This window comes from Streptomyces sp. NPDC030799, assembly GCF_055572255.1.
This window is the reverse complement of record NZ_JBVIDS010000001.1, coordinates 170,139-227,809: the sequence shown is the minus strand read 5'-3', so window position 1 is coordinate 227,809 and position 57,671 is coordinate 170,139. Positions and strand designations below refer to the sequence as shown.

47 protein-coding genes (2 of these 47 cut by a window edge) are annotated in these 57,671 nt (G+C 72.4%); 28 read left to right on the top strand and 19 right to left on the bottom strand.

Annotated features, from left to right (window positions below):
* Positions 1-16 carry the end of a TauD/TfdA dioxygenase family protein gene (locus ACZ41I_RS00975; protein ID WP_363214858.1) on the top strand. The gene continues 884 nt to the left of window position 1, outside the view, so 16 of the gene's 900 nt are visible here — the last part of the coding sequence; the start codon falls outside the window, past its left edge; its stop codon occupies positions 14-16.
* Positions 17-138: 122 nt separating this feature from the next.
* Positions 139-1,527: an amino acid permease gene (locus ACZ41I_RS00970; RefSeq protein ID WP_363214859.1), complete on the top strand. Its 1,389-nt coding sequence runs from the start codon at positions 139-141 to the stop codon at positions 1,525-1,527.
* A 237-nt stretch (positions 1,528-1,764) separates the two neighbouring features.
* Here the strand turns inward: ACZ41I_RS00970 and ACZ41I_RS00965 are convergent, their stop codons facing one another.
* A complete protein-coding gene (locus tag ACZ41I_RS00965) occupies positions 1,765-2,409 on the bottom strand; it encodes a mycothiol-dependent nitroreductase Rv2466c family protein (RefSeq protein WP_399768999.1) in 645 nt (214 codons plus the stop codon).
* 138 nt (positions 2,410-2,547) lie between these two features.
* Here ACZ41I_RS00965 and pepN (ACZ41I_RS00960) point away from each other — a divergent pair, with 138 nt between their 5' ends.
* The 3 genes from pepN (ACZ41I_RS00960) to ACZ41I_RS00950 all read left to right on the top strand — a co-directional run bounded on the left by pepN (ACZ41I_RS00960) (position 2,548) and on the right by ACZ41I_RS00950 (position 7,372).
* Entirely contained in the window at positions 2,548-5,139 is a 2,592-nt protein-coding gene (gene pepN / locus ACZ41I_RS00960) for an aminopeptidase N (protein ID WP_468512872.1), read from the top strand.
* A gap of 207 nt (positions 5,140-5,346) precedes the next feature.
* A complete protein-coding gene (locus tag ACZ41I_RS00955; RefSeq protein WP_468319619.1) occupies positions 5,347-6,393 on the top strand; it encodes a hypothetical protein in 1,047 nt (348 codons plus the stop codon).
* Between the two features lie 175 nt (positions 6,394-6,568).
* Entirely contained in the window at positions 6,569-7,372 is an 804-nt protein-coding gene (locus ACZ41I_RS00950; protein ID WP_468512871.1) for an SGNH/GDSL hydrolase family protein, read from the top strand.
* 16 nt (positions 7,373-7,388) lie between these two features.
* On the opposite strand, the gene ACZ41I_RS00945 is transcribed toward ACZ41I_RS00950, so the two are convergent.
* The 4 genes from ACZ41I_RS00945 to ACZ41I_RS00930 all read right to left on the bottom strand — a co-directional run bounded on the left by ACZ41I_RS00945 (position 7,389) and on the right by ACZ41I_RS00930 (position 12,408).
* On the bottom strand, positions 7,389-8,582 hold the full coding sequence (locus ACZ41I_RS00945; protein ID WP_468513069.1) for a glycosyltransferase: 1,194 nt from the start codon (positions 8,580-8,582) through the stop codon (positions 7,389-7,391).
* Positions 8,583-8,733: 151 nt separating this feature from the next.
* Positions 8,734-9,867: a serine hydrolase domain-containing protein gene (locus ACZ41I_RS00940; RefSeq protein ID WP_468512870.1), complete on the bottom strand. Its 1,134-nt coding sequence runs from the start codon at positions 9,865-9,867 to the stop codon at positions 8,734-8,736.
* A gap of 95 nt (positions 9,868-9,962) precedes the next feature.
* Entirely contained in the window at positions 9,963-11,720 is a 1,758-nt protein-coding gene (locus ACZ41I_RS00935) for a TIGR03767 family metallophosphoesterase (RefSeq protein WP_468512869.1), read from the bottom strand.
* 199 nt (positions 11,721-11,919) lie between these two features.
* Entirely contained in the window at positions 11,920-12,408 is a 489-nt protein-coding gene (locus ACZ41I_RS00930) for an NUDIX hydrolase (RefSeq protein WP_468319627.1), read from the bottom strand.
* A gap of 225 nt (positions 12,409-12,633) precedes the next feature.
* Between ACZ41I_RS00930 and ACZ41I_RS00925 the strand changes: the two genes are divergently transcribed.
* On the top strand, positions 12,634-15,909 hold the full coding sequence (locus ACZ41I_RS00925; protein WP_468512868.1) for a S8 family serine peptidase: 3,276 nt from the start codon (positions 12,634-12,636) through the stop codon (positions 15,907-15,909).
* A gap of 374 nt (positions 15,910-16,283) precedes the next feature.
* Positions 16,284-17,303, top strand: coding sequence for an aspartate-semialdehyde dehydrogenase (locus tag ACZ41I_RS00920; RefSeq protein WP_399768984.1), 1,020 nt, complete (start codon positions 16,284-16,286; stop codon positions 17,301-17,303).
* Between the two features lie 28 nt (positions 17,304-17,331).
* On the opposite strand, the gene ACZ41I_RS00915 is transcribed toward ACZ41I_RS00920, so the two are convergent.
* Positions 17,332-17,871: a DUF1203 domain-containing protein gene (locus ACZ41I_RS00915; RefSeq protein ID WP_468512867.1), complete on the bottom strand. Its 540-nt coding sequence runs from the start codon at positions 17,869-17,871 to the stop codon at positions 17,332-17,334.
* A 112-nt stretch (positions 17,872-17,983) separates the two neighbouring features.
* Here ACZ41I_RS00915 and pepN (ACZ41I_RS00910) point away from each other — a divergent pair, with 112 nt between their 5' ends.
* Positions 17,984-20,560, top strand: a complete 2,577-nt coding sequence (gene pepN, locus ACZ41I_RS00910; RefSeq protein WP_468319633.1) for an aminopeptidase N — start codon at positions 17,984-17,986, stop codon at positions 20,558-20,560.
* Positions 20,561-20,662: 102 nt separating this feature from the next.
* Here the strand turns inward: pepN (ACZ41I_RS00910) and ACZ41I_RS00905 are convergent, their stop codons facing one another.
* Together ACZ41I_RS00905 and ACZ41I_RS00900 are read right to left on the bottom strand one after the other, a co-directional pair.
* Entirely contained in the window at positions 20,663-21,574 is a 912-nt protein-coding gene (locus ACZ41I_RS00905; protein WP_468512866.1) for a LysR family transcriptional regulator, read from the bottom strand.
* Between the two features lie 9 nt (positions 21,575-21,583).
* Positions 21,584-22,552 carry an NAD(P)-dependent oxidoreductase gene (locus ACZ41I_RS00900; RefSeq protein ID WP_468513068.1) on the bottom strand — a complete coding sequence of 323 codons (969 nt, stop codon included), beginning with the start codon at positions 22,550-22,552 and terminating at the stop codon, positions 21,584-21,586.
* A 40-nt stretch (positions 22,553-22,592) separates the two neighbouring features.
* On the opposite strand from ACZ41I_RS00900, the gene ACZ41I_RS00895 reads away from it, so the two are divergent.
* Complete coding sequence (locus ACZ41I_RS00895; RefSeq protein ID WP_468512865.1) at positions 22,593-23,468, top strand: helix-turn-helix transcriptional regulator; 876 nt, start codon at positions 22,593-22,595, stop codon at positions 23,466-23,468.
* On the opposite strand, the gene ACZ41I_RS00890 is transcribed toward ACZ41I_RS00895, so the two are convergent.
* Genes ACZ41I_RS00890 through ACZ41I_RS00880 form a run of 3 tightly spaced genes read right to left on the bottom strand, consistent with a single transcriptional unit; the run spans position 23,440 to position 26,693 of the window.
* A complete protein-coding gene (locus tag ACZ41I_RS00890; protein WP_468319635.1) occupies positions 23,440-24,369 on the bottom strand; it encodes a DMT family transporter in 930 nt (309 codons plus the stop codon). The genes ACZ41I_RS00895 and ACZ41I_RS00890 overlap by 29 nt on opposite strands.
* Positions 24,370-24,405: 36 nt before the next feature.
* The gene (locus ACZ41I_RS00885; RefSeq protein ID WP_468512864.1) at positions 24,406-25,332 is read right to left on the bottom strand and encodes an EamA family transporter; all 927 of its coding nucleotides are present in this window, start codon (positions 25,330-25,332) and stop codon (positions 24,406-24,408) included.
* Positions 25,329-26,693 (bottom strand): MFS transporter, encoded by a 1,365-nt coding sequence (locus ACZ41I_RS00880; RefSeq protein ID WP_468512863.1) that lies wholly within the window; start codon positions 26,691-26,693, stop codon positions 25,329-25,331. The genes ACZ41I_RS00885 and ACZ41I_RS00880 overlap by 4 nt, the downstream gene beginning before the upstream one ends.
* A 104-nt stretch (positions 26,694-26,797) precedes the next feature.
* Between ACZ41I_RS00880 and ACZ41I_RS00875 the strand changes: the two genes are divergently transcribed.
* Positions 26,798-27,304 (top strand): MarR family winged helix-turn-helix transcriptional regulator, encoded by a 507-nt coding sequence (locus ACZ41I_RS00875; RefSeq protein ID WP_363214876.1) that lies wholly within the window; start codon positions 26,798-26,800, stop codon positions 27,302-27,304.
* Here the strand turns inward: ACZ41I_RS00875 and ACZ41I_RS00870 are convergent.
* The gene (locus ACZ41I_RS00870; RefSeq protein WP_468512862.1) at positions 27,301-28,746 is read right to left on the bottom strand and encodes an FAD-dependent monooxygenase; all 1,446 of its coding nucleotides are present in this window, start codon (positions 28,744-28,746) and stop codon (positions 27,301-27,303) included. The two genes, ACZ41I_RS00875 and ACZ41I_RS00870, sit on opposite strands and share 4 nt — an antisense overlap.
* A 129-nt stretch (positions 28,747-28,875) precedes the next feature.
* On the opposite strand from ACZ41I_RS00870, the gene ACZ41I_RS00865 reads away from it, so the two are divergent.
* Complete coding sequence (locus ACZ41I_RS00865) at positions 28,876-29,454, top strand: TetR/AcrR family transcriptional regulator (protein WP_399768966.1); 579 nt, start codon at positions 28,876-28,878, stop codon at positions 29,452-29,454.
* 68 nt (positions 29,455-29,522) lie between these two features.
* On the opposite strand, the gene ACZ41I_RS00860 is transcribed toward ACZ41I_RS00865, so the two are convergent.
* Positions 29,523-30,464 (bottom strand): helix-turn-helix domain-containing protein, encoded by a 942-nt coding sequence (locus ACZ41I_RS00860; RefSeq protein ID WP_399768964.1) that lies wholly within the window; start codon positions 30,462-30,464, stop codon positions 29,523-29,525.
* A gap of 245 nt (positions 30,465-30,709) precedes the next feature.
* On the opposite strand from ACZ41I_RS00860, the gene ACZ41I_RS00855 reads away from it, so the two are divergent.
* A complete protein-coding gene (locus ACZ41I_RS00855; protein WP_468512861.1) occupies positions 30,710-32,206 on the top strand; it encodes an MFS transporter in 1,497 nt (498 codons plus the stop codon).
* Between the two features lie 121 nt (positions 32,207-32,327).
* Here the strand turns inward: ACZ41I_RS00855 and ACZ41I_RS00850 are convergent, their stop codons facing one another.
* The 4 genes from ACZ41I_RS00850 to ACZ41I_RS00835 all read right to left on the bottom strand — a co-directional run bounded on the left by ACZ41I_RS00850 (position 32,328) and on the right by ACZ41I_RS00835 (position 35,764).
* The gene (locus tag ACZ41I_RS00850; RefSeq protein ID WP_399768960.1) at positions 32,328-32,597 is read right to left on the bottom strand and encodes a hypothetical protein; all 270 of its coding nucleotides are present in this window, start codon (positions 32,595-32,597) and stop codon (positions 32,328-32,330) included.
* 58 nt (positions 32,598-32,655) lie between these two features.
* Complete coding sequence (malQ, locus tag ACZ41I_RS00845; RefSeq protein ID WP_468512860.1) at positions 32,656-34,746, bottom strand: 4-alpha-glucanotransferase; 2,091 nt, start codon at positions 34,744-34,746, stop codon at positions 32,656-32,658.
* Positions 34,747-34,980 carry a hypothetical protein gene (locus ACZ41I_RS00840; RefSeq protein WP_363216881.1) on the bottom strand — a complete coding sequence of 78 codons (234 nt, stop codon included), beginning with the start codon at positions 34,978-34,980 and terminating at the stop codon, positions 34,747-34,749.
* A 247-nt stretch (positions 34,981-35,227) separates the two neighbouring features.
* Complete coding sequence (locus ACZ41I_RS00835) at positions 35,228-35,764, bottom strand: HNH endonuclease (protein ID WP_360086768.1); 537 nt, start codon at positions 35,762-35,764, stop codon at positions 35,228-35,230.
* A gap of 325 nt (positions 35,765-36,089) precedes the next feature.
* Between ACZ41I_RS00835 and ACZ41I_RS00830 the strand changes: the two genes are divergently transcribed.
* The 15 genes from ACZ41I_RS00830 to ACZ41I_RS00760 all read left to right on the top strand — a co-directional run bounded on the left by ACZ41I_RS00830 (position 36,090) and on the right by ACZ41I_RS00760 (position 56,128).
* A complete protein-coding gene (locus tag ACZ41I_RS00830; RefSeq protein ID WP_399768956.1) occupies positions 36,090-37,199 on the top strand; it encodes a mechanosensitive ion channel family protein in 1,110 nt (369 codons plus the stop codon).
* A gap of 240 nt (positions 37,200-37,439) precedes the next feature.
* Positions 37,440-38,651 carry an ROK family transcriptional regulator gene (locus tag ACZ41I_RS00825; RefSeq protein ID WP_399768954.1) on the top strand — a complete coding sequence of 404 codons (1,212 nt, stop codon included), beginning with the start codon at positions 37,440-37,442 and terminating at the stop codon, positions 38,649-38,651.
* Positions 38,652-38,695: 44 nt separating this feature from the next.
* The gene (locus ACZ41I_RS00820) at positions 38,696-40,039 is read left to right on the top strand and encodes an ABC transporter substrate-binding protein (protein ID WP_468512859.1); all 1,344 of its coding nucleotides are present in this window, start codon (positions 38,696-38,698) and stop codon (positions 40,037-40,039) included.
* Between the two features lie 3 nt (positions 40,040-40,042).
* Positions 40,043-40,984 (top strand): carbohydrate ABC transporter permease, encoded by a 942-nt coding sequence (locus tag ACZ41I_RS00815; RefSeq protein ID WP_399768950.1) that lies wholly within the window; start codon positions 40,043-40,045, stop codon positions 40,982-40,984.
* Positions 40,985-40,987: 3 nt separating this feature from the next.
* Complete coding sequence (locus ACZ41I_RS00810; RefSeq protein ID WP_363216876.1) at positions 40,988-41,821, top strand: carbohydrate ABC transporter permease; 834 nt, start codon at positions 40,988-40,990, stop codon at positions 41,819-41,821.
* Between the two features lie 7 nt (positions 41,822-41,828).
* Positions 41,829-43,094, top strand: coding sequence for a 6-phospho-beta-glucosidase (locus tag ACZ41I_RS00805; protein WP_468512858.1), 1,266 nt, complete (start codon positions 41,829-41,831; stop codon positions 43,092-43,094).
* Complete coding sequence (locus ACZ41I_RS00800; protein ID WP_468512857.1) at positions 43,085-44,071, top strand: N-acetylglucosamine kinase; 987 nt, start codon at positions 43,085-43,087, stop codon at positions 44,069-44,071. Before ACZ41I_RS00805 ends, ACZ41I_RS00800 begins: the two co-directional genes overlap by 10 nt.
* 109 nt (positions 44,072-44,180) lie before the next feature.
* Positions 44,181-45,236 carry an RICIN domain-containing protein gene (locus tag ACZ41I_RS00795; RefSeq protein WP_468512856.1) on the top strand — a complete coding sequence of 352 codons (1,056 nt, stop codon included), beginning with the start codon at positions 44,181-44,183 and terminating at the stop codon, positions 45,234-45,236.
* Between the two features lie 220 nt (positions 45,237-45,456).
* Entirely contained in the window at positions 45,457-46,890 is a 1,434-nt protein-coding gene (locus ACZ41I_RS00790) for a hypothetical protein (protein ID WP_468512855.1), read from the top strand.
* 14 nt (positions 46,891-46,904) lie between these two features.
* A complete protein-coding gene (locus tag ACZ41I_RS00785) occupies positions 46,905-47,936 on the top strand; it encodes a glutamate ABC transporter substrate-binding protein (protein ID WP_468512854.1) in 1,032 nt (343 codons plus the stop codon).
* Between the two features lie 51 nt (positions 47,937-47,987).
* Positions 47,988-49,259, top strand: a complete 1,272-nt coding sequence (locus ACZ41I_RS00780; protein ID WP_468512853.1) for a coiled-coil domain-containing protein — start codon at positions 47,988-47,990, stop codon at positions 49,257-49,259.
* A complete protein-coding gene (locus tag ACZ41I_RS00775; RefSeq protein WP_468512852.1) occupies positions 49,256-51,742 on the top strand; it encodes a serine/threonine-protein kinase in 2,487 nt (828 codons plus the stop codon). The genes ACZ41I_RS00780 and ACZ41I_RS00775 overlap by 4 nt, the downstream gene beginning before the upstream one ends.
* A gap of 3 nt (positions 51,743-51,745) precedes the next feature.
* Positions 51,746-53,095 (top strand): PP2C family serine/threonine-protein phosphatase, encoded by a 1,350-nt coding sequence (locus ACZ41I_RS00770; RefSeq protein ID WP_468512851.1) that lies wholly within the window; start codon positions 51,746-51,748, stop codon positions 53,093-53,095.
* A 97-nt stretch (positions 53,096-53,192) separates the two neighbouring features.
* Positions 53,193-54,533: a vWA domain-containing protein gene (locus tag ACZ41I_RS00765; RefSeq protein WP_399768933.1), complete on the top strand. Its 1,341-nt coding sequence runs from the start codon at positions 53,193-53,195 to the stop codon at positions 54,531-54,533.
* A gap of 35 nt (positions 54,534-54,568) precedes the next feature.
* The gene (locus ACZ41I_RS00760) at positions 54,569-56,128 is read left to right on the top strand and encodes an FHA domain-containing protein (protein ID WP_468512850.1); all 1,560 of its coding nucleotides are present in this window, start codon (positions 54,569-54,571) and stop codon (positions 56,126-56,128) included.
* Positions 56,129-56,146: 18 nt separating this feature from the next.
* On the opposite strand, the gene ACZ41I_RS00755 is transcribed toward ACZ41I_RS00760, so the two are convergent.
* Positions 56,147-57,124, bottom strand: a complete 978-nt coding sequence (locus ACZ41I_RS00755) for a methyltransferase domain-containing protein (protein ID WP_468512849.1) — start codon at positions 57,122-57,124, stop codon at positions 56,147-56,149.
* 70 nt (positions 57,125-57,194) lie between these two features.
* Here ACZ41I_RS00755 and ACZ41I_RS00750 point away from each other — a divergent pair, with 70 nt between their 5' ends.
* Positions 57,195-57,608 (top strand): globin, encoded by a 414-nt coding sequence (locus ACZ41I_RS00750; RefSeq protein WP_363216885.1) that lies wholly within the window; start codon positions 57,195-57,197, stop codon positions 57,606-57,608.
* Positions 57,609-57,662: 54 nt separating this feature from the next.
* Here ACZ41I_RS00750 and ACZ41I_RS00745 read toward each other — a convergent pair whose 3' ends face one another.
* Positions 57,663-57,671, bottom strand: partial view of a DUF8185 domain-containing protein gene (locus ACZ41I_RS00745; protein ID WP_363216865.1) — the end only. Its footprint extends 669 nt past the window's final position; 9 of the gene's 678 nt are visible here — the last part of the coding sequence; the start codon falls outside the window, past its right edge; it ends in the stop codon at positions 57,663-57,665.

The window sequence follows — 57,671 nt, the reverse complement described above, 5'->3', positions numbered from 1 at the left end:
GCCGGTGGCCGCGTGACCGCTCGGTGACTCTGCGTACAGCGGATGTCCGGATACTGGACGGCCCCTTCGCCTGAGCGGACGGGCCGCCCAGACTGGCGGGGTTTTACCCGCCCATTGCCCGGGGGAGAGCCGCGCCCAATGCCCAGCAGCAGCACGACCACCGAGACGCCGCCGCAGCAACAGTCCGGCGGCTCCCTCTCCCACGGCCTCAAGCAGCGCCATCTGTCGATGATCGCCCTCGGCGGGGTGATCGGCGCGGGTCTGTTCGTCGGCTCCGGCGCGGGCATCGCCGCCGCCGGCCCGTCGATCGTCGTCGCCTACACGATCTCCGGCCTCCTGGTGATGCTGGTGATGCGGATGCTCGGCGAGATGTCCGCCGCGTATCCGTCGTCCGGTTCCTTCTCGGCGCATGCCGAGCGGGCGATCGGCCCCTGGGCGGGCTTCGCCGCCGGCTGGTCGTTCTGGGTGCTGCTGTGCACGGCCGTCGGCCTGGAGGGCATGGGCGCCGCACACATCGTGTCCGGCTGGCTGCCCGGCACCCCCGAGTGGCTCTGGGTCGCACTGTTCATGGTCGTCTTCTGCGGCACGAACCTGGCGGCCGTGAAGAACTTCGGCGAGTTCGAGTTCTGGTTCGCCGCACTGAAGGTCGGCGCGATCTCCCTCTTCCTGGTCCTCGGCGTGCTGGCGATCACCGGCGTGCTGCCCGGCACGGACGCCCCCGGCACCGCGCACCTGACCCACTTCCTCCCGCACGGCGGAAACGGCCTGATCATCGGCCTGCTCGCGTCCGTCTTCGCCTACGGCGGCCTGGAGACGGTCACCATCGCGGCGGCCGAGTCGGAGAACCCGGTCAAGGGCGTGGCCCTGGCCGTCCGTACGGCGATGTGGCGCATCGCCCTCTTCTACATCGGCTCCATGGCGGTGGTGGTCACCCTGGTCCCGTGGGACTCCGAGGACGTCGTGGCGAAGGGCCCCTACGTCGCCACGCTGGACCACCTCGGCATCCCCGGCGCCGGCCAGCTGATGAACGTGGTCGTCCTGGTGGCCCTGCTCTCCGCCATGAACGCCAACATCTACGGCTCCTCGCGCATCGCCTACTCGCTGGTCGAGCGCGGCCAGGGCCCGAAGGTGCTGGCGAAGCTCTCCGGCGGGGTTCCCCGGATCGCCGTCCTGACCTCCTGTGTGCTGGGATTCGTCTGCGTGCTGCTCAGCTACTGGCGGCCGGACGACGTCTTCAAGTGGCTGCTGAACATGATCGGTGCGGTCATCCTGGTCGTCTGGATGTTCATCGCGGTCTCCCAGCTGCTGCTGCGCCGCCGTATCGAGCGCGAGGCTCCCGGGAAGCTGGTCGTGCGCATGTGGGCGTTCCCGTGGCTGACCTGGGTCGCGCTGGCCGGCATGGTCACGATCTTCGCCCTGATGGCCCGCGAGCCGGACACCCGGATCCAGCTGTACTCCACCGGCGCGATGACCCTGTTCCTGGCCGCGGCCGGCTACGCCTGGCAGCGGGCGCGCGCCCGGCGCTGACACCGCCGGAGACCGGCGAGGCCCCCACGTGCGACACGTGGGGGCCTTTCTGTCGGGGCCGCTCTACTGCCCGGCCACTCTTGTTGCTGGCGTGCACTTGCAAGATGGTTGCAATAAGGTGGACGTCCTGCCTCGTGATCGTCTTCTCACCCTTCACGGCGGCAGACGGAGAAACGGAAAGCCCCCGTGAGGACGTGACTCACGGGGGCTTTCCCAGTCGGTGACCTGCCCGGTGACCTACAGGTTGCTGAAGTCGGGGCCCTTGGTGCGGGTCCGCTTGATCTCGTAGAAGCCCGGCACCGAGGCGACCGCGAGCGTGCCGTCCCACAGGCGGGCCGCCTCCTCGCCCTTCGGGGCCGGGGTGACCACCGGGCCGAAGAAGGCGATCTGCTCGCCGTCGGGGCCCGGGACCGCGATGACCGGGGTGCCGACGTCCTGGCCGACCTTCTCGATGCCCTCCTTGTGTGAGGCGCGCAGTTCCGTGTCGTAGGTGTCCTTGTCGATGAACCCGATCAGGTCGGCGGGCAGGTCCGCGTCGGCGAGGGCGGCGGCGATGCTGTCGCGGTTCACGCCGAGGCCCTCGTTGTGGAAGCGGGTGCCGAGCGCGGTGTAGAGCCTGCCGACCACCTCGTCGCCGTGCAGCTGCTGGGCCGCGATCGCCACCCGTACCGGCCCCCAGGTCCTGCCCCCGGGCCGCATGTTCTCGGCGTACTCCTCGGGCAGTTCGTCCAGCCTGTTCTCGTTGAGCACCGCCAGGCTCATCACATGCCAGCGGACCTCGATGTCGCGGACCTTCTCCACTTCCAGGACCCAACGGGAGGTCATCCAGGCCCAGGGGCACACCGGGTCGAACCAGAAGTCGACGGGGGTCTTGTCCGACATGTCTCTCCTCAAGGGGAACGCTTTTCCAGGCAAACACCCGTGTCCGCCCGGCCATTCCCCGGTGCTGCCCGTCAGGGGCACATGGCAGGATCGGTGCTGTTCAGCCGTCATCCACGCGATCACAAGGGAGTGCCGCCCGTGCCCGGTGAGAATCTGTCCCGCGACGAGGCCCGGGAGCGGGCCGCTCTGCTGTCCGTCGACGGGTACGACGTGTCCCTGGACCTCAGGTCCGCCGTCGGCGACGGGGACGGCGAGCCGCGCACGTTCCGCTCGGTGACCACGATCCGCTTCCGCTGCAACGAGCCGGGCGCGGCGAGCTTCGCCGATCTGGTCGCGCCGAGCGTGACCGCCGTGTCGCTGAACGGCCGTGACCTGGACCCCAGCGAGGTCTTCGACGGCTCGCGGATCACGCTGGAGGACCTGGCCGCCGAGAACGAGCTGGTGGTGGACGCCCAGTGCGCCTACTCGCGCACCGGCGAGGGCCTGCACCGCTTCGTCGACCCCGAGGACGGCGAGGTGTACCTCTACACCCAGTACGAGCCCGCCGACGCCCGCCGGGTCTTCGCCGACTTCGAGCAGCCGGACCTGAAGGCGCCGTACCGCTTCGAGGTGCGGGCGCCCGAGGGCTGGACGGTGTGGAGCAACGGCGCGGGTGAACTGGCCGACGGCGTGTGGCGGTTCGCGGAGACCAAGCCGATCTCGACGTACATCACCTGTGTGGTGGCGGGCCCGTACCACTACGTCACCGACTCCTACACCCGCAGGTTCGAGGACGGCACCGAGCTGGAGATCCCGCTCGGCGCGATGTGCCGCAAGGGGCTCGCCCCGCACTTCGACGCCGACGACGTCTTCCTGGTCACCAAGCAGGGCCTGGACTTCTTCCACGACCACTTCGACTACCCGTACCCGTTCGGGAAGTACGACCAGGCGTTCGTGCCCGAGTACAACCTGGGCGCGATGGAGAACCCGGGTCTGGTGACCTTCCGCGAGGAGTACATCTTCCGCGGGAAGGTGACGCAGGCGTCGTACGAGGGCCGGGCCAACGTCATCCTGCACGAGATGGCGCACATGTGGTTCGGCGACCTGGTCACCATGGAGTGGTGGGACGACCTGTGGCTGAAGGAGTCCTTCGCGGACTTCATGGGCACCTTCGCGAACGTCGGCGCGACCCGCTTCAAGGACGCGTGGATCACCTTCGCCAACCGCCGCAAGGCCTGGGCGTACCGCGCGGACCAGCTGCCGTCCACGCATCCGATCACGGCGGACATCCGTGACCTGGAGGACGCCAAGCTGAACTTCGACGGCATCACCTACGCCAAGGGCGCCTCGGTGCTCAAGCAGCTGGTGGCGTACGTCGGCCAGGACGCGTTCCTGGAGGGCGCCCGCCGCTACTTCAAGCGCCACGCGTACGGCAACACGCGCCTGGGCGACCTGCTGTCGGTGCTGGGCGAGACCAGCGGCCGGGACATGAGCGCGTGGGCCCGCTCCTGGCTGCAGACCGCCGGGGTCAACTCGCTGACGCCGCAGGTGCTGCTGGACGCGCAGGGCCGGGTGGCCGAGCTGGCGGTGGTGCAGGAGGCGGCCCCCATCGCCCCGGCGGAGCACCCCGAGGAGCGTCCGCACCGGGTCGCGGTGGGCCTGTACCGGCGGACGCCCGAGGGCGCGCTGGAGCGCTACGCGCGCGTGGAGACGGATGTGGAGGGCCCGCGCACGGTCGTCGCGGACCTGGCGGGTGCCGAGGCCCCGGAGCTGGTCCTGGTCAACGACGACGACCTGACGTACTGCAAGATCCGCTTCGACGACGTCTCGCTGGCCACCCTCAAGGAGCACCTGGGCGCGCTGACCGACCCGCTGGCCCGTGCCCTGTGCTGGTCGGCGCTGTGGAACCTGACCCGGGACGCGCTGCTGCCGGCACGGGACTTCGTGGATCTGGTGCTGCGGTTCGCGGGCCGCGAGTCCGACATCGGGGTGCTGCAGATGCTGCACGCGTGGGCGAACTCGGCGCTGGTGCACTATGCGGCGCCGGAGTGGCGGGAGACCGGCGGGGAACTGCTCGCCGAGGGCGCGCTGCGGGAGCTGCGGGCGGCCGGGGCGGGCAGTGAGCACCAGCTGGCCTGGGCCCGTTTCTTCGCGACCGTGGCCTCCGCCGAGCCGGACCTGAAGCTGCTGCGCGAGCTGCTGGACGGCACATCCACGGTCGAGGGCCTGGAGGTGGACCAGGAGCTGCGCTGGGCGTTCCTGGAGCCGCTGGCCGCGCACGGGGTGGCGGACGAGTCGGTGCTGGCGGCCGAGCTGGCCCGCGACGACACGGCGTCCGGCAAGCGGCACCAGGTGCGCTGCCTGGCCGCCCGTCCCTCGGCCGCGGTGAAGGCACAGGCGTGGGCGCAGGTGGTGGAGTCCGACGCCCTCTCCAACGCCCTGGTGGAGGCGACGATCGCGGGCTTCGGCCAGCCCTCGCAGCGGGAGCTGACCGCGCCGTACGCGGAGAAGTACTTCGCGGCGATCGAGCGGCTGTGGCGGGAGCGGTCCATCCAGATCGGCATGGACGTCGTACGCGGCCTGTTCCCGGCGCTGCAGGACCGCCCGGAGACGCTTCGGGCGACGGACGCGTGGCTGGACGCGCACCGGAACGCGGCGCCGGCGCTGCGCCGGCTGGTGCTGGAGGCGCGGGACGACCTGGCGCGGGCGCTGCGCGCCCAGGAGTGCGATGCGACGTCCGTCGGCCACTGAGCCTTGGCCTGAGCTTTCCCGGCCGGTGACCGTTACGAAATTCGGGCAAGAGTAGCCGTAACCCCTGGTCCGCACCCGATCGGACCAGGGGTTTTGCTTCCCTACTCGGCATCCGAACACCTGACCTTTAGTCCCGGCTTGTCCGCATTTCTCGACGGGCGTGTAACAGCGGTTACAGCGGGTACCGGGCGCGGGAATCCCGACGCCATGAACAACACCCCGCTCTCCCCCCGCCCCCTCCGTCACCTCTCCGAGGTCCACCGCCGCGTCCTGACGGCGGCTCAACTCCGGGCCCACGGTGTGACGACGGCCGAGCTGACCGAGCAGTGCCGCCCCGGCGGCCCCTGGCAGCTGCTGCTGCCGAACGTGGTCCTGCTGCACCCCGGACCGCCGACGAGCGAGGAGCGTCTGCACGGGGCGCTGCTGTACGCGGCCCGCGAGTCCACGCCGGGTGTCCCGGCCCAGCCGACGGCGGAGGAACCGCACCGCCCGGTCTACGCGGAGGCGATGATCACGGGCCTGGCCGCCCTCACCCTCCACGGCTTCTCGACCACCCCGCCGCTGCTCTCCCTGGACCACGTCGACGTGCTGGTCCCGCGGCTGCGTCGGCTGCGTTCCGCGGGCTACGTCCGGGTCCTGCGCACGCCCTCGCTGCCCAATCCGCGCGCGGTGACGGGCCTGCCGGTGGCGCCGGTGCCGCGGGCGCTGGCGGACGCGGTGGCGGAGCTGACGGACGCGCAGGCGGTACGGCGGCTGCTGACCGAGGCGGTGCGCGGCGGCCACTGCGAACCCGCCTCGATCGTACGGGAGTTGACCCACGCCAAACTGCTGAACCGCCCCCACGTGGTGGACGCGGTGGACGCGCTCGTGGCGGAGGGCCGCTCGATCGCCGAGGACCGGCTGTACCGGATGGTCACCGAGTACGGGTTGCCCGACCCGGTCTGGAACGTCGACCTGCGCCTGCCCGGCGGCCCGCACCTCGGCGGCGTGGACGCGTACTGGCCCGACCAGGCGGTGGCGGTGGAGCTGGACACCCGCGCGACCCGGCAGGGCCACCAGCAGGACGACGACGCGCTGTGGTCGGAGTACGCCCGCAAGCGCGAGCACCTGGAACGCCTGGGGATCACGGTCGTGTACATCACCCCGAAGAAGCTGCGGGACGGGTTGGAGCAGCAGGCGGCGGTGGTGCGTACCGCCCTGATGGCGTCGGCCGACCGCGACCCGGCCGCCTATGTCGTGGTGCTTCCCCGGTAGTGACGGCCGGGGAGGACACCAGGAGGGGAGAGGAGGGGCCACCGGGCCGCACCGGTGGCCCCTCCTCGTGCGTGCCGCCTCCCGGCAACTTCTGCTGCGCCGCCCGGGTGAGCGTTCACCGGAACGGACCAGCACGGCGGGCGGGGCCGGGCGGGTCCGCGATAGGAGGGGACTCATGAGACAGTCCCGAACAGCGGCGGGTGCCTGCTCCCTCCTCCTGGCGGCTGCCTGCGCCTTCGCCGACCCCGCGACGGCAGAAGTGGCACCCGCGGCCACCGGCTACGTGGCCCTCGGCGACTCCTACTCGGCCGGTGTCGGAGCCGGCGACTACCTGTCCTCCGGCAAGGAGTGCAAGCGCAGCGCCCGGGCGTACCCGGCCCTGTGGGCCGAGGCGCATGCGCCGTCGTCGTTCGCCTTCGCCGCCTGCAACGGCGCCCGGACCACCGACGTCCTCGCCGACCAGCTCGGACACCTCAGCGCGCGCACGGGCCTGGTCACCCTCACCGTCGGCGGCAGCGACTCGGGCTTCGCCGGGGTCATGACGACCTGCGCGCTGGGCGGCGACACCCGGTGCCTGTCCGCCGTCTCCCGGGCCCGCACCTCGATGGACGGGACGCTCGCGCGCAACCTCGACCGTCTCTACACCGCGATCAGGGACCGGGCGCCCGCCGCCCATGTCGTGGTGCTGGGCTATCCGCACCTGTACCACCTGAGGGGCACCTGCCGCATGGGCCTCGCGGACAAGGACCGCGCCGCCGTCAACGGCGCCGTGGACCACCTCAACGAGGTGATCGCCCGAGGCGCCGTCGGCCACGGCTTCACCTTCGCCGATGTCACCGCCGCCTTCGCCGGCCATGAGATCTGCTCGGCCAGCCCCTGGCTGCACGGCGTCGACGTGCCGGCGATCACCGAGTCGTACCACCCCACGGCCCCGGGCCAGTCCCTCGGCTACCTCCCGGTCCTCACCCGGGTGTCCTGACCCGGGTTCCCGGCCGCTACCACGGCTCGGGCAGCGTCGGCAGCTGTGCGGTGCTCATGTGAACGCCGTCCAGCAGCGCGGCGTACGCCGCGATCATGCGCGTCCGGCTGCAGCGCTCGCGACTCGCCGCCAGTGCCGGGGCGAGGCCGGCGCGGCCGGCGACCGCCGCCGTCCAGGCCCGCGCGACGGCGTCGGGGTCCTGCGGGGTCACGAAACCGTGGCCCCGGACGATCTCCGCGCTGTCGCCCACGTCCGTCGTCACGGGCACGGCGCCGCACATCATGCCCTCGATCAGGCACAGCGGCGCCGCCTCCCCCGAGGCGGAGGTCAGCGCGACGACGTCGGCGCCGGCGTAGACGGTCTCCATGTCGCGGCGCACACCGAGCAGGCGAATCCTTTCTGCAAGCTGCCGGTCCGCGCCGAACGCGCCCTCGATGTCGGACCACAGCGCCGGGTTCGTGTCACTCATGCCCGCACCGCACATCAGGACGTGCCCCTCGGGCTCGCGGGCGAGCCAGGCGCGGGCGGCACGCAGGAGGAGCGGGATGTTCTTCATCGGGGCGTAGCGGGCCGCGAAGACGACCACCGGGGCGGCGGCCGGGATGCCCAGGGACACCCGGAACGCCAGCCGGGCCGCCGGGTCCGGGCGGAAGCGGAGCAGGTCGACGCCGTTGGGGATGACATGCAGCAGCCGGCCCGGGATGCCGGCGGCCTCGTAGGCGGCCCGGGTGGACTCGGCGCAGCACACGCACGCGGCCACCGTGCCGTCGGCGATGGCGGCCTTCAGCTCGTCCAGCGCCGGACCCTGGTTCTCCGGGTCCGAGCGGTGCAGGCAGACCACGACCGGGCGGCGGGGCAGACCGGCCCGGTTCAGCAGGGCCAGCGGCTGCTCCTTCAGGGAGAGGATCACATCGGCCCCGGCCATCGCCCGGGCCGTCTCGGCCATCTCGGGCCCGCTGAAAACGTTCGCCGCCAGAGCCCCGTCCACCAGTCCGGCGCTGCGGCCGAGCGAGGTGACGCCGATCCCGTCGGCGGTCAGCGCCCGGTAGCAGGCGTCGTCCTCCATGCGCTGCCGGGTGGCCTCGCGCCGGACCTCGCCGTGGATGCTGAGTACCCGGTGGGACTGGCCGCCCTCGGCCAGTCCCCGTATGACGTCGCTGTGCACGATCCGGGCTCCTCCGGAGAAGAAACCCTCGTAGACCGACAGCACCCGCAGTCCGCGCCCGTGCCGCACGCGACCACCCGCCTTGCATAAATGATCGAGAAGATCGAGCCATCCCCGTCCAAAGCGGGTTAGCCGATATGAGGCGGTACGGACATTGCGTACGGGTTAACACGGAATGTCGTGCATGAAACGGCGGCTAACAGAATTCCCCTTCGATCACGGGGTCCGCGTCCCCCGACCAGTCACCGTTGAAATTCAGCGCCAGGGAATGCCGGCCGTCGGCCGTCGTCACCGCCGCCGAGGCGGAGCCATGGATCCCTCCGCCGTGCCCCCAGACATGAACGCCGCAGGTCAGCCGGGTGTCCATGAGGCCGAGGCCATAGCGCGTGTCCGGGATGCCCTTGGCCTCGACGGTGGTCTTCATTTCCTTCAGCTGCTCGGGCGGCAGCAGCTTTCCGCGGAGCAGGGCGCTGTAGAAGCGGTCGAGGTCGGCGGAGTCCGAGATCATTTCACCCGCGGCGGAGGCGAACGAGGGGTTGAGGGTCGTGACGTCGTACGTCGGGCTGTCCGGATCGGTGAATTTCGAATAGGCACGGCTGCTCGGCCGCGGCACGGTGACCTTCGTACCGGGCAGGGAGGTGGCCCTCAGATGCAGTGGGCCGAGGATGCGGCGCTCGATCTCGGTCGCGTACGGGTGTCCCGTGACCTTCTCGATCACCATGCCCGCCACGACGAAGTTGGTGTTCGAGTAGCGCCAGGACGTGCCCGGCGCGAAGGACGGCTCGTGCCGCATCGCGACCGCCACCAGTTCGCGCGAGCGGACGGTGTCGTAGCGGTGCCGGGCGAAGCCCGCCGGGGTGAAGTAGTCACGGGCGAAGTCCGCGTCCTCGGTGTAGTCGGCGATGCCGCTGGTGTGGTTCAGCAGCTGCCGGACGGTGATGTGCCGGCCGTCGTGACCGTGCCCGTGGACGACGCCGGGCAGCCGCCTGTCCACCGTGTCGTCCAGGGACAGCCGGCCCTCCGCCTCCAGCTGGAGCAGGACGGTGGCGACGAAGGTCTTGGTGATGCTGCCGACGCGGTAGCGGTCGGCGGTGGACCGCGGCTCGCCCGTGCGCAGGTCGCCCACGCCTGCGGTGGCGGACCAGGTGCCGTGGGCGTCCCTCGCGGTGGCGGTCACTCCGGGAACACCGGCCGCGACGGCCGCCTCGACGGCCTTGCGGGTGGCGGTGTGCCCGTCGTCGAAGCGGGCGCCGGTGGCGGCGGCCGGTGCCGCCAGGGCCGCCGAGACGAGCAGGGCGGTGGCGCCCACCAGGGTCGTGCGTACGCGCATGTCTTCCCCCAACCTGGAATGTTCGGTCCGGTCGGGAAGGAGAACCTGCGTCGGATGCGCGAAGGTTGCCGTGCTGTACCCCAGTTGAGTGAATTTCAGCCCTTCTTCAGTACCAGCTCGGTGTTCCGGTCGGCCTCGCTGCCCGCGAGGGTCTTGTTGGCGCCGGGGGCGTTGTAGGCCAGCTCGCGGTAGAGGGCGGCGAGGCCGGTCTGGGACAGGTCGGCGTAGTCGGTGCGGTGCGGGGCGGCGGACTCGATCAGGGTGGTGAACACGGAGATCGTGCCGTCCTTGTTGTCGGCCAGCTCGATGATGCGGGCCAGGTGGGGGTAGTCGATGTGGGAGGCGGTGGAGATCTCCCAGAAGGACCGGCCGCCGAAGCCCTGGTGCGGGGTGATGACGTTCCTGTGGACGTGGCCGTTCACCCAGGCCAGGACACGGGCGTGGGCGGAGAGGACGGAGAGCACCTCGGCGCCGGTGTGCCGCTTCTCACCGGGGCGGGCCGGGTCGGGGCGGGTGTTGTTCATGCTCGTGCTGGTGTGGTGGCTGAAGACGACGGCGTAGGAGTCCTTGTTGTCCTTGAGCGTCCGCTCCAGCCACTTGAGCTGGGCGGTGCCGATCGAGCCGTTGTAGTGGCCGCCGGGATCGGTGGTGTCGAGGCTGATGCCGATGACGTCCTCGGAGATGCGGAAGGCGTAGTACTGGGTGCCCGCGTCGAGGTTCGCCGAGGAGTAGCCGTGGCCGGCCGGGCCGTGGCCCTGGTGGGCGGGGTCCAGGTGGGCCTTGAGGTAGCCGGTCTGGGTGTACGGGGCGCGCCTGTCGTCCGGGGTGACCGAGCGCATGGACCGGGCGTGGGCCTTGAGGAAGTCCCGGTAGCCGGTGCCCTTGGGGTCGGTGGCGTTGTTGATGCTCGCCAGGAGCTTCTTCGCGTCGGCGGCCGGGACATCCATCAGCTTCCTGCCGCCGATGGCCGCCTCGGCGAGGTAGGGGTCGCCGTGGGAGCCGTACGCGCCGAGCGGGAGGGCGTCGTGGTTGCCGACGGTGGAGTACCAGGGCAGATCGAGGCCGGGGCTGTTCACCTCGCGGATCGCGGCGGCCAGGAAGCCCTGCAGGTGCGGGAAGCCGAGCGCCTTGTCGCCGTCGCGGACGGCGGAGCCGGGCTGCCAGTACAGCTTCAGGCCGCTGTTCTGCACGCCCTCGTAGTGCCTGGGGTCTCCGGAGTTGGGGGTGATACGGCCACCGCTCATCACCTTCATGAACCACTCCAGCTCGGAGTGGGCGTTGTTGTCGGTGTTGTCGCCGGTGGTCATGACGAAGTGGAGCGGGGCGCCGGTGACGGGGGCGCCGCGCAGCGCGTTGACCCGCTCGACGAGCGAGACGGCGCCGGGCACGGTGAGCGCCTCGTGCGGGCGCCAGGAGTGCTGGTCGCCCGCGCGCAGGAACTCCCAGCGCAGGGGATGCTGGACGTCCATCAGGTGCAGGTCCGTGAACTGGACGAACGCGGCAAGGGCCGTACGGCGGTCGGCGCGGCCGGACTTGGCGGCGGCCAGCTCGCTGCGCACCACCCGCTTCCAGCCGGGGCCGTCGCCCAGACGCCGGTAGCCGGAGCTGTTCCGGGGCGCGGCGACGGAGGCGAGGGTGGTGCCCCTGGTGTAGGGGGCGGGCGAGGCGGAGGTGGAGACCTTCCGGGAGGCGGCGACGGGCGCCTCGATGGAGGAGGTGGTGGCGCCCTGGCTGTCGGTGGGGCGCAGGGCGTAGCCGACGCCCGCGGAGAGCGAGACGGCTCCGGCGGCGGCGAGGACGGTACGGCGGTTGACCCCCAGAGCGGAGGCGGCGACAGAGCGTATGCGCGACATGGCGCGATCTCCCGGGTGCGAACGCGTCGGCAGTGGTCACGGGCCGTCGCTCGCGCGAACGCCCCGCTCACTGTGGATGCTTGGCACCCGGGATGACCTGCGCGTGAACGCGGCGGCAACGTGCAGCGCCGATCACCGTACGTGGATCACGGGGTACGGGACGCGGTCACGGAGTGGATTGCGCATGGCCGGGGCGCGGTTACTCCTCGTTCATCTCGCGGGGTAGGAGACGGGCTCCGGCGGCGAGATGGCCGTCCGTGGGACGCTCCCGCCACAGCCGCAGCGCGACGTCGACCAGGCGCACCCGGTTCAGGTCCAAGACGGCCGAAAGGTCCTGCCATGCGGCGAAATCGGTGGAGCCGCCGACCTCGTACCGGAGTTCACCGCCGGTGACCTCTCCTTCGTAGAGGAGACGCAGGGCGTGGTGGTCGGTGGCGCGCCGCAGCCCCCGGCGGGCGAAGAGATGGCGCCGCGAGTCCACGCCGAGGAGACCGGTCACCTCGATGCGGTAGCCGGTCTCCTCGGTGACCTCGCGGCGGACCGTGTCGTACGGATCCTCGCCGTGCTCCATGCCGCCGCCGGGCAGCACCCACTCGGGGGTCCCGTCGGGGGATGGTGAACGAGCGAGCAGGATCCGTCCGTCCCGGACGCACACGGCGTAGGCCGCCACCCTCAAGTTCCGTCGCATTCCTGGACGTTAGCGCTCAGGGGCAGGGCGGCCGGAACCCACAGGGCCTCCTGTGCGGCAACCGCGCGAAGGCGTTCCCGGCATTACGCGCGCTCGAAGGAGAGTTGACCCATAGCGGGTTTTCCCTATACCTCCATATCGATTCGGTCAACGGTCACCAAAATTCCGTCCCTTGGGTAAAGCTGAGCGCCCTCGTTCGCTCGCTTCTTCACCTGAGGGATGCCGATGACCGAAATACCCGAGCGCACCCCCCGTCCCAGACGCCTGGCCCGCACAGCCGTCGCCGTGGGCGTGGTGGCCGCCCTGTCCGCGGCCGGGCCGATACCCCTGGCTCTCGCTGCGGACGCTCCCCCCTCCGGTGTCAAGTCCGCCCAGAAAAAGCTGGGTCCGGACGACGCCGGTCTGCTCGCCGAGGCCAAGGCCGACGGCGACAAGAACGTCACGATGATGATCGCGACGGCCCCCGGGCAGACCGAGCAGGTCGCCAAGGAGCTGGACGCGGTCCAGGGCGGCTCGGTGGGCCGTACCTACGACAAGGTCGGCTATGTCCGCGCCACCGTGCCGACGGCCCGGGCGGACTCGGCCATCGCCGCCGCCGCGAAGCTCTCCTCGGTCCACGCCATCGACCTCAAGCAGGAGATACCGCTCGACGACCCGTCCCCGAACGGCACCAAGTCCGGGAGCACGGCGTCCCCTTACCCCGGCCCCGGCAAGGGCACCCCCGCCGCGAACCCGTACAACCCCTCCTTCGAGACCGGTGCCGTCGAGTTCGTCAAGGAGCACCCGAAGGCGGACGGCCGCGGCATCACCATCGGCATCCTCGACTCCGGCGTCGACCTCGGCCACCCGGCCCTGCAGAAGACCACCACCGGCGAGCGGAAGATCGTCGACTGGGTGACCGCGACCGACCCGATCGCCGACGGTGACCAGACCTGGCGTCCGATGGTCACCGCGGTCTCCGGGCCCAGCTTCTCCTACGGCGGCGCGACCTGGACGGCGCCTTCCGGCTCGTACGGGATCAGCACCTTCAAGGAGTCCGCCACCACGGGCGGCGACGAGAAGGGCGACCTGAACCGGGACGGCGACACGACCGACAGCTGGGGCGTGCTGTACGACCCGGCGGCCGGCACGGTCACCGTCGACCTGGACAACAACCACGACTTCACCGACGACACGCCGATGAAGCCGTACAAGGACGGCTACCAGGTCGGTTACTTCGGCACCGACGACCCGAAGACCGACGTGGCCGAGCGGGTGCCGTTCGTCGTGCAGATCCGCAAGGACGTGCCGATGGACCCCTACGGCGGGACCTGGGTCGGCAAGAAGGCGGACTTCGTCAACATCGGGGTCATCGAGTCCGAGCACGGCACGCACGTCGCGGGCATCACGGCCGCCAACGGCCTGTTCGGCGGGAGGATGAACGGCGCTGCCCCGGGCGCGAAGCTCGTCTCCTCGCGCGCCTGCACCTGGACCGGCGGCTGCACCAACGTCGCCCTCACCGAGGGCATGATCGACCTGGTCACCAACCGGGGCGTCGACATCGTCAACATGTCGATCGGCGGCCTGCCGGCCCTGAACGACGGCAACAACGCACGCGCCGAGCTGTACACCCGGCTCATCGACACCTACGGCGTCCAGCTGGTGATCTCCGCGGGCAACTCCGGGCCCGGCGCCAACACCATCGGCGACCCCGGCCTGGCCGACAAGGTGATCTCGGTCGGCGCGGCCGTCTCCAAGGAGACCTGGGCCGCGAACTACGGCTCGGCCGTGGAGAAGAAGTACCAGATGATGCCCTTCTCCTCGCGCGGCCCGCGGGAGGACGGCGGCTTCACCCCGACCCTGGTCGCGCCCGGTGCCGCGATCAACACCACCCAGACCTGGCTGCCCGGCTCCCCGGTGGCCGAGGCGGGCTACTCGCTGCCGGCCGGCTACTCCATGCTCCAGGGCACCTCGATGGCCTCCCCGCAGGCGACGGGAGCGTCCGCGCTGCTGCTGAGCGCCGCCAGGGAGAAGGGCATCGACCTGACGCCCGCCAAGCTGCGCACGGCACTGACCTCGACCGCCGACCACATCAAGGGTGTGCAGGCGTACGAGGAGGGCGCGGGCCGCATCAACATCGTGGACGCGTGGGACGCGATCCGCGACGACGCGACCGCGCACGACTACACCGTGAAGGCCCCGGTCGACACCGCGCTCGACCAGGCGCTGAAGACCCCGGGCTTCGGCACCGGTCTGTACGACCGCGAGGGCGGTCTGAAGGCCGGCCAGAAGAAGACGTACGACGTCACGATCACCCGTACGTCCGGCCCGGACAAGGCCGTTTGGCACACACTGCACTTCGAGAACAACGCGGGTGACACCTTCCGTCTCCTCGGCTCACCCCTGGTGAAGCTGCCGCTGAACCAGCCGGTGACCGTCAAGGTCCAGGCCGCGCCGAGGTCCGCGGGCATCAAGAGCGCGATCCTGGAGGTCGACGACCTGTTCACCGAGGGCGTCGACAAGCAGATCCTGACCACGGTCGTGGTGTCGACCCCGGTCGAGTACACCTACTCCGCGTCGAGTTCGGTGCAGCGCAACAGCACGCAGTCGTACTTCCTGAACGTGCCCGCGGGCGCCAAGTCCCTCGAGGTCGCGATCGGCGGGCTGAAGGACAAGAGCCAGACCCGGTTCATCGCCATCCACCCGTACGGCACCCCGGTGGACAACACCGGCACCCCGTACTGCTACCCGAACTATCTGGACGGCAACGGCTGCAAGCCCGACGTGCGCTCCTACGCCGACCCGCAGCCCGGCGTCTGGGAGGTGGAGGTCGAGTCCCGGCGTACGTCCCCGCTGCTGGACAACCCGTACACGCTGGACGTCTCCGTCCTCGGGGCGGCCTTCGACCCGGCGACGGTGACCGTGCCCGAGGCAAAGGTCGGCACGCCGGCCACCGCCGCCTGGAAGGTCACGAACGCGTACGCGGCCCTGGACGGCAAGCTGGTCGGTGGCCCGCTCGGCTCCGCCAGGACGACCCGCCCGTCCCTCAAGCAGGGCGAGAAGCAGACCACCACGGTGGACGTCCCGGCCGGCGCCAAGTCCCTGGACGTGGCGATCGGCAACGTCTCCGACGCGGCCGCCGACCTCGACCTGACCGTGTACGACGCGAGCGGCAAGCAGGTCGCCCAGTCCGCCGACGGCGACTCGGAGGAGTCGGTGTCCGTGCCGTCCCCGGCCGCCGGGACGTACACCATCGAGGTCGTCGGCTACTCGGTCCCGTCGGGTGCCACCGACTACGACTACCGGGACGTGTTCTTCTCCCCCACGCTCGGCACGGTCACGGTGGACGACTCGGCCCCGGTCGGGCTCGGCACCGGCGACTCCGCCACGGTCACCGGTCAGGTCACGGCCGCCGCCGAGGCACCGGCCGGCCGTGAGTTCTTCGGCCGGGTCCAGCTGGTGAATGCGCGCGGCACGGTCGCGGGCGTCGGCAGCGTGAAGATCGGCAAGGTCACGCCGTAACGGGCGGGTCAGGCTGAGGGGCGGGTGTCCGGGGGGACACCCGCCCCTCTTCGTCACGGGGGCGGGCCGCCCACGCCGGGACGGCGTCCACCGGCCGTGCTCATGCGTCGCCGTGCCACAGAGGTGTACGTCACACCGCCGTGTGGCCGCGAGCCGGACGGGCAGGGACGGGACAGCACAGCTTGCGGCCCGGGCGCCCAGCGGAGGGAATATCTCCAGCTCAGCGCGGTGTCCGACGGACACAGGGAACCGTCCGGCGGGTGATCGTGTCCCACTCTTCGGGCACGCACCGCAAAGAATTGGACAGGTGGACCGGGGTCGGCCGCATGATGGAAAAGCCCCGGTCATGCACGAGACACAAAGAGGGAGTCACTGTGAGGGTCGGAATCGTCGGAGCCACCGGTCAGGTCGGCACGGTCATGCGCAGGATCCTCACGGAACGCGACTTCCCGGTGACGCAGCTGCGCCTGTTCGCCTCGGCCCGCTCGGCCGGGACCGTGCTGGACGGGGTGACGGTGGAGGACGCGGCGACCGCCGACTACACCGGCCTGGACATCGTGCTCTTCTCCGCCGGCGGCGCGACCTCCAAGGCGCTGGCCGAAAAGGTCGCCTCCCAGGGCGCCGTGGTGATCGACAACTCCTCCGCCTGGCGCCGGGACCCGGACGTCCCCCTGGTGGTCTCCGAGGTGAACCCGCACGCGGTCGCCGACCGCCCCAAGGGCATCATCGCCAACCCGAACTGCACGACGATGGCCGCGATGCCGGTCCTGAAGCCGCTGCACGAGGAAGCGGGCCTCGAAGCGCTCGTCGTCGCCACGTACCAGGCGGTGTCCGGTTCGGGTCTCGCGGGCGTGGCCGAGCTGCACGGCCAGGTGCAGAAGGTCGCCGCCGAGGCCGACAAGCTCACCCACGACGGCCGGGCGGTCGACTTCCCCGAGCCGAACGTCTACCAGCGCACCATCGCCTTCAACGTGCTCCCGCTGGCGGGCTCGATCGTCGACGACGGTCTGCACGAGACCGACGAGGAGCAGAAGCTGCGCAACGAGTCCCGCAAGATCCTGGAGATCCCCGCCCTGAAGGTCTCCGGCACGTGTGTGCGCGTCCCGGTCTTCTCCGGCCACTCCCTCCAGGTCAACGCCCGTTTCGCCCGCCCGGTCAGCCCGGAGCGCGCGACCGAGCTGCTCGCGAAGGCGCCGGGCGTCGCCCTGTCCGACATCCCGACCCCGCTGCAGGCGGCCGGCCAGGACCCGTCGTACGTCGGCCGCATCCGCCGTGACGAGACGGTGGACAACGGCCTCGCCCTGTTCATCTCCAACGACAACCTCCGCAAGGGCGCCGCGCTGAACGCGGTCCAGATCGCGGAGCTGGTGGCGGCGGAGCTGTCCGCGAAGTAGGTCGTCCGCGACCAAGGGGCGGTCACGGTCACGTGGCCGCCCCTTGCGCACGCCGGCCCCGGTCCCGCCGCACCTCGTACAGAAAGCACCCGTACTCGACCGCCCGCACATGCACCACCGCCACCTCCGGATCGCTGAAGGCGTCCGTGAAGGCGTCCGCGAAGGTGTCCGTGAAGGCCCCCCCGTCGCGGTTCTCCGCGGGCTCCACCAGGCGGCCGCCCAGGATCCGGCCGTCGGCTGCATAGCGGCGCAGTACGCGGTGAGCGTTCGTGAAGGGCAGGGCGGCGGTGCCGGACGGGCCCGGGCAGTCCTCCGCGTGGATGAAGACCGGGCCCTGCTCGTCGTACGCGCCGGGAGCGGCGCCCGTCTCGGCGGCCCAGCGGCGCAGCGGCGCGTACGAGACCAGGGCGATCGTCTCGCCGGGCTCACTGCGGCGCAGGCAGCAGCGCAGCGGGGCGCCGCCCTCCGCGTCGGTGAAGGGGCTCATGGGGCGCCCGGCGTCATCGGCGGCCCGCAGCTCCTTCAGGACCCGGGGCGGGACGGGGCGCGGGGTGTGTGTCGTCGTCATGGGTCCAGCGTCCTGCCGCGGCGCCCCGCTGACCGGCGGGAACCGGACATCGCGTTCCCTATGGGTCCCATGGAAGGATGGCGGAACCGACACATAACGAGGAGATGACCGCGTGCCTGGCACAAACCTGACTCGCGAAGAGGCGCAGCAGCGGGCCGAGCTGCTCACCGTTGACTCGTACGAGATCGATCTCGACCTCTCCGGTGCGCAGGAGGGCGGCACCTACCGGTCCGTGACCACGGTGCGCTTCGACGTCGCCCGCACGGGCGCGGAGTCGTTCATCGACCTGGTGGCACCGGCCGTCCACGAGGTGGTCCTCAACGGCGACCAGCTGGACCCCGCCGAGGTCTTCAAGGACTCGCGGATCGCCCTGCCGGGGCTGCTGGAGGGGCGCAACGTCCTGCGCGTCGTCGCGGACTGCGCCTACACCAACACCGGCGAGGGTCTGCACCGCTTCGTCGACCCCGTCGACGAGCAGGCCTACCTCTACACCCAGTTCGAGGTCCCGGATGCCCGCCGCGTCTTCGCCTCCTTCGAGCAGCCGGACCTGAAGGCCACCTTCCAGTTCACCGTGAAGGCGCCCGAGGGCTGGACGGTGATCTCGAACTCGCCGACGCCCGAGCCCAAGGACAACGTCTGGGCGTTCGAGCCGACCCCGCGCATCTCGTCGTACATCACGGCGCTGATCGTCGGCCCCTACCACTCGGTGCACAGCGTGTACGAGAAGGACGGGCAGAGCGTGCCGCTGGGCATCTACTGCCGTCCGTCCCTCGCCGAGTTCCTGGACTCGGACGCGATCTTCGAGGTGACCCGGCAGGGCTTCGACTGGTTCCAGGAGAAGTTCGACTACGCGTACCCCTTCGCGAAGTACGACCAGCTGTTCGTGCCGGAGTTCAACGCGGGCGCGATGGAGAACGCGGGTGCGGTGACCATCCGGGACCAGTACGTCTTCCGGTCCAAGGTGACCGACGCGGCGTACGAGGTGCGGGCCGAGACCATCCTGCACGAGCTGGCCCACATGTGGTTCGGCGACCTCGTCACGATGGAGTGGTGGAACGACCTGTGGCTGAACGAGTCGTTCGCCACCTACACCTCCATCGCCTGCCAGGCCGCCGCGCCCGGCTCCCGCTGGCCGCACTCGTGGACCACGTTCGCCAACTCGATGAAGACGTGGGCGTACCGGCAGGACCAGCTGCCGTCCACGCACCCGATCATGGCGGACATCCGCGACCTGGACGACGTCCTCGTCAACTTCGACGGCATCACGTACGCCAAGGGCGCGAGCGTGCTGAAGCAGCTCGTCGCGTACGTCGGCGAGGACGAGTTCTTCAAGGGCGTGCAGGCGTACTTCAAGGCGCATGCGTTCGGCAACACGCGCCTGTCCGACCTGCTCGGGGCGCTGGAGGAGACCTCCGGACGTGATCTGAAGACGTGGTCGAAGAAGTGGCTGCAGACGGCGGGCATCAACGTCCTCCGCCCGGAGCTCCAGACGGACGCCGAGGGTGTCATCACCTCCTTCGCCGTCCGCCAGGAGGCCCCGGAGCTGCCCGCCGGCGCCAAGGGCGAGCCGGTCCTGCGCCCGCACCGCATCGCGATCGGCCTCTACGACCTCGACGCCGGCTCCGGCAAGCTGGTGCGCACCGAGCGCATCGAGCTGGACGTCGACGGTGAGCTGACGGCCGTGCCGCAGCTGACGGGCAAGCGCCGCCCGGCGGTCGTCCTGCTCAACGACGACGACCTGTCGTACGCCAAGGTCCGGCTGGACGAGGAGTCGCTGAAGACGGTCACCGAGCACCTCGGCGACTTCGAGCAGTCCCTGCCGCGCGCCCTGTGCTGGGCGTCGGCCTGGGACATGACCCGCGACGGGGAGCTGGCCACCCGCGACTACCTGTCCCTGGTGCTGTCCGGCATCGCCAAGGAGTCGGACATCGGTGTCGTCCAGTCGCTGCACCGCCAGGTCAAGCTCGCCATCGACCTGTACGCCGACCCGGCCGCCCGCGAGTCGCTGCTGACCCGCTGGACCGACGCCACGCTGGCCCACCTGCGTGCGGCCGAGCCGGCGAGCGACCACCAGCTGGCCTGGGCCCGTGCCTTCGCGGCGACCGCCCGCACCCCCGAGCAGCTGGACCTGCTGGAGGCGCTGCTGGACGGCACCCAGACCGTCGAGGGCCTGGCCGTGGACACCGAGCTGCGCTGGGCGTTCGTGGAGCGGCTGGCGGCGGTCGGCCGCTTCGACGAGGCGGAGATCGCGGCCGAGTACGAGCGGGACAAGACCGCGGCCGGTGAGCGGCACGCGGCCACCGCCCGCGCGGCCCGCCCGACGACGGAGGCCAAGGCGGAGGCCTGGGCCTCGGTCGTCGACTCCGACAAGCTGCCGAACGCCGTGCAGGAGGCCGTGATCGGCGGCTTCGTCCAGACCGACCAGCGCGAGCTGCTCGCGCCGTACGCGGACCGCTACTTCGAGGTCGTCAAGGACATCTGGGACGCGCGCTCGCACGAGATCGCCCAGCAGATCGCCATCGGCCTCTACCCGGCGGTCCAGGTCTCCGAGGAGACCCTGGCCAAGACGGACGCCTGGCTGGCCGCAGCCGAGCCGAACGCGGCCCTGCGCCGCCTGGTCTCGGAGTCCCGCGCGGGCATCGAACGCGCGCTGAAGGCCCAGGCGGCGGACGCCGCGACGGCCGAGTAGTCACGCCCCCGAGGGGCGCCCGGCAGCACGCCGGGCGCCCCTTTCGCGTCCTGGTCACTGCCCTGGTCACGGCGGGTCGTCTCGGTGAGTTCCCGTACGCGTTCAGTCCGGCGTGACCCGGGCCCCGGCCGCCGCCCGTAGCGCTTCGAGTACGTGTGCCACCGCCCGCCCCGTCTCCCCGCCCCTGCGCACCGCCGCCGTCACATGCCGCACCGGGCCGTCCGGGCCGAGGTCGCGCATGAGGACGCCGGCCCGGCGGACCGCCGCCATCCGTGGGACCAGGGCCACCCCCATGCCCGCCTCCACCATGGCCAGGATCGCGGTCCAGCCGGAGGCCGAGTGGCCCTGGTGGGGGCTGAAGCCGGCCGCCTCGCAGGCGCGGCGGGTGATGTCGGACCAGGGGCCGCTGCCGCCGAAGATCCAGGGTTCGGCGGCCAGGTCGGTGAGGGTCGGGGCGGGGGCCGTGGCCAGGGGGTGGCCGGGGGGCAGGGCGATGTCCAGGGGGTCGGTGAGCAGGGGGACCCGGGTGAAGCGGGGATCGGCCGCGCTGGGCGCCGACGCCGCGAGGGACAGGGCCAGGTCGACCTCTCCGGCGGCCAGCAGGTCGTAGGCCTCGGCGGCCTCCGCCTCCCGTATGCGGACGGTCACCCCGGGGTGCGTGTCGCGCAGGGCCCGTACGGCCGGTACGACCAGGGCGGGGACCGCGGTGGAGAAGGCGCCCACCCGCACCTCCCCCGCCTCCCCCTGGCGGTACGCCGCCAACGCCGCCTCCGTACGCTCCAGTTGCTCGAAGACCGGCTCGGCGTGGACCAGCACCAGGCGCGCCGCGTCGGTGAGCCGGACCCCGCGGCCCCGCGCCTCCAGCAGGGGTACGCCCAGCTGCCGGGCGAGGTTGGTGAGCTGCTGGGAGACCGCGGACGGGGTCATGTGCAGGGCCTCGGCCGTCGCGGTCACCGTCCCGCGCTCGCGCAGGGTGCGCAGGATCTGCAGCTTCCGGATGTCCCACTCGGCCATGCGGGCACGCTACCTGCCGGTCTCCCGTGCGACCGGATTCACCGTGCTCCAGTCCTCCTTGCCGCGCCCCTCGGCCAGCGCCGTGGAGAAGAGGCTGAGCACGCCGTCGAGGAGGGGATGGTGGCGCTGTCCCGTCGCGTCGGCCATGCGGGCCGCGTAGGCGAGGTCCTTGTGGGCCCACTCGGCCGAGAAGTTGACGGGCTCGGGCGGAGTGAGGTGACTGTCCCAGGCGAGCCGGGTGACCACGCCTCCGGGGCGGTCCATCAGGGCCTCGCCGACCTGGCGCGTGTCCAGGCCCGCCGCCTCGGCCAGCCGCAGTGCCTCGCCGAAGCCGGCCAGGTGGACGGCCTGGAGGGCGTTGAGGATGAGCTTGAAGCGGGTGCCCGCGCCGGCCGGCCCGAAGTGCCGTACGTCCCGGGCGATCGCGTCGAACACGGGCCGCAGCGCGGGCAGTCCGTCCGGGTCGCCGCCCGCGAGGAGCACCAGGGTGCCGGTGCGGGCCCCGGCGGCGCCCCCGGTGAGCGGCATGTCGTAGAAGGTACGGCCGCCCTGCGCGCAGAGCCCGGCCAGTTCCTCGATCCAGGCGACCGACAGCGTGGCGGAGGCGATGAGTACGGCGTTGCGGCGGGCGCCGGCCAGGATGCCGGCCTGGCCCTGCCACACCTCGCGGGAGGAGGCGTCGTCGGCGGTCACCTCGAAGACGACGTCGGCGTGGGACGCGGCCTCGGCGGGAGTGGCCGCCACCCGCGCGCCCGCGTCGGCCAGTTCGGCGGCCCGCTGCGGGCTGCGGTTCCAGACGGTCACGGTGTGCCCGTGCTTCAGCAGGTTCTCGGCCATGCCCCGGCCCATGATGCCGAGCCCCACCACGGCGACCTCTGCCATCTCCGGCTCCTCACATTCGGTCATGTCGTTCGGTGTCCCCCAGTCTGCGCGGCGGACCCCGCCCCGGGGACACCCGCCGAAGAGGGGCCCTGGCAGGGCCCCGCACCGGCACCGCCGTGATCGTCATACTCGGTGGGTGGACATCGACAAGGCACCGGGACTGGGCGAGTTCCTGCGGATACGGCGGGCCAGGGTCACGCCCGAGCAGGCCGGGCTGCCGGCCACCACCGGCCGGCGGCGCACGGCGGGCCTGCGCCGGGAGGAGGTGGCGCTGCTCGCGGGCGTGAGCATCGAGTACTACCGGCGGCTGGAGCAGGGCAAGCAGCACCGGCCGGGGCCCGCCGTACTGGAGGCGGTGGCCCGGGTGCTGCGGCTGGACGAGGACGAGCGACGGCACCTGTTCGAGCTGGCGCAGGCCCCCGACACCCCGGCACGCTCCGGGGCCCCGGAGCGTGCGCTGCGCCCGGACGTGCTGCGCATGCTCGACATCGTCGACCCCTGTCCGGCGTACGTCCTCAGCCGCGCGAACGACCTGCTCGCCGCCAACCCGCGCGGCCTGCGGCTGCTCCCGGGCATCGAGGAGTGGCCCGGGCCGCGCCGCAACACCGCCCGCTACACCTTCCTGCACCCGGCCGCGCGCCGGCTGTACGGCAACTGGGAGGAGGTCGCCGCGGCCACCGTCGCCCATCTGCGCGCGGCGGCCGGCCGTCATCCGGACGCGCCGGACGTCACCGGCGTGGTCGGCGAACTGGTCGTCAAGAGCGAGGAGTTCGCCGCTCTGTGGCAGCGGTACGAGGTGCGCAGCCGGACCAACGGCCGCAAGCACTTCACCCATCCCGCCACCGGCACCATGACCTTGAGCTACGAGGCGTACGAGGTCGCCCGCACCGACGGCCACCGGCTGATCGTGTACCAGGCCGAGCCGGGCAGCCCGGACCACGACGCCATGATCCTGCTGGGACACGCCGGCAACACCGCCGCCGTCAGCGCCGGGAGCCGGCGCCCAGGATGACCCCGCCCAGGATCAGCGCGGTCGACAGCAGCTGCGGCAGGCCCGTCGTCTCGCCGAGCACGGCCCAGGACAGCAGGGCCACACAGACCGGCTGAAGGTGGTAGACGATGCCCGCACGGGTCGCGCCGATCAGGGCGACGGCCTTGTTCCAGGCGAAGAAGGCGAGCGCGGAGGAGGCCACGCCGACATAGAGGAGGGGCAGGACCGTGCCGGGGGTGGGGTGGAAGGACCCCTGCACGGTCACACTCACCGCCTGTGCGGGCAGCAGCAGGACCGTGCCGGTCAGGAACGTGGCGAACAGGAAGCCGGTGCCCGAGAGCCCGGCGGGCCGGCGGCGCAGCAGTGCGCTGTAACCGGCGAAGCAGCAGGCCGCGGCGATCATCCACAGGTCGCCGGGCGAGAAGTCCGCTCCGCCGCCGAGCAGCAGGGCCACGCCCGCGCAGGCGATGAGCAGCCCGGTGGTGCGCCGCGCGCCGAGCCGTACGCCGCCCAGCCGTTCGCAGACCGCCATCAGCACCGGCGAGGCGGCCATGATCATGCCCATGGTGGCGGCGGGGGTGGTCAGTCCGGCCTGGTTGACGAGGGTGTTGTAGACGGCCACGCCGAGGAGGGAGGCGAGCAGAATGTAGCGGGCGTGACGGCGCAGCAGGGCCCGCCGGCGCCAGGCCTCCCGCGCACCGAAGGGCGCTACGGCGAGGAGGGCGATCACCCAGCGCCAGAAGGCGTGCTGGACGGGCGGGACGCTGTCGTGCAGGCCGCGTGAGGTGACGAAGCTGCCCGACCAGACGACCGTGGCGAGCGCGGCGCAGGCGAGGCCGAGCAGGGGGGCGGCGGCCTGGCGCGGGCGGCGGGCGGCGGCCGGGGCGACGGTGGTGGGAGTCCGGTGCGGGACGGCTGTCACAGAGGTCCTTTCGGTGAGGTTCCGGTGCTGTGTGCCCTACCGTCGCAGCGGACGATCGGTCAGGTCCATCGAAACTTTCCGACGGTTCGTTTCAGAGAAACTGAACGATGTGGGGCGGCTTCTGCGCTGGCCCGCCAGCGTCGCGCCGAAGGCCAGCGCCATGCCCGTCACCTGCACCGGGGTGAGCGTCTGGCCGAGGGCCGCCCAGCCGACGACGGCCGCGGTCAGCGGGGAGAGCGGGCCGAGGAGGGCGACCTGGGGGGCGCTGAGCCGGCCGATGCCGCGGAACCAGAGCCAGTACGCCACCGCCGTGTTGGCCAGCGCGAGGTAGGCGTAGCCGCCGACGGCCCGGGTGTCCAGGGCGGGCGGGGTGCCCTCGGCCAGGAGAGCTACGGGCGCGATGAGCAGGCCGCCCGCGGTGAGCTGCCAGCCGGTGAGCGCCAGCGGGCCGACCCCGTCCGGGCGGCCCCACCGCTTGGTCAGGACCGTACCGGCGGCCATCGAGGCGGTGGCGGCGACGGCCGCGAGCAGGCCGGCGGCGTCGAGCGTCCCGGTGCCCCGGAGGACGACGAGGCTGACGCCGAGCGCGGCGACGACGCCGGTGACGAGCGTGCGCGGAGCCGGTCGCTGCCCGAGCAGCAGCGCCGAGAGGCCGACGACGAACAGCGGCTGAACCGAGCCGACGACGGCGGCCATACCACCGGGCAGCCGGTACGCCGACACGAACAGCAGCGGGAAGAAGGCACCGATGTTCAGCGCGCCGAGCACCGCCGACCGCCACCACCAGCCGCCGCGCGGCAGCACCCGGGTCACCGCCAGCAGGACGAGTCCGGCGGGCAGGGCCCGCAGCAGCGCCGTGAACAGGGGGCGGTCCGGCGGCAGGAGTTCCGTGGTGATCGCGTAGGTGGTTCCCCAGGAGACCGGGGCGAACGCGGTGAGCAGGACGGTGGCGGATCGCCTCATGCCCGGACCCCTTCCGGGCCGGCAGTGACGGCAACGGACGCGGCGGCCGGGACAGGGACAGCGGCCCGGGCCGGGGCGGGGGCGCCGGTGCGGGCCACCGGCGCCGGCAGGGGTGCCGCCTCGGCCGGCAGCGGGCGTACCGCCTCCGGCGGCAGGTGGCGTTCCGTGCGGATCAGGAGGGCGGCGGCCGCCGCCGAGGTCAGGACGAGCACGGCCCACGGTGCCCGGCCGTCCAGCGCGAGCAGGGTCGTGAACAGGGAGGGCGCCACCGCCTTCGCGAGCGACCAGGACATCTGGTACGCCGCCAGATACCGTCCGCGCACCGCCTCGGGTGCCGTCTCGACCGCGAGCACCTGGGCGGCGGGGCTGTGGATCAGCTCGCCGAGGGTGTAGACGACGACCACGGTGACCACGGCGCCGCCCAGGACCGCGGCCGACGTCGGCAGCACGGTGCCGAGCACGATCTGTGCGGTGAAGGCGGTCGCGAACAGGGCCCCGCCCAGCGCCGCCGCCCGGGTGCGCCGGGCACCGGCCCGGCGGACCCGCGCACCGACGCCGACCCCGGCCACCGCGCACAGCACGGTGTTGAGGGTGAACGCGGCACCGGTGAGCACCGAGGGACCGTGCAGCCACTCCACCATGAACAGCGGGAAGAGGACCGACAGGGCCGAATAGCTCAGTGCGTTCAGGAAGTTGGCGCCGGTGACGACCAGGAAGGGCCGGTCGGCGAGGACGAGCCGGTAGCCGGCGCCCGCCCGGTGCGGGACCGGGGCCTCCCCGGTCGTACGCACCGGCCGCAGGGGCCGCAGCAGCAGCGCGGCGAGCGCGAAGGAGAGGGCGTTGCCCCAGGCCGCGTACGTGTAACCGGCACTGCCCGCCAGGGAGATGACCAGCGTCGCCAGCAGCGCACCCGCCCCGCTTCCGGCGTTCTGCAGCGCGCGCGTCGACGCCTGCAGCCGGTCCCGCCCCGCCCCGCGCGCCACCTCACCGATCAGGGACTGCTGTACGGCGGGGAAGGCCCGGTCGGCGGCGGCCGTGACCAGGGCCACGGCCGCGAAGGCGGCGAGGGAGCGGGCGAAGGGGTAGAGGGCGAAGCCGGCGACCCGGACGCCGTACAGCGCGTACAGCACGCGCTTGGCGCCGTATCGGTCCACCGCCGTCCCGGCGAGCGGGAGTACGGCGATGCCCGCGAGGCCGGTGGCGGTGAGCACGGCGCCCACGACCGTGAAGGACAGCCCGGTCACGGCGTGGAAGAAGACCAGCGTGAACGGGACGTACATACCGGTGCCGACGCCGTTGACGGAGGCGGTGAGCGGCAGGGCCCGTTCACCCGGGATGCGCTCCCTCTTTCGTGTCTCCATGCCTGCCCCCTTGAAATAGCTTGGTGGAAAGTAGCTTAACACTAAGCGACTTTCCATCAAGCTACTTTCTTGCTGACGACCGTCCGGGAGGCGATACTCGGACCATGAGTGCAGGCAAGGATCCCGTCGACGCGATCGTCGACCAGTGGGCGGCCGTGCGGCCCGACCTCGACTACCGGGCGATGGAGGTCTTCGGGCGGATCTACCGCCTCTCCCGGGCCATGGGCGACCGCATGGAGAAGGCGTACCAGCCGTACGGCATCTCCCGCGGCGAGTTCGACGTCCTCGCGACCCTGCGCCGCGCCGGCGAGCCGTACACACTCTCGCCGCGGCAGCTGTCGGCCACCCTGATGCTCACCACCGGCGGGATGACCGGCCGCCTCGACAAGCTGGAGAAGGCCGGACTGCTGCGCCGCTCCCCCGACCCGCACGACCGCCGGGGCCTGAAGGTGACGCTGACCGAGAAGGGGCTGGACGTCATCGACCGGGCGGTCGGCGCGGGCCTCGCGGTGCAGACCCAGGCCCTGTCACTCCTCGACGACGAACAGGTCGGCCAACTGACCGACCTGCTGAGGGAGTTGCTCGCCGGAACCCTGGAGGCGCCGCACTAACCGCCGACGTGCGCGGCGACCGCCGCCTCGACGTCCGCCCGGGCGGCCGAGTCGGCGGCCCAGGCCGCGTACCCGTCGGGGCGGACCAGCACGGTCGTACGGCGGTCGCTCGCCCAGTGCGCCACGGCCAGCCGGTCCGCGCGGGCGGGGTCCGCCGCGTACGGCTCGGCGGTGATCAGCACGAACCGGCCCCCGCGCAGCGCCTCGTGCAGCCGGCCGCCGCCGGCCAGGGCGACGTCCGGGACGCGGGCGCCGGTCAGAGGGTGGGCGCCGCGCGGCGCGGCGTAGCGGTAGCCGATGCCGGTGATCTGGGCGGCGACCGCGCGCCGGGCGGGGCCGACGGCGTTCAGGAACGCGGTGAGCGCGGCGCGGGCCGCGAGGGCCCAGGGACGCTTGGCCATGGCGAGACGGACGATCCCGCCGCTGCTGCGCAGCACCGCCCGGCCCACGGGGTGCCGCTCGGCCTGGTATGTGTCGAGCAGGGCGGGATCCGCGTGCCCGGTGACGACCGCGGCCAGCTTCCAGCTCAGGTTGGCCGCGTCCTGCAGCCCGGTGTTCATGCCCTGACCGCCGGCCGGGGTGTGCACGTGCGCGGCGTCTCCGGCCAGGAAGACCCGCCCGACCCGGTAGGCGGGCGCCTGCCGTTCGTCGCTGTGGAAGCGGGACATCCAGCGGGCGTCGTGCATCCCGAAGTCCCGGCCCAGGGCGAGGCGGGCGATCTCCTGGATCTCGGCCAGGTCCAGCGGCTCGGTGTCGGGGACATTGCGGCCGCGGTGCCAGCCGATCACCCGGTAGTAGCCGTCGCCGAACGGCGCGAGGAAGGCGAAGGCGTCACCGACGGCGTTGACGGTGAGCAGGGCCGGCGGCTTCTCGGCGAGCCGGACATCGGCGAGGACCACCGACCGGATCACCGACTTGCCCGGGAAGGGCAGCCCGATCGCGTCCCGTACGGCACTGCGCATGCCGTCGGTGCCGACGACATACGCCGCGCGCAGGGTCTCCGTGCGCCCCTCGGGGCCGCGCACCTCGACGCTCACCCCGTCCGCGTCCTGGGTGAGCCCGGTCAGCTCGGTCTCGTGACGGAAGTCGGCGCCCGCCTCGACCGCGCGCCGCTCCAGGGCCTTCTCGACCTCGTACTGCGGCAGGACGAGGAGGTGACGGAAGCGGGAGGGGAGGGCGGCGAGGTCCACGGTGAGCCGGCCGAAGAGACGGAGGCGGTCGAGGGGCCGACCCACGGCCTCCAGATCGTCGGCGACACCGCGCGCGTCGAGCTGCTCCAGGGTGCGGGCGTGCAGCACGAAGGCGCGGGAGAGGTTGCTGACGGTGTGGGGGCGCTTTTCGAGGACGGTGACCGAGACGCCGGCGGCGGCGAGGTCACCGGCGAGGAGCAGGCCGGTGGGGCCGGAGCCGACGACGATGATGTTTCCCTTGGTGCCGTTCATGGTGGCCTCCTGGGTGCCAACGCCTGTTGGTCAACGTGTGTTGGTCAACGCTTGTTGGCAACGGTAGGACCGGGCTGCGGAGGAAGTCAACACTTGTTGGCACACATTTGTTGGCCTACGCTCGTTGGCATGACCGGCAGCACCAGGACCACCCAGGCACGCCGCTCGGATGCCACCCGTACCGCCATCCTCGACGCCGCCCGCGAGCGGTTCGCCGCCGACGGCTACGAGCGGGCCACCATCCGGGCCATCGCCAAGGACGCGCGCATCGACCCGTCGATGGTCATGCGCTACTACGGCAGCAAGGAGGGACTGTTCGCGGCGGCCGTCGCGCTGGATCTGCGGCTGCCCGATCTGGCGGGGGTGCCGAAGGACGAGGTCGGGCGGGAGCTGGTGGGCCACTTCCTCGGCCTGTGGGAGGAGAACGAGGAGCTGACGGCCGTCCTCCGGGTCGGCGTCACCAACCCGGCCGGAGCCGAACGGATGCAGGGCATCTTCCGGGACCAGCTGCTGCCGGTGGCCCGGCAGGTGTGCCCCGACCCCGAGCAGGCCCCCGCCCGGGCTGCGCTGTGTGCCGCCCAGCTGCTCGGGCTGGCCCTGACCCGCTACGTGCTGCGCCTGCCACCGGCCCGGGAGCTGACCCACGAGGAACTGCTGGCCTGGCTGGGGCCGACCGTCCAGCGGTATCTGACGGCGCCCAGTCCCTGAGCCGCACCGCCACCACCCCGACGCCCCCGAGCGCACCGCCGCGGCACCGGACGAACGGGTGCCCGGGCTCAGCCGGTGGAGGTGCGGGCCGGGGACGGCGTCGGGGCGGGCCATGGCTCGGCGTCCGGCTCCGGATGGCCCGAGGGCACCGACTCCGGCCGGGCGTCGGCGCAGTCCAGGCGGCACATGGCCGCCTCGTCCGGGGTACCGGGGGCCGCCTGGTAGACCACCATCCGCTGGCCGCCCGTCCGGGCCAGCCGCATGACCTCGTAGGTCAGGGTCATCGGTCCGACCTTCGGATGCCGGAAGGACTTCTGCCCACCGCCCCGCTCGCACACGTCGTACCGCTCCCACAGCCGCGCGAACTCCGGTGACTTCAGCACCAGTTCACCGACGAGCGCGGTCAGCTCGGGGTCGTCCGGATCGGCCCCGGCGACGGCCCGCAGATGCGCCACCGAGAGCGCGACCGTCTCCTCCCACGGCTCGTAGAGCGTCCGGCCGACCGGGTGGAGGAAGAGATAGCGGGTCAGGTTGCGCTGGTCCTGCGGCCAGTCCCAGAGTCCGGGCAGCAGTCGCCGGGCGGGCGGGTTCGCGGCCAGTACGCGGTTGTAGCGGCTCACCACATAGGCGGGGAGCGGGCGCACCGACTCCAGCATGCGCAGCACCGAGTCGCGGACGGTGTTGTCGGACGAGGCGGGCAGCTCGGCGATCCGGCCGGAGGCCAACTCCACCAGCTCGTGCAGGCGTTCGTAACCGTCGCCGCGCAGTCGCAGGGCACGGCCGATGGCGTCCACGACGGCGGGCGAGGGATTGGTCTCCCGGCCGCGCTCCAGGCGGATGTAGTAGTCGACACTCACCCCGGCCAGCGCGGCCAGTTCCTCCCTGCGCAGTCCGGGAGTGCGGCGCAGGCCCGCGCCGACCGGGAGGCCGACGTCCTCCGGGCGGACCTGCGCCCTGCGGGCCTTGAGATATCTGCCGAGCTCGGTGCCCCGTGCGTCTGCTGCTGCCATTCGGCCCATTGTGGCAGGCGGGCCGGGAAGGTGGGGGGCCCTGTCAGGGCCTGGAACGCCGCACCCCGGGAACAGCCCGGTCTGCCGGACGGCCGCGTGGCGACGCAGAGTTGTTCCTGCAGCGGGCGGCCCGGCCGCCGGGGCCCAGGGGGTGCGAGGCACAGGACCGCGGCCCCCGCGGACCGGAGCCGCCCGCCCACTCCCCTGATCCCGCGTCAATCACCCCTTGCCCAAAGGAGTTCACCATGCGGTCCACCCCTTCCCTTTCCGCGACCTCGTCCTCGTCCTCGTCCACCGCGTCGGCCCACGGGCACGGCCAGGAGTCGTCGGTGCCCGCACTCCGGCGACGGCATCCGCACCGGTCCCGACCAGCCGCGCCGCCCGCCGACGCGCCCGCCGTGCCGCGGCGCGGCGGCGTCGCACTGATCGCTTCGCTGCTCGGCTTCACGGTGATCACCATCGACGTCTCGGCCGTGAACATCGCCCTGCCCGCGATAGGCAAGTCCCTCAGCGGCGGGATGGCCGGACTGCAGTGGGTGGTGGACGCGTACACGCTGATGTTCGCGGCCCTGATGCTCTCCGCCGGCGCCCTCGCCGACCGCGCCGGCGCCCGCCGCGCCTACGCCTGGGGCGTCGCCCTGTTCACCCTGGCCTCCCTCGGCTGCGCGCTCGCGCCCGGCATCGGCGTGCTCGTCGGCGCGCGCGTGGCGCAGGGCGGGGCCGCCGCTGTGGTGCTGCCGGCCTCGCTGGCGCTGATCCGGCACTCCTACGAGGACGCCCGGGAGCGTGCCCGCGCCATCGCGCTGTGGACGGTCGGCGGCTCGGTGGCGATGGCCGCGGGCCCGGTACTGGGCGGGCTGCTCACCGACTCGGCCGGCTGGCGGGCGGTCTTTCTGCTCAACCTCCCGGTGGGCGCGGTGATCCTGGGCCTGCTGGTCCGCGTGCCGCGTTCCCCGCGCCGGCCTGCCGCGCTGGACGGCGGCGGCCAGCTCACCGCCGTACTGGCCCTGGCCGGGCTTGCCTTCGCGGTGATCGAGGGCGGCCACCAGGGCTGGACCAGCGGCCCGGTGCCGGCCGCCGCCGCGATCGCCGTCGTCTCCGGGTACGCCTTCCGCGTGGTGGAGGCCCGGCACCGCCGGCCCATGGTCCCGCTGGACATGCTGACGGACCGCCGGGTGGCCGTCCCGCTGGCGGTCGGCTTCGCCGTCAACGCCGCCTTCTACGGCGGGATCTTCCTGCTCGGGCTGTACTACCAGCAGCTGCGCGGGATGTCGGGGATCACGGCCGGGCTGATGTTCGTCCCGATGTCGGCGGTGGTGACGGCGACCAACCTGGTCTCGCCACGGCTGGCGGAGCGGATCGGGCGGCGGCCGGTGATCGTCGCCGGACAGCTGATCTTCACCGGAGCGATGCTGGCGATGCTGCCGCTGGCCGCGCACACACCCGTGTGGCTGGTGCTGGTCCTGCTGCTGCCGCTGAGCATCGGCGGGGCGCTCGTGGTGCCCGCGCTGACCGCGCTGCTGATGGACGCCGTCCCGGGAGAGCGCGCGGGGACCGCGTCGGGGCTGCTCAACTCGTTCCGCCAGACCGGTGGCGCGCTCGCCGTCGCTCTCTTCGGCAGCCTGCTCTCCGGCGCCGACGGCGGCTTCTCCCTTCCGGGCATGCGCGTCGGCCTGCTCGCCGTCGCCGGCCTCCTCCTCGCCACCACCGCGTTCTCCCGCCTCCTCCTGCCCCGTGGCTGACCTGCGGCCATGGGCCCGCGCCGGAGGCAAAAACGCCGGGGGCACCGTCCTCACCGCGATACGGCATCACGCGCGTACCGGTGGGAGGACAGGTGCCCCCGGCGATCGAAGCGGTGTCCGGTCAGGCCTTGGCCGCGGACTTCGCCCTGGACGAGGGGGTGGTGACCCTGGCCTTGGACCTGTCCAGCGCCATCACCAGTCCGGTGATGACCACGAACAGCGCGATCGGGAGCAGCACGTAGAGGCCCAGCGTCTGGATGACGCTCAGGCCATGGCCGGGGTCGTCGCCGTCGTCGCGGGTCAGCGCGAGCGCGGGGGACGACATGAGCAGCATCATCAGCGTCGTACCGGCGGCCAGGGCGCCGGCGCGCAGGGCGTTCTTCTTGTCCACGATCTCAAGTTAGCGAATCACCCGGAAGGCCGCGCGGGCGGGGTCCTGTACCGGGCGTTCACCCACCCCTGAGCTGCGTGAACACATCGAGCAGGGCGCGCAGCCGGGGCGCTGCCGTCAGCTCCTCCAGCGGCACCGGCCGGCCCTCGCGGTCCGCGATCGGCAGCCGCCAGTTCGGGTACTGGTCCCAGGTTCCCGGCAGGTTCTGCGGGCGGCGGTCCCCCACACCGTCCGGGAGCCAGATGCCGATCAGCCGGGCTGGGGTGCGCAGCAGGAAGCGGTGGACGGCGCGGATCTCCTCCTCCTCGTCGGTGCCGGGCGGCCCGGCGGCCGTCAGGTCGAGCAGGCCGAGGCTGCCGAGCAGGGCGAGCCACTCGGCGGTGTCGGCGACGGCCTCGGCGCGTTCCTCGGCGGCCGGGCGGGTGAGCAGGCCGAGGCGGTCGCGCAGGTCGACGTGGTCGCCGGTGAGCCGGGCGGCGGTGGGCGGCAGATCGTGCGTGGTGGCGGTGGCCAGGCAGTCGGCGCGCCAGCGGTCGGGCGGCAGCGGGCGTCCGTCGCCCTCCCAGTCGCGTTCGAACCACAGCACCGAGGTACCGAGGACCCCGCGCCGTTGCAGGGTCTCGCGGACGCCGGGCTCGACGGTGCCGAGGTCCTCGCCGATGACGACGGCTCCGGCGCGGGTGGCCTCCAGGGCGAGGATCGCGAGCATGGCGTCGGCGTCGTAGCGGACGTACGTGCCGCCGGTGGGCGGGCTGCCCTGGGGGACCCACCACAGCCGGAACAGGCCCATGACGTGGTCGATGCGCAGCGCGCCGGCGTAGCGGAAGAGGGCGCGCAGGAGGTCGCGGTAGGCGCTGTATCCGGAGCCGGCGAGGCGGTCGGGGCGCCAGGGCGGCAGGCCCCAGTCCTGGCCGCGGGCGTTGAAGGCGTCGGGCGGGGCGCCGACGGACATGCCGGCGGCGAACACGTCCTGCTGCGCCCAGGCGTCGGCGCCGGCCGGGTGCACGCCGACGGCGAGGTCGTGCACGATCCCGACCCGCATGCCGGCCTCGCGGGCGGCGCGCTGGGCGGTGCGCAGCTGGCCGTCGGTGAGCCAGGCGAGACGGGCGTGGAACTCGATCCGGTCGGCGAGCTCGGCGCGGGCGCGGGCGGTGGCGGCCGAGCGGGGGTCGCGCAGGCCCTCGGGCCAGGTGTGCCAGTCGGGGCCATGGGTCTCGGCGAGGGCGTACCAGGTGGCGTGGTCGTCGAGGGCCTGGCCGTGGGCGGCGCGGAAGTCGTCGTAGGCGGCCCGGCGGCCGGGGCCCAGGGGGACGGCGAGGACCAGTTCCAGTGCCTCCCGCTTCAGCTCCCACACCGCGTCGCGGTCGATGAGGGCGCCCTTGTCCAGGACGGCGGCGCGCAGCCGCTCGGCCCGCTCCAGCGGCCCGCTCAGCCGCCCGCGGTCCGCGATGTACGCGTACTCGGGGATGTTCTCGATCCGCAGGTGCACGGGGTCGGGGAAGCGGCGGGAGGAGGGGCGGTACGGGGAGGGGTCGGTGGGGGCGCCGGGTACGGCCGCGTGCAGCGGGTTGACCTGCACGAATCCGGCGCCGGCGGTGCGTCCGGCCCAGCCGGCCAGCTCGGCGAGGTCACCGAGGTCGCCCATGCCCCAGGAGCGGCGGGAGAGCAGGGAGTACAGCTGGACGAGGAGGCCGTGGGAGCGGCCGGGCGGGGCGGGCAGCCGGTCGGGGGCGACGACGAGGTGGGCATGGCCGGTGCGGCCGTCGGGGGCGGTGGCGGTGACGCGGTGCACGCCGAGGGGGAGGTTCCAGGTCCCGTCCCGCTCCTGACCCTCCTCGGTCCGCACCCGCAGGCGGGTGCCGGGCGGCAGCGCGGCGAGGGCTGCGGGGCCCTGCGGGTCGCCGGACCAGTGCACGACCGTCGGCGGCAGCAGGCGCTCGCGCAGTGCGCGTTCGCGGGCGGCGAGCGCGGTGCGTACGGCGTCGGGTCCGGCCGCGTCGACGTCGAGGGCGGCCAGCGCGGCGACCACGGCGGAGGCGGGGACCGGGACGTCGCGGCCCGGGGCGGGGCTGTAGGAGGTGGCGACCCCGTGCAGCTCGGCGAGCCGGGACAGTTCCGCGTCCGCGAGGTCCTCGAACGCCGCGGCCATCTACAACCCCGCGCCGAAGCCGTCGGACTCGCTGGTCAGCGGGGTGGCCTCGGCGAGCGGCGGCTCGCTGGTCAGGGGCTCGGCGTCGGGCAGGGGCGGTTCGCTGGTCAGCGGGGCCTGGGCGCTGGCGCCCTCCGCGCTGAAGACGCACAGCGGTGCCTCGGCGGTCGTGGCGGACGGCTCCGCCACGGGTTTGCACTGGGCCGGGATCGAGAGTCGAGCCGGTGCGGCCACGGGGGTCTCCTCGGGGTGGGTCGATCGGTCGCGTCGGATGATGCGCCTTTGAACGGGTTACGGCAGGCCTACCCCGTGACGGCGTCCGCACTCGCGGCCGTTTTCGGGCGCACCGGCAGCTGGAGACCCAGTCGGTGAGCCCCGACGCTTCTTCTCCGTGGGGGAGCGACCGGCCGCGGAGCACCCGCAGCCGTCGCACGACAACCACCGCGCCCCCTGAGGGGCGCAGAAAACACCGGCCCGTATCTCAGGCGGAGATGCCGTCGATCCGGGCCAGGGCATCATCCGCACCATAGGGCTGCAGATAGGGCAACCACCGCGGATCCCGATGCCCGGTACCGATGATCCGCCAGGCGAGCCCGGTCGGCGGAGCCGGCTTGTGCCGCAGCCGCCACCCGAGTTCGACGAGGTGACGGTCGGCCTTGACGTGGTTGCAGCGGCGGCAGGAGGCCACCACGTTGTCCCAGCGGTGTTGGCCCCCGCGGCTGCGCGGGATGACGTGGTCGACGCTGGTTGCGACGCCACCGCAGTACATGCACCGGCCCCCGTCGCGGGCGAAGAGCGCGCGGCGGGTGAGAGGAACGGGCCCCCGGTAGGGAACCCGTACGAATCGCTTGAGCCGGACCACGCTGGGTGCGGGGACTGTGACGGTTGCGCTGTGCATATAGGCGCCGGATTCCTCCAGGGAGACAGCCTTGTTCTCCAGGACGAGGACGAGCGCGCGGCGGAGCGGTACGACGCCGAGCGGCTCGTACGACGCGTTGAGGACCAGGACATGCGGCACGGGTGCCTCCTTGGGCGTCGGCGGCGCGTGGCTCGCGCCGGGACGATCTGCAGTCAGTCTCCCCTCATGCCTGGTGGAAGCGCCACCATGTCCCGGTAACGGGCTGGGAGTGTTTTCGACCACACCCGATTCATCCCCCGGATCATGGCCGGTTCAAGCCAGGTGAGCCCTGTCTCTCCTGCGCCCCTCCTTGGCGGATCCGCGCGGGGCACACACAATGCCCCGTTAGTGTGGTGGTCCTGTCCGTCCGGTGACCTTTTCGTGACCTTGAAGACCGTGACCGCCCCGCCGGTACGGACCGCGCAGCACCTTGGAGGTACCTGCCGTGTCGTCCTTGCCCGCCGTCCTGCTGGCCGCCGGTGCGTCGCCGACCCCGTCCCCTTCCCCCTCGCAGTCGACGCCGACCGTGCCGTCGTTCCAGGACGCCCAGCAGAGCGCGACGAACGCGGCGAGCTGGGTCGAGCAGAACTGGTCGACGTGGCTCGCGATGGGACTGCAGATCCTGCTGATCGTGGTCGTGGCGGTGGCACTGCGCGCGGCGGTGCGCCGGGCGATAACCAAGCTGATAGACCGGATGGGCCGCACCGTGCAGGCCGTGGACGGCACGGCGCTGGGCGGGCTGCTGGTCAACGCCGAGCGGCGGCGGCAGCGGTCGGCGGCGATAGGTTCCGTGCTGCGGTCGGTGGCGAGCTTCCTGATCCTCGGTACGGCCGCGCTGATGGTGCTGTCCACCTTCAAGATCAATCTTGCGCCGCTGCTGGCGTCGGCCGGTGTGGCCGGTGTGGCGATCGGTTTCGGCGCGCGGAACCTGGTCACCGACTTCCTCTCCGGTGTGTTCATGATCCTGGAGGACCAGTACGGCGTCGGTGACGTGATCGACGCCGGGGTGGCCACCGGTGAGGTGATCGAGGTCGGCCTGCGCGTGACCAAGCTGCGCGGCGCGGACGGCGAGATCTGGTACGTCCGCAACGGCGAGGTCAAGCGGATCGGCAACCTCTCCCAGGGCTGGGCGACGGCGGGCGTGGACGTCACCGTGAAGGCGTCCGAGGATCTGGACCGGGTCAAGGCCACCCTCGACGACGTCGCCGAACACCTGAGCAAGGAAGAGCCCTGGAACGAACTGCTCTGGGGCCCGGTCGAGGTGCTCGGCCTGGACTCCCTCCTGATCGACTCCATGGTGGTGCGAGTCTCGGCGAAGACGATGCCGGGCAAGGCGCTGACGGTCGAGCGCGAGCTGCGCTGGCGGATCAAGCGGGCGTTCGACCGGGCGAGCATCCGGATCGTGGGCGGTGCGACGTCGGTCGAGGACGCGGAGGACATCCCCGACCCCGCGGCCTCGGTGGCGGCCCCGTCGGTCTTCGCCAACGCGGACTCGCCGCAGGCGGCCGCGACGACACCGATCACTCCGCAGCGGGCGACGCCCCCGGGCAAGTAACGGAACGGTTCGGCACACCCCAAGACCGCCCAACCGCTCCCCCTCCCCGGCCCCGAGACAACAACTCCGTCACCTCGGGGCCGCTGTCTATTGACGCCCCCTTCCTCCTGGGCTTACGTTCCTCGCACCGCGATAGGAAACTTTCCTAACAGTGATCTTCCCGCGGCCGGTGATCAAGGCTGGACGCCGTGCCGGGGTCACTGAAAAGCTGGGTGGCTGGAAAGGCAGGTGTCGAACTCCATGGCAGGAACCGCCGGTACGCCGGGCACCCCGCGCGTGCTGCGCGCCATGAACGACCGTGCCGCACTGGACCTCCTGCTGGAGCACGGACCGCTCTCGCGCACCCGGATCGGCAAACTCACCGGCCTGTCCAAGCCCACCGCCTCGCAGTTGCTGGCCCGCCTGGAGGCGGCCGGCCTGGTCCGGGTGACCGGCACCAGCGAGGGCCGGCCGGGCCCCAGCGCCCAGCTGTACGCCGTCAACCCCGCGGCCGCGCACGCCGCCGGGCTCGACGTCACCCCGGACCGCATCCGCGCCGCCGTCGCCGACATCACCGGCCGGACGGTGGGCGAGTTCGAGCTGCCCACACCGGGGCGGCGCCCGGCGCAGCCCGTCGTACAGCAGGTCACCGGCGCGCTCGACGGCGCCGTGAAGGCCGCCGGTCTCACCCGGTCCGACGTGCACCGGCTGGTCATCGGCACCCCGGGCGCCTTCGACCCGAACACCGGCCGGCTGCGCTACGCCTCCCATCTGCCGGGCTGGCACTCCCCCACCCTGCTCGGCGAACTCGCGGCGGCACTCCCCATGCCCGTCGAGTACGAGAACGACGTCAACCTCGTCGCCCTCGCGGAACAGCGGCTCGGGGCCGCCCGGGGCCACGGCGACTTCGTGCTGCTGTGGAACGAGGAAGGGCTCGGCGCCGCCCTGGTCCTCGGCGGCCGGCTGCACCGCGGCTGGACCGGCGGCGCCGGCGAGGTCGGCTTCCTGCCGGTGCCCGGCACACCGCTGGTGCGCCAGGTGGCCAGGACCAACAGCGGTGGCTACCAGGAGCTGGCCGGCTCGCAGGCCGTGCCGAAGCTGGCCCGCGAACTCGGCATCGAGGACGTGCCCTCCGGGCCGTGCACGGAGGTCGCCGCCGAACTCGTCGCCCGTGCCGCCGACCACGCGAGCGGCCCCTACCGGAAGCTGCTCCAGAGCTACGCGACGCGGCTCGCCATCGGTCTGGCCTCGCTCGTCTCCGTCCTCGACCCCGAACTCGTCGTCCTCAGCGGCTCCGCGCTGACGGCCGGCGGCGAGGTGCTGCGCACCCTCGTCCAGGCCGAGCTGGAGGAGCTGGCCGCGGCCCGCCCCCGGCTGGTCGTCGGCGACGTCCAGGAACACCCCGTACTGCGCGGCGCGCTGGAGTCCGCGCTCGTCACCACCCGCGACGAGGTCTTCGACACCTCGCGCTAGAGCGCCCCCTCTTTCCCGACCCCGTCCCCCTGGGAGACCTCGCCATGCCCGAAGTCATACCTTCCGCTGCCCGAAAAGCGGCCTTTGCCGTGGCTGCGTCGCTCGCCTTTTTCGCCACCGCCTGCACCGGGCAGTCGGGCTCCGGCGCCACGGACGACGCCTCGCAGGACACGACGATCAACTTCTGGCACGCCTGGAGCGCGCCGAACGAGGTGAAGGCCGTCAAGTCGCTGGTCGCCGGCTTCGAGAAGGCGCACCCCAACATCCACGTGCACATCGTCGGCAACATGACCGACGACAAGATCAATCAGGCGCTGCGGTCCGGGGGTGACCAGGCGCCGGATGTGATCTCCTCCTTCACCACCAACAACGTCGGCAGGTTCTGTTCCTCCGGAGCGCTGGTCGATCTCACTCCCTTCTTCAAGAAGTCGGGCATCGATCCGCAGGCGACCTTCCCGAAGCCGATGAACGAGTACACCCGGTTCGACGGCAACCGCTGCACCGCACCGCTGCTCGGTGACGCGTACGGGCTCTACTACAACAAGACGGCGTTCGAGAAAGCGGATATCGCGCACCCGCCGAAGACGTGGTCCGAATTCGAGGCGGACGCCAAGAAGCTGACCGTCCCGCAGGGCGACAGCTACCAGCAGCTCGGCTTCATGCCGGACTACCACGGCTGGGAATCCACCACCGAGCACTACTTCGGGCAGTTCTCGCCGACGTACTTCGACAAGAACGGAAAGTCGAACCTCGCCAAGGATCCGGCGTTCCGGAAGGGCTTCGAGCTGCAGAAGCGGCTCGTGGACGAACTCGGCGGATTCCAGAAGCTGGAGAAGTTCCGGTCGACGCTCGGTGACGAGTGGGGTCCCCGGCACCCCTTCCACACCGGTCAGGTCGCCATGCAGCTCGACGGCGAATGGCGGCTCGGCATGGCCGAGCAGGCCAGGCCGAAGTTCGAGATCGGCGTCGCCCCGCTGCCCGTCCCCGACGACCAGGTGAGCCAGTACGGCAAGGGCTACATCACCGGCACCGTCGCGGGCATCGCCGCCACCAGCCACAGGCAGAACGCCGCCTGGGAGTTCCTCAAGTACATCACCACGGACACCGACGCCGTGGTCGGCTTCGCCAACGACATCCACAACGTGCCCTCGACCTTGGCCGCGCTGAAGTCTCCGAAGCTGACGTACGACCCGCGTTTCAAGACCTTCCTCGACATCGCCGCCAATCCGAACTCCACCACCACACCCGCCTCCCTCAACGGCGGTGTGTACCTGGTGACGATCCAGCAGTTCGGTTACGACTACGAGAGCGGCAAGGTGAAGGATCTGAAGGCCGGTCTGCAGCGGACGGCCGCGCAGATCGACACGGACATCGCGCAGGCGAAGTAGCCGATGCGCACGGTCACTCCGGCGTCGAAACGCCTGCGCTCGGCTCTTCGCACGGCCGCCTTCATGTCGCCCTGGCTGATCGGTTTCGCGGTGTTCTTCGCGTATCCGCTGATCTCGACGGTCTATTTCTCGTTCATGCACTACGACGGGTTCCGGCCGCCGACGTGGAGCGGCGGGAAGAACTGGACGTACGTCTTCGAGCACTACCCGCTCTTCTGGCCGGCCCTGCGCAACACGCTGTGGCTGGTGGTGGTGATGGTGTCGTTGCGGGTCGTCTTCGGGCTCGGCATCGGACTGCTCATCACCAGGATCAAGACCGGTACGGGGGTCTTCCGCACCCTGTTCTACCTGCCGTATCTCGCCCCGCCGGTCGCGGCGACCATGGCCTTCGCCTTTCTCCTCAACCCCGGCACCGGACCGGTGGACGCCGTCCTGGAGAAGGCCGGCATCCCGGCGCCGGGCTGGTTCGGCGACCCCGCCTGGGCCAAGCCGGCCCTCACCCTGCTGGCGTTGTGGGGCATCGGCGACCTGATGGTCGTCTTCATGGCCGCGCTGCTGGACGTGCCGGCCGAGCAGTACGAGGCGGCCGAGCTGGACGGGGCGTCGGCGTGGCAGCGGTTCCGGTACGTCACCCTCCCGAACATCTCCCCGATCGTGATGTTCGCGGTCGTCACCGGCGTGATCCAGACCATGCAGTACTACACCCAGCCGCTGATCGCCGGAAAGGTCGCCTCCGGGGTGATCCAGGGCGCGGGCACCCAGTTCGAACCCGGCTACCCCGACAAGTCCACGCTCACCCTCCCCCAGCTCGTCTACAACCTCGGCTTCCAGCGCTTCGACTACGGCTCGGCCTGTGTGGTGGCCCTGGTGCTGTTCGCACTGTCGATGGTGTTCACCGCACTGCTGATGCGGCGCCGGGGCGGTCTCATCCAGGCAGGTGACTGACGTATGACCCGCCGCAAGGCGCATCTCGAATGGATAGCGGTCCACTCCCTCGGCGTCGCCGCCGCCCTGTTCTTCACCCTTCCCTTCGTGTTCGTCCTGCTGACCTCGCTGATGAGCGACACCCAGGCACTCAGCCGCGATCTGGTCCCGCACACCTGGGAGTGGGGCAACTACACGAAGGTCTTCCACACGCCCGGCTTTCTGACCTGGTGGAGGAACACGCTGATCTACGCCGGGCTCGGCACCGTGCTCACCGTCGTCTCCTCGGTCCCGGTGGCGTACGCGCTCGCCAAGTTCCGCTTCCGGGGCCGCAATCTGTCGCTCATGCTGGTCATCTCGATGATGATGCTGCCCCCGCAGGTGGTCGTCATCCCGATGTACCTGTTCTGGGCGAAGCAGCTGGACCTGTCCGGAACGCTGTGGCCGCTGATCATCCCGATGGCGTTCGGCGACGCGTTCTCCGTCTTCCTGCTGCGCCAGTTCCTGATGACGATCCCGAACGAGTACCTGGACGCGGCCAAGGTCGACGGCTGCGGAGACCTCAGGACCCTGCTCAGGATCGTGCTGCCGATGGCCAGGCCGGGCATCTCCGCCGTCGCCCTCTTCCAGTTCTTCTACGCCTGGAACGACTACTTCGGTCCGCAGATCTACGCGTCCGAGAACCCCGGCGCCTGGACCCTGTCCTACGGCCTGGAGTCCTTCAAGGGCGCCCACCACACCGACTGGAACCTCACCATGGCCGCGACGGTGCTGGTCATGGCCCCCGTGATCCTCGTGTTCTTCTTCGCCCAAAAGGCGTTCGTGGAAGGCGTCACGCTCACCGGAGTGAAGGGTTAACCCGTATATGAAACTCACCGTGGTCGGCGGAGGCTCGACCTACACCCCCGAACTCGTCGACGGCTTCGCGCGCCTCAGGGACACCCTGCCCGTCGAGGAGCTGGTCCTCGTGGACCCGGCCGCCGAACGCCTGGAACTGGTCGGCGGCCTGGCCCGGCGCATCTTCGCCAAGCAGGGCCACGGCGGCCGGATCGTCACCACCGCCGACCTCGACGCGGGCGTCGACGGCGCCGACGCCGTGCTGCTCCAGCTGCGCGTCGGCGGGCAGGCGGCCCGGCAGCAGGACGAGACCTGGCCGCTGGAGTGCGGCTGCATCGGTCAGGAGACCACCGGCGCGGGCGGCCTCGCCAAGGCGCTGCGCACGGTACCGGTGGTCCTGGACATCGCCGAACGGGTCCGCCGTACCAACCCGCGCGCCTGGATCATCGACTTCACCAATCCGGTCGGCATCGTCACCCGCGCCCTGCTCCAGGCGGGGCACCGGGCGGTCGGGCTGTGCAACGTGGCGATCGGCTTCCAGCGGAAGTTCGCGGGGCTGCTCGGCGTGACCCCGGCGGATGTGCACCTCGCCCATGTGGGGCTCAACCACCTCACGTGGGAGACCGGTGTGCGCCTGGGCGGCCCCGAGGGCGACGACGTCCTGCCGAAGCTCCTCGCCGACCACGGCGACGCGATCGCCGACGACCTGCGCCTCCCGCGCCCCCTGCTGGACCGCCTGGGCGTGATCCCCTCCTACTACCTGCGCTACTACTACGCCCACGACGAGGTCGTCCGCGAACTGCGCACCAAGCCGTCCCGCGCCGCCGAAGTGGCAGCAATGGAGCGTGAATTGCTGGCGATGTACGGCGACCCGGCGCTGGACGAGAAGCCGGCGCTGCTCGCCCGGCGCGGCGGCGCCTACTACTCGGAGGCGGCCGTGGACCTGGCGGCCGCGCTGCTCGGCGGCGGGGGCAGCCCGTACCAGGTGGTGAACGCGGTCAACCGGGGCACGCTGCCCTTCCTGCCCGACGAAGCGGTGATCGAGGTCCAGGCGGCGGTCGGCCCGAACGGTCCGGTGCCGCTGCCGGTACCGGAGCCGGACCCGCTGTTCGCCGGGCTGATCGCGAACGTGACGGCGTACGAGGAACTGGCGCTGGAGGCGGCGCTGCGCGGCGGCCGCGACCGCGTCTTCCGCGCCCTGCTCGCCCACCCGCTGATCGGCCAGTACGGCTACGCCGACACCCTGACCGACCAGTTGATCGCGCACAACCGGGAGCACCTCGCGTGGGCCTGACCTCGAACGTGCTTGCGGTGGACGCGGGCAACAGCAAGACCGACGTGGCCGTGGTCACCGCCGCCGGGGAGGTGCTGGCCACGGCCCGCGGCGGTGGCTTCCGCCCGCCCTCGGTGGGCGTGCCGGCGGCGCTGGACGCGCTGGCCGAACCGGTCGCGCGGGCCTTCGCGGATGCGGGTGTCACCTCGGTGGCGCATGTGTCGGCCTGCCTGGCCAACGCTGATCTCCCCGTGGAGGAGGAGCGGTTGGCGACCGCGCTGGCGGCACGGGGCTGGGGCGCGTCGGTGGAGGTCCGCAACGACACCTTCGCGATCCTGCGGGCGGGCGTCGCCGAGCCGCGCGGGGTGGCCGTGGTGTGCGGGGCGGGCATCAACTGCGTCGGCATGCGCCCCGACGGCCGTACCGCGCGCTTCCCGGCCCTCGGCCGTATCTCCGGTGACTGGGGCGGGGGCTGGGGCCTGGCCGAGGAGGCGCTGTGGCACGCGGCCCGCGCGGAGGACGGCCGGGGCGGGCCGACGGCCCTGGCCCGCACCCTGCCCGCGCACTTCGGCCTGCCGACGATGTACGCGCTGATCGAGGCGCTGCACCTGGAGCACATCGACCACGACCGGCGGCACGAGCTGACTCCGGTGCTGTTCACGACGGCCGCCGGGGGCGACGCGGTGGCCCGCGCGATCGTCGCCCGGCTCGCGGAGGAGGTCGCGGTGATGGCCACGGTGGCGCTGACCCGCCTGGAGCTGCTGGACGAGGAGACGCCGGTCCTGCTCGGCGGCAGCGTCCTGGCGGCCGGCCACGCGCTGCTCGACGACGGCATCCACGCCCTGCTGACGGCCCGCGCCCCGAAGGCCGGCGTCCGCGTGGTGACAGCCCGCCCGGTCCTGGGCGCGGCGCTGCTGGGCCTGGACCGGCTGGGCGCGGGAGCGGCGGCGCGGGAGCGGGCGCGGGGGTACTGGGAGCTGTCCGGAAAACGCCACTGACCGGAAAAAGCGGGTTTGTTCACAAGATCGCCCGGAGTCCGTGGAGTCCGGGCACCGGCACGGCTAGCTTCACGCAGGTCTGCACCAACCGCCTAGGGAAGGACAGCCTGTGTTCCGACGTACAGCTGCCGCCGGCCTGGCCGCGATCGCGGCGCTCGTGGGACTCGCAGCACACCCCGCGAGCGCCGCACCGAAGGCGGGCGCGGACCCGGCCGCGCTGAAGGACCTGACCCTGACGTCGTCGAGCAACGGCCGCCGCCTCGACGTCCAGAACGGCAACACCGGCGACGGCGTCTTCCTCGTCACCAACTCCGCCCCGGGCCACCACCAGAAGTGGAGCGCGAACCTCACCGGCACCGACGACTCCTTCACCCTCGTCAACAACGACACGGGCAAGTGCGCGGACGCCGGTCTGCCGCTCAGACAGCAGTCCTGTGACGGCCGGACCACGGAACGCTGGTTCTTCCAGCCGGTCACCGGCGCCCCCGGCGCGTTCATGATCCGCAACGACCGGGACGGCACGTGTCTGGACGTCTGGTACGACGCCCAGTACGACGACGCCTGGACCGACACCTACGACTGCAACGGCAGCCGGGCCCAGCAGTGGCGGCTGCCCGCCGCCGCCCGGGACGCCGCCGTCGCCGCGGCCGTCGACCACGCGGCGGCGCGCTGTGTGAAGGACACCTCCAGCTGCTCCTGGCGCACCCGGTCCCAGGCCCCGGCGGCGCCGCTGCCCAGGAAGTGCGTCTCGCCGGTCTGGTACAACGGCACCTCCGCGCCGGTGCCGTGGACGTTCACCATGAACAAGCACACCGGCTGGACCTCGACGCTCGGCTTCACCTTCGGCACGGCGCTCGGCGCCGGCGGGGCCTCCCCGGTCACCGCCCAGGTCAGCCAGCAGATCACCGGCAGCGTCTCGCAGAACCTCGTCGAGGACCTCGGCAACAGCCTCACCGTGACGGTGCCGCCGCGGCAGTACGGCTGGGTCGCCCTGTCGGAGCTGGCGACGAAGGTCACCGGCACCTGGACGTTCGACGTGAACGGGTACGCCTGGACCGCCGACGACACCCTGACGGTCCCGCTGCGCACCGACGACCAGGGCGGCGCCAGCATCTATCTCGCGCAGACCAGCGACACCTTCACCAGCTGCGACCGCGCCAACTGAGCCACCGGTAGGGCGAAACGGTTCCTCGGCCCGGCACTCACCCGCCGGACCGGGGAACCGATCCGCCCGGACCGGCGTGTTCCTTCGCAGGGGGTGGTGCGCCGGGCACTGCGCGCCGCCGGGCACACTGCGATCCGATCAAGATCCAGTGAAGGCCGGTGCGGATGCCGGTCCGTGCGGTGATACTTGGCGGCGAACGGATGACCATGGGGGAGGTCAAGTGACACACCCGCCGAAGAGCACGGCACCGCCGGTGGCGGGCCCCGGTGTGCCCGCCGCCCCCGGCATCCCCGCGCAGCCCGCCCGGCCGGCATCCGTGGTCCCCCCCGTACCGCCCGACCGCCGGACCGCCTTCGCCGAGGGTGTCGACCGGCTGCGGGCCGCGGCGACCACCGAGCCGGGGCGGCTGCGGATCATCGGGGCCGTGCTGGCGCTGCTGGTCGTGGCGTTCGGTGCGGTCACCGCCTGGCAGGCCAGTGAGCGGGCGGCCGCCGCCGACGACGTGCTGCACCGCAGCCAGCCGCTCAGTTCGGGTGCCGCCGACATCTACCGGTCGCTGGCGGACGCCAACACGGCCGCCTCCAGCGGGTTCCTGGCGGGCGGCCAGGAGACGGCCGCCGCCCGGGACCGGTACGAGAAGGACATCCGGACCGCCGCCGCGGGGCTGGTGACCGCCGCCGCCAACGCCGAGCCGGGCTCGGCCTCCGAGGCGACCATCGCCAAGCTGAACAAGCTGCTGCCCGAGTACAAGGGGCTCGTCGAGCGCGCCCGGACGTACAACCGGCAGGGGTATCCGGTCGGCGGCGCCTATCTGCGCTACGCCAACGAGAAGATGCAGCAGGAGATGCTCCCGGCGGCGGAGGATCTCTACACCAAGGAGAACGCCCGGCTCGACGCCGACTACGCGGACGCGACGCCGTATCCGTGGATCGCCATCGCGCTCGGTGTGCTCGCGCTGGCCGCGCTCGGCTGGGCCCAGCAGCGCATGTACCGGCGGACGAACCGGGTGCTCAACCACGGTCTGGTCGCGGCCAGCGCCGCCACCACGGTCGCCCTGCTGTGGCTGGTCGTCGGCCACGCGGTGGCCCGCTCGGAGCTGAACGGCTCCTACGACCACGGCATCCGTTCGCTGACCGTGCTGCACGACGCCCGGATCGCCTCCCTGAAGGCACGCGGGAACGAGAACCTGAGCCTGGTCGCGCGCGGCGCCGAGACGATCACGGTGGGCGGAAGGACGTACGACGCCTACTACTACGACTTCGACAAGGACATGGCCGTGCTCGGCAAGGGCCTGACCGGGGCGGAGAAACTCGCCGACGACCAGGGCGGCCGTACTCCGGTGAAGGCGGCCGAGGGGAACATGGCGGTGTGGAAGCAGCGCCACACCTCCGCCCGCACCGAGGACGAGAACGGCAACTACCAGCAGGCGCTGGACAAGGTCATCGGTGCCAGCGGCGCCACCGGTGAGTGCTTCGACAGCGTCGACCGCAATCTCGCCCGGGCCATCGACCATGAGCAGGGCGAGTTCCAGCGGGCCGCCGGTGACGGGCGGGACGCGATGACGGGGCTGCCGGTGGGCGCGGCCGTGCTCACGGTGCTCGGCGCGGCCGGCGCGCTGGCCGGTATCGGGCGCAGACTCTCGGAGTACCGGTGACAGGGGGCATGACGATGTACGCGGCACGTGTACGGGCCTCCCTGCGGGGCTGGGGCGGGGTCGGCGCGATGGCGGTGCTGTGCGCGCTGGCGCTGACGTTCGTCCTGCTGCTGCCGTGCACCCAGAAGGCACCGGCCCAGGGCAGGCCCGCCGGACAGCCGGTGGCCGCCGCACTCCAGGCCCGCGCCGGGGACTGCAAGGACTCCGAGGCCCACGACCGGACGCTGTCGCCGTCCGGCGCCGACGGGCCGACCATCGACGCGATCAAGGCCCGTACGGGCGCCAGGCGCAAGCTGATCGTCGGTGTCGACCAGAACAGCTACCACTGGGGCTACCGCAACCCGAACACCGAGGGCGCGGAGCTGGAGGGCTTCGACATCGACCTGGCGCACCGGATCGCACAGGACCTCCTCGGCGACCCGGACGCGGTGCAGTTCAAGGCGATACCGACCAGCCAGCGGATCTCCGCGATCCAGGACGGGCGGGTGGACATGGTCGTCCGGACCATGACGATCACCTGTGAGCGGCTGCAGCAGGTCGCGTTCTCCGCGCCCTACTTCAAGACCGGCCAACAGGTGCTGGCACCCAAGTCGTCGTCCATCACGGGCTACAACGGCACCCTGGCGCACAAGAGGGTCTGCACGGCGGCCGGTTCGACGGCGTACATCAAGCTGGACGCCGACCGGAAGAGCGGCGCCCTGCCCGCCTCCACGGACATCGCCGGCACCGTGCCGAACCAGCTGGACTGCCTGGTCCGGCTGCAACTCGGCGAGGCGGACGCGGTGGTGACCGACGGTGCGCTCGCCGCCAGCCAGGCCGCGCAGGACCCGACCGTCGAACTGAAGGGCGGGGCCTTCACCACCGAGTACTACGGCGTGGCGATGAAGAAGGACGCCTCCGATCTGGTACGCCGGGTCAATCGCGTTCTGGTGGACTACCGCGCCAACGGCTGGCAGGCGTCGTACAACACGTGGCTGTCGGCGACACTGGGGAAGGACCCGGCCGCGTCGAAGCCGCCCGCGCCGCGGTATCTGCGGACGAGTTGAGCCACATCCGACCGGAAGACCGGAACACTGAAACGCAGCGAGAGGTGATCGATGGGCGTCACGGACCCCGCCGGGCCGGTGATGGACCGGGACGAGGTGGACCGTGCGCTGGCGCGGCTCGGCCAGGAGCACGAGGCGATCGAGACCTCGCTGCTGGCACTGCAGGACCACGCGGGCCGCAGACTCCTCGAAGGCGCCGAACTGGCCGGTGTGACCAGGGAACGCTGGCAGGCCACGGAGGCGCGGATCACCCTGCTGTGGGGGTACTTCGACGCCTACGCGGACGCGCTGCGCTCCGCCCGCGAGATCCGCGCCCGGCGCCGCTGGTCCAGCCGTGAGGACCTGCAGGAGCTGACCGAGCTGCTGCGCGGGCAGTCCGTGACCGTCGCCGGGAACGGCCGGCTCAGCGAGTCCTTCTCGCTGGCCACGCTGGTGGACCGGATGAACGAGCTGTACGCGTCCAGCCTGGACCTCGTCGTCGCCGCCGACGCGGTGTGGTCGGCGCTGCCCGCGCGGATCGATCTGCTCGCCGCGGAACTCCAGCGCACCCGGACGCTCGCGCACTCCGTCGGCGTCCGCCCCGGCGAGCACCCGGCGGGTGACGACCTGGAGCGGATCACGCGCACCCTGACCAGGCTGCGGGAGGACGTCGTCGCGGACCCGCTCGCCTTCTGGGTGCCGGCCGAGGGCAGTTCGGCGCCGGGCGGCGGCCGGCCGGACACCACGGTGTACGACCGTGAGGCGCGCGCCCTGGAGGACGTGCGCCGGGAGATCGACGCGGTGCTGACGGTCCGGCAGGACGCGGAGGCGCGGCTGATCCGGCTGCGGGACGTGCTCTCGCGCGCGGACCGCACCCTCGCCGAGGCCCGCACCGCGCGCGGCGAGGTGCTGGCGAAGATCGCGGCGACCGAGGTGCCGGTGGTCAGCGGCCCGCCGACGGTGCTGCAGGAACAGCTGGCGACGGCGGCCGAGTACCGGCGGCAGGCCCAGTGGCACCGGCTCTCCCCGCTCCTCGAATCCCTGGAGCAGAAGGCCGAGGACGAACTGCTGCGCGCCCGCGAGTCGTTGACCGCGGTCACCGCACCGCTCGCGGTCCGCGCCGAACTGCGCGGCCGGCTGGACGCGTACCGGGCGAAGGTGGCCCGGCACGGGCTCGCCGAGGACCCGTTCCTGGTCGAGCGGTACGACGCGGCCCGGCGGATGCTGTGGAGCGCGCCCTGCGACCTGCGCGTGGCCGAACAGGCCGTGCTGCGCTACCAGCAGCTGGCGGCCGAGCTGCTCGGCACGGGCGCGCCCGAGGACCGTAAGGGGGAGCAGACATGAGTCAGCCGGGGCAGAGCTGTCAGCGGCCGGACTGCGAGGGGTCGTACGAGGACGTCGGCGGCGGTGAGCTGTACTGCGACACCTGCGGCCTGGCACCGGTGGTGTCGTCGGCCGGGGGTGCCCCCTCCGGGGGAGGCATGGTCGGCTCGCAGCCCACCGGGCTCACCAAGGCCGCCGCGGACAGCAGCAGTTCCGGCAGCAGCTCGCGTACGTCCTCACAGTCGTCGAAGTCCCGCCGCTCGGTGTCCGGCCGGCTCTCCCGGTCCCTGTCGGGCCGGTCCAGCGGGCGCTCGGTGTCGGTGCGCAGCTCCGGCTCCTCCTCCGGCGCATCCACGCGCGGGCGGCTCGGCGCCGGGCTGGTGAACGTGCCGCAGGTGCCCCGGCCCGACCCGCGCGCGATGGTGCTGGAGAACCCGGAGGTGCCCGAGCGGAAGCGGTTCTGCTCGCGCTCGGCCTGCGGGGCGCCGGTGGGCCGGGCCAGGGGCGACCGGCCGGGGCGCACGGAAGGTTTCTGCACCAAGTGCGGGCACCCGTATTCCTTCGTGCCGAAACTGAAGGCCGGGGACGTGGTGCACGGGCAGTACGAGGTCGCCGGCTGTCTCGCCCACGGCGGCCTCGGCTGGATCTACCTCGCCGTGGACCGGGCCGTCTCCGACCGGTGGGTGGTGCTCAAGGGCCTGCTGGACACCGGTGACCAGGACGCGATGGCGGCGGCGATCTCCGAGCGGCGCTTCCTCGCGGAGATCGAGCACGCCAACATCGTGCGGATCTACAACTTCGTGGAGCACCTCGACCAGCGCACCGGCTCCCTCGACGGCTACATCGTCATGGAGTACGTCGGCGGCAAGTCACTGAAGGAAATCGCCAACGCCCGCCGCACGCCGGACGGCCGGCGCGATCCACTGCCGGTGGAGCAGGCGTGCGCGTACGGCATCGAGGCGCTGGAGGCCCTCGGCCACCTGCACAGCCGTAACCTCCTCTACTGCGACTTCAAGGTCGACAACGCCATCCAGACCGAGGACCAGCTCAAGCTGATCGACATGGGCGCGGTGCGCCGCATGGACGACGAGGAGTCGGCGATCTACGGCACGGTCGGCTACCAGGCGCCGGAGGTCGCCGAGGTGGGCCCGTCGGTGGCGAGCGACCTGTACACGGTGGGCCGTACGCTCGCGGTGCTGACCTTCGACTTCCAGGGCTACACCAACGTCTACGTCGACTCCCTGCCCGACCCCGAGAGCATCGACGTCTTCCGCCGCTACGAGTCCTTCTACCGGTTCCTGGTCCGCGCCACCGACCCCGACCCCGCCCGCCGGTTCGCCTCCGCACAGGAGATGGCCGAGCAGCTGACCGGCGTACTGCGCGAGGTGGTCTCGCTGCAGACGGGACAGGCCCGGCCCGCGCTGTCGACACTGTTCGGCCCGGAGGTGAAGGTCGTCGACCGGGAGTTGTTCCCCCGGCTGGACGGGGACGTGTCCTGGCTGGGGGCGCGGCCCCTGTCGTCCAGGGCCGCACCCGCCGGCCCCGCACTCTCCCCGCCCGCCCTCGTCAGACCCGTCGACACGCCCGCCACCGCACTCGCCCTGCCGGTCCCGCTGGTCGACCCGGGCGACCCCAGCGCGGGTTTCCTGGCCGGTCTGCTGGCCTCCGCGCCGGCCGAGCTGATCAGCGCGCTCGACGCGGCGCCCGCGCGGACCGTGGAGACCCGGCTCCGGCAGATCCGCGCCCGGCTGGAGAGCGGCGACCACGAGGCCGCGCTGATGAGCCTGGCCACCCTGGACGAGGAACGGCCCGACGACTGGCGGGTGGTGTGGTACCGGGGTGTTGCCGCCCTGGTCACCGGCGACTTCGAGGGCGCCGCGCTCGCCTTCGACGCGATCTACGACGCCTTCCCCGGGGAGGCCCCGCCCAAGCTCGCGCTCGGCCTGTGCGCGGAGGTGCTGGGCCAGCTGGACAACGCGGCCGAGTACTACCACCTGGTGTGGACGACCGACCCCAGCTATGTGAGCGCCGCCTTCGGGCTCGCCCGGGTGCAGCTCGCGGCCGGGAACCGGCAGGGTGCCGTGCGGACCCTGGAGTCGGTGCCGGAGTCCTCCATCCACTACACGGCCGCCCGGGTCGCCGCCGTCCGGGCGCGGCTCAGACAGCGCACCGCGGCCGCCGCTGACGTACCGTTCCTGGACGACCTGACGGCCGCCGCCGGGCAGGTCGAGGCGCTGGACGCGTACGGCCTGGACCTGGCGCGGCGTGAACAGCTGGCCGCGGAAGTGCTCGGCTCGGCGCTGGACTGGATACTCTCCGGGGGCCAGGGCACCCGGCAAGCCTCCGGCGGACGGGTGCTGTTGGGCAGCGGTCTGGACGAGCGGGGCCTCCGCTTCGGCCTGGAGCGCGCCTACCGCACGCTGGCCCGGCTGGCGCGCAGCGGCGAGGAGAGGATCGAACTGGTGGAACGGGCGAACCGTTACCGCCCCCGGACGTGGGTGTAGTTGATGTCGCAGATGCCCCAGCAGGCCGCACTGTCGAAGTGCCCGAGCTGCGCGGAGCCCGTCGAGTCGGGCGACCTCTTCTGCGGAGCGTGCGGGTACGACCTCTCCGTCGTACCCGCGCCGCCGCAGGACCATCCGACGCTCACCATGACCGGCTCCGCGGCCGGCTCCCTCGGGGACGGCGTGGACTGGCCCGCCCCCGAGCCGGAGAGCTCCGGCACCCCGCCGGCGGTGCATCTGCCGGCCGACCTGCCCGGCACCGACTCCGGCGGCACACCGCTGCCCGAGCACGAGTCCGGTCCGCAGGGTGGTGCGGGGCAGCAAGCCGGTTCCGGGGTGCGCTTCGACCGGCCCGAGGAACCCGAGGAGTACCCGCTGCAGGCACCCGATCCGCGCGTGGCCGAGAGCCCCGAGAACACCGCCGCGCCCGAGGAGCCGGCACAGCTGTGCGTGGCCTGCCGGGCCGGCCGGGTGGACAGCGACGGCTACTGCGAGAACTGCGGGCACGCCCAGCCCCGTGAACGCGACCACGTGGAGCGCGAGTCGGGCCCGGTGGCGGCCGTCAGCGACCGGGGCCTGCGCCACCACCGCAACGAGGACGCCTTCACCATCGGCCGGACCACGCTGCCCGACGGCACCCCGGCCGTCCTCGCGATCGTCTGCGACGGCGTGTCCTCCGCCACCCGCCCCGACGACGCGTCGTCGGCCGCGTCCCAGGCCGCCGGTGACAGCCTGCTGGCCGCACTGCCGCGGGGCACGCATCCGCAGACGGCGATGCACGAGGCGATCGTCGCCGCCGCGCAGGCCGTCAACGCGCTCGCCGAGGAACCCGCCACGGCCCGCGAGCACGCCCCGCAGCAGAACGCCCCGGCCTGCACGATCGTCGGCGCGGTGGTCGCCGCCGGACTGCTGGTCGTCGGCTGGGTCGGTGACAGCCGCGTCTACTGGGTGCCCGACGACCGCGGCGCGCCCGCGGCCCGGCTCACCGAGGACGACTCCTGGGCCGCGCAGATGGTCGCCGCCGGCCTGATGAGCGAGGCCGAGGCGTACGCCGACGAACGCGCCCACGCGATCACCGGCTGGCTCGGTGCGGACGCCTACGAACTGGAGCCGCACACCGCGTCCTTCAAGCCGGACCGCTCCGGCGTCGTGGTGGTGTGCACCGACGGCCTGTGGAACTACGCCGAGACGGCCGAGGAGATGTCCGAGGTCGTCCCCCCGGACGCGGCCGCGCGCCCGCTGCACAGCGCCCGGGTGCTGGTCGGCCACGCCCTGGACGGCGGGGGCCACGACAACGTAACAGTGGCCGTCGTGCCGTTCCCGGCACCGCCCCAGGGGGCAGGATCGGCCTGAGGCCGCGGACGCGGGGAGCCTCGAAGGACCGGAGGGGACCGGTCCTGTCACAGCCGTCGCCCTGCCGGCAGGGCGGTCTAGGGGGATTTGAGTACGCATGGCCAATTTCGCGAAGTCGCAGGTGCCGCAGTTCTCGGTGGACGTCTACCAGAACGAGTACCTGCCCGAGGGCGGGCGCGAGGTCAACGCCGTCGTCACCGTGACGGCGACCGGCGGCGGCACCATCGGCAGCACCGTGGCTCCGGTGTACCGGCAGGGCCACGGCCCGTCCGCCGCAGTGGCGGTCATGGTCGACTGCTCCGGCTCCATGGACTACCCGCCGACCAAGATGCGGGGCGCCCGGGACGCCACGGCCGCCGCGATCGACGCCCTGCGCGACGGCACGCACTTCTCGGTGATCGGCGGCACGCATGTGGCCAAGGAGGTCTATCCGGGCGGCGGACGGCTCGCGGTCGCCGACGCCGCCACCCGCGAGCAGGCCAAGCAGGCGCTGCGCCGGCTGAGCGCGGGCGGCGGTACGGCCATCGGCACCTGGCTGCGCCTGGCGGACCGGCTGCTGAACTCGGCGGACGTCACCATCCGGCACGGCATCCTGCTCACCGACGGCCGCAACGAACACGAGTCGCCTCAGGATCTGAGGGCCACGCTGGAGGCCTGTGCCGGACGGTTCACCTGTGACGCGCGGGGTGTGGGCACCGACTGGGAAGTGAAAGAAGTCACAGGGATCGCCTCCGCGCTGCTCGGCACGGCCGACATCGTCGCCGACCCGGCCGGTCTCGCCGCCGACTTCAGGCGGATGATGGAGACGGCGATGGGCAAGGAGGTCGCCGACGTCTCGCTCAGGGTGTGGACGCCGGTCGGCACGAGCATCCGCTTCGTCAAGCAAGTGGCGCCCTCCGTCGAGGACTTGACCGCCCGCCGCACCGAGGCCGGACCGCGTGCCGGGGACTACCCGACGGGGTCCTGGGGCGACGAGTCCCGCGACTACCACCTGTGCGTTCAGGTCCCGCCGGCCGGCCTGGGCCAGGAAATGCTTGCCGCCCGGGTCTCGCTGGTCGTGCCACAACCGGACGGATCGGTACAGAACCTGGGCGCCCAGGGCCTGGTGCGGGCCGTGTGGACCGACGACATGACGGCCTCGACCTCGATCAACCCCCAAGTCGCCCACTACACCGGGCAGGCCGAACTGGCACAAGCCATCCAGCAAGGCCTCGACCTTCGCAAAGCGGGCAATTTCGATGGAGCAACGGCCAAACTGGGGCGCGCCGTTCAGCTCGCCAACGCCTCCGGGAACGCCGATACTGCGAAACTGCTTGCGAAGGTGGTGGACGTGGTCGATGCCGCGACAGGTACTGTGCGGTTGAAGACGAGGGTCGCGGAGGCGGACGAGATGACTCTGGAGACCCGGTCCACAAAGACTGTTCGTGTAAAGAAGTGACCCAGTAGAACATCCGGAGAAGGGGAAGCGCCGACATGCCGACCTGCCCGAACGGACACCAGTCGGGTTCCGACGACTGGTGCGAGGTCTGCGGTCACCGCATGGCCGGTGCCGTACCTCCACCCCCTCCGCCGCCCCCGCCCGCGGGTGGCTACGGCTTCCCGCCCCCGCAGGGCGGCCCGGCCGGCGGACGCCCGCCGGCTGCGTCGGCCCCGGAGCCGGAGCTGTGCCCGCAGTGCCGTACGCCCCGCGAGGGCGGCGCGCCCTTCTGCGAGGAGTGCCGGTGGAACTTCCTGACCAACACGGCCACCTCGTACACCCCGGCCGCGCCGCGCTCACCGCAGCCGCGGTTCCAGCCGCCGAGCGCGACGTACGGCGGCGGTGACGGGTACGAGTACCAGGGCTCGCGGCCCTCGCAGGTGAACCGGCCCGCCGAACCGATCCCGTCCTTCGGCAGCGAGCCGTCGGGCCCGACGCCGTTCGGCGGCGACCGCGGCCCGTCGGGACCGCCGGCCTCCCCCGGCCCCTCGGGTCCGGGCGGTCCTTCCGGTCCCTCCGGCTTCGGCGGCCCGGGTCGGGGTCCCGGCGGTCCGTCCGGTTTCGGCGGCGGTCCGGGGCAGGGTCAGGGGCCCGGTGGTCCTGGTGCTCCCGGTGGTTTCGGTGGTCCCTCCGGCTTCGGCGGCGGGCAGGGGCAGGGCCCCGGCCCCGGTGGTCCCGCCGGTCCGCCCTCCTTCGGTCGCGAGCCGTCCGGTCCCGGCGGCCCGTTCGGCCGTGAGCCCTCCGGTCCCGGCGGCCCCACTCCGCCCGCGCCGACCCAGGGCGGCCCCGGCGCGCCCGGCCCCTCGGGCTTCGGCGACCCCTCGCGTCCGGTGCCCCCGCCGCCCGGCCCCACGCCGCCCGCGGGTCCCGGTGCCGGTCCCGGCGGTGCCCCGCAGGCGTACCAGCAGTCCGGGCCGCCCGCGCCGCCCGCGTTCCCGCACGAGACCGGCCGGCCCCCGGCCGGCGGCCCGCCGTTCGGCGGGGGTGACGACGACTGGGTGATCTCCCCGCCGTCGTCCGCCAACCCCGCGGGACCGGGGCAGCCGCAGGGTCCCGGCGGCGGCCCGGCCGGCGGATACGGCTACCCGCAGCCCGGCGCCACGCAGGCGCCGCCCGGCGGCCCCGGCTTCCCGCACCAGCCCGCGGGACCGGCCACCTGGACGGCGACCATCGGCCCGGACCGCGCGTACTTCATGGCGATGATGCACCGCTCGGGCCCCGAGGCCGCGGGTCTGAACCTGCCCGCGTACTCGCCCGAGCAGCAGCGCACGCTCAGCGGCAACCAGATCACCATCGGCCGTCGCCGGCACTCCACCGGCGACACCCCCGACATCGACCTGTCGGTGCCGCCGGAGGACCCGGGCGTCTCGCACCAGCACGCGGTACTGGTGCAGCAGCCGGACGGCAGCTGGGCGGTCGTCGACCAGAACTCGACCAACGGCACCACGGTCAACATGTCCGAGGAACCGATCCAGCCGTTCGTGCCGGTTCCGCTGCAGGACGGCGACCGGGTGCACGTGGGCGCCTGGACGACGATCACCATCCGCCGGGGCTGAGCGCCACGGCGGGACGGGTCACGGCAGGGACCAGGCGTACGGCCCCTCCGGCTCGTCCAGCCACGCCCAGGTGTGCTCGCCGGCGAACGTGACGCCGTACCGGTCGCGCTCCGGCATGCCCTCGCGCTCCCACAGCGCGTAGGCCTCGTGGGGGTCGAGGGTGCCCCGGGTCAGGGCGAGCAGGAAGCGGAACGTCTCCTGCTCGCGGGCCCGGCCCGGCAGCCCGGCGAGCGACACGCCCTCCGGCTGCGCCCGGCCCTCGCCGCGCAGCGGTACGAAGTAGGCGGCCGAGGACAGGAAACGGCCCTCGGCGTGCGCCGCGTCCCGCACCGTGAGCGCGAGCAGACCGGTGGCCAGTGGGGTCAGGATCCGGGCGCCGGGGCGGCACTGGGCGAGCCAGGCGCGCGGGACCGTGGACAGCTCGCAGGTGGCGATGATCCGGTCGAAGGGGGCGCGTTCGGGGACCCCGCGCGCGCCGTCGCCGGTGACGACGGCCGGGTGGAATCCGGCCGCGTCCAGATGACGGCGGGCCGACTCGGTGATCTCCGGTTCCAGGTCGATGCTGGTGACCAGGTCGTCGTCGCCGAGCCGGTGGGCGAGCAGGGCGGCGTTGTAGCCGGTGCCGGCGCCCACCTCCAGGACCCGGTTGCCGTCCTCGACCTCCAGCGCGACCAGCATCAGGGCCATCAGGGAGGGCTGGCTGCTGGAGGAGACCAGCTCACCGTCGCGCAGCCGGGTGGCGAGCGGTACGTCCGCGTAGGCGCCGCGTACCCAGCGGGCGCGGGCCTCGGGGTCGGGGCTCTCTCCCCAGCGGCGCTCATAGCCGCGTGCACCGGCGACGTAGTAGTACGGCACGAACAGGTGCCGGGGCACCGCCGCGAACGTCTCCCGCCACACCGGGTCCCCGGCGAAGACCCCGTCGGCGTCGATCTCCCGCACCAGCGCGGCCCGCGCGACGGCGGCCAGGCGGTCGGTCTCGGTGTCGTAGGCGCCCATGGGTCCACAGTAGGGGCGAGCCGGCCGGCGGGTCCTAAGGCTCGGGACCTCGGTCACCCGGTCTGAGACCATAGGGGACGTGAATGAGATTCGGCGCGGCACGCTTCAGGAGCAGACCTTCTACGAACAGGTCGGCGGGGAGGAGACCTTCCGTCGGCTGGTCCACCGTTTCTACGAGGGAGTCGCCGAGGACCCGTTCCTGCGGCCGATGTACCCCGAGGAGGACCTGGGCCCGGCCGAGGAGCGCCTCGCTCTGTTCCTGATGCAGTACTGGGGCGGCCCCACCACCTACAGCGACAACCGCGGCCACCCCCGGCTGCGCATGCGGCACGCCCCGTTCACCGTGGACCGTGCGGCGCACGACGCCTGGCTGCGGCACATGCGGGTGGCCGTCGACGAACTCGGCCTGTCCGAGGAGCACGAGACGACGCTGTGGAACTACCTGACGTACGCCGCCGCGTCGATGGTCAACACCCCGGACTGACGAACTGGAGCGCGGCCGGCCGCCGGCCGCTTCCCGCGGCGTGAAACCGGTGGCTCAGCGCAC

Excerpts from the sequence above, each read along its gene's own strand:
- ACZ41I_RS00785 (WP_468512854.1), top strand. The coding sequence starts at position 46,905 with ATGTACGCGGCACGTGTACGGGCCTCCCTGCGGGGCTGGGGCGGGGTC.
- ACZ41I_RS00780 (WP_468512853.1), top strand. The coding sequence starts at position 47,988 with ATGGGCGTCACGGACCCCGCCGGGCCGGTGATGGACCGGGACGAGGTG.
- ACZ41I_RS00815 (WP_399768950.1), top strand. The coding sequence starts at position 40,043 with ATGCGCACGGTCACTCCGGCGTCGAAACGCCTGCGCTCGGCTCTTCGC.
- ACZ41I_RS00765 (WP_399768933.1), top strand. The coding sequence starts at position 53,193 with ATGGCCAATTTCGCGAAGTCGCAGGTGCCGCAGTTCTCGGTGGACGTC.
- ACZ41I_RS00935 (WP_468512869.1), bottom strand. The coding sequence starts at position 11,720 with ATGTCGCGCATACGCTCTGTCGCCGCCTCCGCTCTGGGGGTCAACCGC.
- ACZ41I_RS00825 (WP_399768954.1), top strand. The coding sequence starts at position 37,440 with ATGGCAGGAACCGCCGGTACGCCGGGCACCCCGCGCGTGCTGCGCGCC.
- ACZ41I_RS00875 (WP_363214876.1), top strand. The coding sequence starts at position 26,798 with ATGAGTGCAGGCAAGGATCCCGTCGACGCGATCGTCGACCAGTGGGCG.
- ACZ41I_RS00855 (WP_468512861.1), top strand. The coding sequence starts at position 30,710 with ATGCGGTCCACCCCTTCCCTTTCCGCGACCTCGTCCTCGTCCTCGTCC.
- ACZ41I_RS00810 (WP_363216876.1), top strand. The coding sequence starts at position 40,988 with ATGACCCGCCGCAAGGCGCATCTCGAATGGATAGCGGTCCACTCCCTC.
- ACZ41I_RS00965 (WP_399768999.1), bottom strand. The coding sequence starts at position 2,409 with ATGTCGGACAAGACCCCCGTCGACTTCTGGTTCGACCCGGTGTGCCCC.
- ACZ41I_RS00970 (WP_363214859.1), top strand. The coding sequence starts at position 139 with ATGCCCAGCAGCAGCACGACCACCGAGACGCCGCCGCAGCAACAGTCC.
- ACZ41I_RS00925 (WP_468512868.1), top strand. The coding sequence starts at position 12,634 with ATGACCGAAATACCCGAGCGCACCCCCCGTCCCAGACGCCTGGCCCGC.
- ACZ41I_RS00805 (WP_468512858.1), top strand. The coding sequence starts at position 41,829 with ATGAAACTCACCGTGGTCGGCGGAGGCTCGACCTACACCCCCGAACTC.
- malQ (WP_468512860.1), bottom strand. The coding sequence starts at position 34,746 with ATGGCCGCGGCGTTCGAGGACCTCGCGGACGCGGAACTGTCCCGGCTC.
- ACZ41I_RS00950 (WP_468512871.1), top strand. The coding sequence starts at position 6,569 with ATGAGACAGTCCCGAACAGCGGCGGGTGCCTGCTCCCTCCTCCTGGCG.
- ACZ41I_RS00865 (WP_399768966.1), top strand. The coding sequence starts at position 28,876 with ATGACCGGCAGCACCAGGACCACCCAGGCACGCCGCTCGGATGCCACC.
- ACZ41I_RS00860 (WP_399768964.1), bottom strand. The coding sequence starts at position 30,464 with ATGGCAGCAGCAGACGCACGGGGCACCGAGCTCGGCAGATATCTCAAG.
- ACZ41I_RS00775 (WP_468512852.1), top strand. The coding sequence starts at position 49,256 with ATGAGTCAGCCGGGGCAGAGCTGTCAGCGGCCGGACTGCGAGGGGTCG.
- ACZ41I_RS00880 (WP_468512863.1), bottom strand. The coding sequence starts at position 26,693 with ATGGAGACACGAAAGAGGGAGCGCATCCCGGGTGAACGGGCCCTGCCG.
- ACZ41I_RS00820 (WP_468512859.1), top strand. The coding sequence starts at position 38,696 with ATGCCCGAAGTCATACCTTCCGCTGCCCGAAAAGCGGCCTTTGCCGTG.
- ACZ41I_RS00885 (WP_468512864.1), bottom strand. The coding sequence starts at position 25,332 with ATGAGGCGATCCGCCACCGTCCTGCTCACCGCGTTCGCCCCGGTCTCC.
- ACZ41I_RS00955 (WP_468319619.1), top strand. The coding sequence starts at position 5,347 with ATGAACAACACCCCGCTCTCCCCCCGCCCCCTCCGTCACCTCTCCGAG.
- ACZ41I_RS00870 (WP_468512862.1), bottom strand. The coding sequence starts at position 28,746 with ATGAACGGCACCAAGGGAAACATCATCGTCGTCGGCTCCGGCCCCACC.
- ACZ41I_RS00915 (WP_468512867.1), bottom strand. The coding sequence starts at position 17,871 with ATGACGACGACACACACCCCGCGCCCCGTCCCGCCCCGGGTCCTGAAG.
- ACZ41I_RS00940 (WP_468512870.1), bottom strand. The coding sequence starts at position 9,867 with ATGCGCGTACGCACGACCCTGGTGGGCGCCACCGCCCTGCTCGTCTCG.
- ACZ41I_RS00760 (WP_468512850.1), top strand. The coding sequence starts at position 54,569 with ATGCCGACCTGCCCGAACGGACACCAGTCGGGTTCCGACGACTGGTGC.
- ACZ41I_RS00905 (WP_468512866.1), bottom strand. The coding sequence starts at position 21,574 with ATGGCCGAGTGGGACATCCGGAAGCTGCAGATCCTGCGCACCCTGCGC.
- ACZ41I_RS00755 (WP_468512849.1), bottom strand. The coding sequence starts at position 57,124 with ATGGGCGCCTACGACACCGAGACCGACCGCCTGGCCGCCGTCGCGCGG.
- ACZ41I_RS00770 (WP_468512851.1), top strand. The coding sequence starts at position 51,746 with ATGTCGCAGATGCCCCAGCAGGCCGCACTGTCGAAGTGCCCGAGCTGC.
- ACZ41I_RS00930 (WP_468319627.1), bottom strand. The coding sequence starts at position 12,408 with ATGCGACGGAACTTGAGGGTGGCGGCCTACGCCGTGTGCGTCCGGGAC.